We start from the raw sequence: 49,302 nt of genomic DNA, 5'->3' as shown, positions 1-49,302 counted from the left end.
CTTTTTTTTGTCTTTATTTTTTTTCTTGGTTTTATAATACTTGCGGTATTTTGGATATGTTATTGCTCCAATTAGAGAAATTGTACCTAAGCAATAGTAAACCCAACTTAGTGAATGTGCTTCTCCACTTGCGTAGGAATGCAGACCAACTAAATGGAAGTTTACTCCATAATATGTAAATAAAATAGAAACAAACGCAAACATACTCATCAAATTAAAGAACCATTTTCCACGTAAAGCTGGAACAAATCGAGCATGAATTACAAACGCATAAAGCATGATAGAAATTAAAGCCCAAGTTTCTTTTGGATCCCATCCCCAGTAACGTCCCCAACTTTCGTTTGCCCATTGTCCACCTAGAAAGTTTCCAATCGTTAGCATGATAAGACCAATAGTTAAAGACATTTCGTTGATATAAGTTATCTCTTTAATGTTTAATTCCATTTTAGCTTGTTTTTCTCAGTTGTAAAGAAAATCAATACTAATGCTACAAAACCTAGAATCATTCCTAATGCAGTTGGACCATAGCTACCTACAATAACTGCAACGTGAATCATTAACCAATACGAGTTAAGAACTGGTTGTAAGTTTGCAATTTCTGGATCAATCCAGTTCATATATGCCGCCATCAAAATCATAGCTGTAACAAATGCAGATGAAGCAACAGTAAGTTTCGATTTTCTATCAAAAGCCAAACCAAAGAACATTGTTGACCAAGCTACATATACAATAGACTCGTAAGCATTACTCCAAGGTGCGTGACCAGAAATATACCAACGTGCTATTAATCCTAATGTATGAAGAGCAAATAGCAAGCCCACCATGATATGGAATGCGTTTATTGTAATACGAAGCCATTTTTTTTCAAAGAAAATATTGACAATAATAAATATAAACATCAAGCTCGCCACTGTGATATACCAATAAGGCAATCCTTTAAAAACATCATATTTATTGTATGCAATTTCGGCATCAATTTTTTGTTCGCTTGGACGAACTTTAGCGCCAAATTTCTTTTGAAAACCATTAAGACTTTCTACTAATTGATCGGCAGTATCCCAATTCTTAGAAATAGAAGCATTGTTTAATGCACTAAAATAAAGAGGTAAAATTTGCTTTACATAAGTAGAATCCATTCCTTTTAAACCTGCATTTTCACGTTCTAAATAAGAAACCCATTTATGATTTGGATCATTTGGGACAGGGAAAATTTTCAAAATGCTTCCGCTTAAAGCAGACTCCATTAAATTTACTTTTTTATCTGTTTCAATAAAATCTTTCTCAAACTGATTTGGATTTGCCGCTTTGTAAGCTGCATCTAAATATGGAGAAAGTTTATAGTTTCCGTTTGCATCAAAAAAGTTAACAAATGCAACCGCTTTGGCTTCTTTATCTACTCCAATAATTTTACGAATACTGTCATTTCCAGATTTGATATAGATTATAGGAACCTGAATCCAAACTTGTGCATATTGCGTCATAGACAATAATACCTGATCAGAGTTCATTCCGTTATACGTATCGTCGTGACTTACTTTTCTTAGTAATTCTGAAGAAAAGGTATTAACAGGTTTCATTCTACCTCCAGCATCTTGAATAATCAAACGCCCAAATTTTGCGGCATGTGCTGTCGGTGCTTTGTAAATAGACAATAAAGAGTCTAATTGTTTTTTACTTGGTGGAGCTGTTACGTGATTTGCATGATCATTTGGATCTGCTGTATGATTATGATCATGATTGTGATTGTCTCCTGGTGTATGAACATGAGGTGCTTGAGCAAAACCACTCAAACTAATCATTAAAACTAAGATCGTGATAAATTTTTCTTTTTTCTTTTTTACAACTTCCAATTTGCGTTTTAAATCGGCAAAACGAGAATGTTTGGTAAACATAATTGCCATTAATCCCAGATATAACATAAAGTAGCCAAAATAAGTAATTGAAGTTCCCCAAAAATCATGGTTTACAGATAGTACAGTTCCTTTTTCGTCCGGATCAAATGAAGATTGGAAAAAACGATATCCTTTATGATCTAAAACGTGATTCATATAAATATCAGCATCAAAAGTTTCTGTAGAATCTAAAACGGTTACTTTACTTTCAAAAGCAGAATAACTTTTTTCTGTTCCTGGATATTTCGTAGCGATAAAATCATTCAATCTTACTTTAAAAGGTAAAACATAAGCTTTACTGCCAAAGAATAAGCTGTATTCTATTTTTCCAATTTTTACGGTTTGAGGCTCCCCTATACTTCCTTTAGAGCCTAAAAGTCTAACCTCTTTTTCTTCACCGTCAGCTTTTACTTTTACAATTAAAGCGTCTGTATGAGATTTTGCTTTGAAGTCGTTGCTAGATTCATAATCAACAACACCTTTAACGGCTGGATCTGGAAACACAATTCGAATGTCGCCAATACTATATAAAGAACGCATCATTAAAGGCTGTACATTATCTTTAGTTACAGCACCTTTTAATTTATCGGCCATTCTCATAAATTCTCCTTCAAATGGAGTTTGAATGGTATATTGCTCACCAGTTGTATTAATGTTGATGGCGCCGTCAGTTGGTTTGTTTAAAGCAAATAATACATTGTGAATGTTTTGTACTTCACCATCTTTCAAGAAATGCTCTTCACGTCCGCCTGCTCCAGCTTCAACTAACTTTAAATAAAGTGTTCCTTTGGGATCTGGTTTGATCATTTCTTTAGCTCCCATAATGTAGTTTACGTAACTTACCTCAAAAGGAGTTTCGTCAAATTTACCAGAAAGTGTAAAATTGTTATTGGTTACAGGAGATAGCAAAAGACTTTTATCAAAAACCCTGCGTTTCATTTCACCTTTATATTCGCCATCAGCAAAAACGGTAATAAATGTTTTGTCTGAATAAATTTGATTCTCGGCTGCCCCTTCACGGATAGGCATCATTCCTTCATAACTGATATAACGAGTGATAAAAGCACCTAAAAGGATAAAAACGAAAGCAAGGTGAAGCAATAAAGTAGCCCATTTTTCTTTCTTTAATAATTGATAACGTTTTATATTTCCGAAGAAATTAAGCATGAAAACAACCATTATAGCTTCAAACCACCATGTATTGTAAATTAAAATTCTGGCAGTATCGGTATTATACTTACTTTCGATAAAAGTTCCAATACCCATTGCGATTGCAAATGCTAAAAAAAGAACGGCCATTAATCGTGTAGAAAACAAAAAAGAGAATATTTTTTTATCCATTTTTAAGGAATTACATTGTATAAAAGTGCCACAAAAGTACTTAAAAATGTTGATTAGCAGTAGGGCTATTTTGTTAATAAAAACCAAATAAAGAGCGTCAAATTTAATCATATTGACAAAAATGTACGCTTAGCTTTACAAAAGTACAGATGTAGAATATTTGCTATTTTATCTACTGCAGATTAGGCGATTTAAAAGTTTAATTGTAAAAAAATAATCGATCGAAAATCATTCTATTCAGCATAATCTGTGGCAAAACTTTATTATGTCAATTAAGTTTAAAAAAAATAATACTAATTTTGCGATATGATTCGAATAACGATAATTGGTTCTGGAAATGTCGCTCAACATTTAATAAAAGCGTTCTCTGCAAGTAATCTTGTTGAAATTGTACAGGTGTTTTCCAGAAAAAAAGAAGCTTTGAATTCTATTATTGATTCAGAAAAAATCGTAACCGAATTTTCGATTTTAAAAGAAACAGATTTATGCATTATTTCAGTTTCTGATACTGCAATTTCAGAAGTTTCAAAGCAATTACCTTTTAAGAATCAATTAGTTGTTCATACTTCCGGTACTACTTCAATCGACATTTTAGATTCAAAAAACAGAAAAGGCGTTTTTTATCCGCTGCAGACATTTTCTAAAAGTAAAGAAGTCGATTTTTCTATAATTCCAATTTGTTTAGAAGCTGAAAATCAAGAAGATTATGCGATCTTAGAAACTACTGCAAAATGCATTTCAAATGCTGTTTTTGCAATTAGTTCAGAACAGCGAAAAGCATTGCATGTAGCGGCTGTTTTCGTTAATAATTTCACGAATCATCTATATCAAATAGGAAAAGAAATCTGTGACGAACATCATGTTCCGTTTGAAGTTTTAAAACCTTTAATTCAGGAAACTGCCGATAAAATTAAAACCTTAGACCCGATTGGTGCACAAACTGGTCCTGCAATACGCCGTGATTCAGTAACAACAAATGCACATTTGGAGTTTATAACAGATGAAAATCAAAAGAATATTTATAAAATACTAACACAATCTATAGAGAATAATGGCAAAAAGTTATAAAGAAATGATGAACGACATTACAACATTTATTTTTGATGTTGATGGCGTGCTTACAGACAGTTCCGTTTTTGTAACCACAGAAGGAGAAATTCTTCGCACAATGAATATTCGTGATGGTTATGCGATGAAAGCAGCTGTAGAAAGCGGTTATAATGTTTGTATTATTTCTGGCGGAAGCAACGAAGGCGTTCGAGTGAGACTTCAAAATTTAGGAATTACCGATATTCATTTAGGAACTCCTGATAAAGTTAAAACATTTAAAGAGTATACAGAAGCAAATAATATCAAACCAGAACAGGTCTTATACATGGGAGATGATATTCCAGATTATCATGTAATGAAATTAGTTGGTTTACCTGCCTCTCCACAAGATGCAGTTCCTGAAATTAAAAAAATCTGCCGTTATATTTCGCATGTAAAAGGTGGAAAAGGTGCCGCACGAGACGTTATTGAGCAAGTTATGAAAGTGCAAGGTAAATGGATGGAGTATTTTAATGGAAAGCATGATTAGTGCTCAGTTTGCAGTCGAAGTATTCAGTCACAGTTTACGTTCAATAAAATCTCTGAACCTTTGCCTCTCTGCCTCTTTGAACCTTTAAAAAAAGCCTTAGAATCTTAGCATCTTAGCCACTCAGAATCTCCAAAAAAATGAAATACCTAAAACTCATTCGATATAAAAATCTACTAATGCTTGCTTTTATGCAGGTTTTATTTCGTTATGCTTTTTTAAAAGAACAGGATATTCCTTTGGCTTTATCTGACTGGCAATACGGACTTTTGGTTTTAAGTACCGTTTTATTGGCTGCTGCAGGTTATGTAATAAACAATATTTACGATGTTGCAACAGATACTATAAACAAACCAAATGATGTGGTTATTGGAAAAGGAATTTCAGAAACTGCAGCATACAATATTTATATTGGTCTTAATATTTCCGGTGTTGCAATAGGTTTTTTGTTGTCAAATATTATTTTGCGTCCTAGTTTTGCATCACTTTTTATTTTAATAGCTGCACTACTTTACTTTTATGCAACTACTTTAAAGCAGATTATGATTTTGGGTAATTTTGTTGTTGCTGCACTCCTTTCTGTAAGTGTTCTTATTATTGGAATCTTTGATCTTTTTCCTGTCGTAAATTCAGAAAATCAAGCACAAATGGCCAGTTTATTTTCGATTTTAATAGACTACGCCCTCTTTGCTTTTATGATTAATTTTATTCGCGAGATAGTTAAAGATATTGAAGATGTAAATGGCGATTATAATCAAGGAATGAATACTTTACCAATTGCAATTGGTATTAGCAGAGCAGCTAAAATTGCATTAGCCTGTGCCATAATTCCGTTTATATTATCGTTACTTTATATTAATACTTATTTTGTTCAAAACCATCTTTTTATTGTTACCATTTATGCATTTCTTTTTGTTTTAGCACCTTTACTTTATTTTATCGTAAAAGTATTCAGCGCAAAGTCAAAAAAGGATTTTCAGCATTTAAGTACTGTTTTAAAATTTATTTTGTTCTTCGGAATTTTATCCATTCTCATCATTAATTTAAATATCAAATACAATGCTTAAAGAAAAGCTTAAAAAATATAGTTTAATTCTTGCGTCGGGATCGCCACGCAGACAGCAGTTTTTTAAAGATTTAGATCTTGATTTTCAAATTCGTTTAAAAGAAATTGAAGAAATCTATCCGCCAGAGCTGAAAGCAGTCGAAATTACAGATTATCTGGCACAATTAAAGGCAGATGCTTTTGATGGAGAATTAAATGATAATGAAATCTTGGTAACAAGTGATACTATTGTTTGGCATAACAATAAAGCATTGGGAAAACCAAAGAATGCAGAAGATGCTTTTCAAATGATAAAATCCATGTCGAATGCAACACATGAAGTGTTTACATCGGTTTGCTTTAAAACAAATTCCTCTTCTACCCTTATTAATGATGTTACAAAAGTAACTTTCGCAGATTTATCAGACGAAGCTATTTTATATTACATAGAAAACTACAAACCTTATGATAAAGCGGGTGCTTATGGAATTCAGGAATGGTTTGGTTTTATGGCAGTTGCAAAAGTCGAAGGTTCTTATACAAATGTTATGGGACTGCCAACAGCCAAAGTTTATGAATATTTGAGTACTTTAGTGTAAAAAAATAGATATGTTTTCTTTCAAAGAGTATAGCCAGGAAATTATTGCTACCGTAATTGTTCTTTTATTATTAATAACAATGCGTGTTATTGTGGCAAAATTAATTCGTCGTTTTGCCAGCAGCAGTCAGCTATTGGAGCACAGAACAAACTTGGCAATTAAATATACTCATATACTAATGAATATACTTGTTGTAATAAGTTTGATAGTAATTTGGGGTGTTGAAACAAAAGATATACTTTTTACGGTTTCGTCTATTGCAACAGTAATTGGCGTTGCTTTTTTTGCGCAATGGTCTATTCTGAGTAACATTACTTCGGGAATGATTTTGTTTTTTTCATTTCCATTCCGAATTGGAGATACTATAAAAATACATGATAAAGATTTTCCTATCGAAGCCGAAATCGAGGATATCAGCGCTTTTCATGTCAATCTAAAAACCAAAGAAGGAGAAAAAATTATTTTTCCTAACAATCTGCTTCTTCAAAAAGGTATTTCGATTATGCCGACACAATATGAAGAAAAGGAATTTTTTGACTAAAATTTGAATGGGAATTTTATAAGGCTTGACTAAAAAGCTGGAACGCAAAACGTTAGATAAATTGCAATATTTGTTTAGCTTTTTAACGTTTCACTATAAAATCTCTCCAAATGATTCCAACAATAAAACTGCCATTCTATGCAAAACTCTCTTGTATATTAGTAAGTCTAATTGCACTTGCTTATATTTTTTGCATTGCAAAAGATATTCTTACACCAGTATTCATGGCATTTTTATTTGCTGTTTTGCTGCTTCCTATTTTTACGATATTAAATACTAAATTGAAGTTTCCGCGGCATTTTGCTGCTATAGTTTGTGTTTTAATTTTTCTATTGTTTATAGTCGGAATTTTGGTTTTCATTTCCTATCAAGTTACGAATATGGCAAATGATTTTGATACGATTAAAAAGAATGCAAACTCCTTTCTAATTGAAATTCATAAGTTTATAAAAGAGAATTTTCATGTAAGTATTGGCGAGCAGAAAAAGTATTTAGATAACGTAACCAAAGATTCGGTTAAAAACGGAAATGCTACTTTAGGATCAGCTTTAATTTCTATAAGTGATCTATTAGTAGACTGTACTATTATTCCAATTTATACATTTCTATTTCTCTTATACAAAGATCATTTTATACTTTTTTTAGCCAAATTAATAAGCAAAGAAAATCACGCTGCGTTAAAAGATATTCTTACTCAGATAAAAGTTTCGATCAATAATTATATTGTAAGTCTAATTCTTGAAATGATTGTAGTTTCGGTACTTACCAGTTTAGGACTTTGGATTATTGGTGTGAAATATTTCATTCTTTTAGGATTAATAACAGGGATTTTAAACCTGATTCCTTACATCGGAATTGCAATTGCGGGTTTAATTACGATTCTTGCTTCTTTAACAGGTTCTGCCGAAGTATCATTAGTTGTTGGAATTTTGATCGTGAACTTAATTGTTCAATTGATTGATAACAATTTGCTGGTGCCATTAATCATTAATTCAAAAGTCGAAATAAATGCTTTTGTTTCTATTATCGGAATTATTATTGGCGGTACAGCGGCCGGAATTTCTGGAATGTTTTTAGCAATTCCACTCCTTGCAATTTTAAAAATTATCTTCGATCGTATAGATTCACTAGAACCTTGGGGTTATGTTATGGGCAATCATATGCCTAAAAAATTCATCTGGCGAATTCGAAAAACAAAAACTGTCTATTAAAATAAGCTGTCAATTTTAAAAATGTTCGTATTATTTATCTTATATTCATATTAAAATAAGTAAAAAAGAAAGTTTAAAAATACCTGAATGTTGCTAAATAAAAAGATAATAGTTTTTATTTTGTTGTGCTTTAGTTTACAAAGCATTTATGCTCAGTCAGATACTTTAAAAGAAAAGACTAAAGCTAAAAAAGATACTACCGAAATATACAATCGAATTAGAAATTATTCTAAGAAGAACAAATTCACCAAAACCTTACATAAGCTTATATTCAGAGCAAAGAAACCTAGAAAAAAAGACGAAGTTCTTGTTCCCACTGATACCACAAATTTTGATGGAAAAATTATCCGAAAAATTAACATTATTACATTAGATCCGTTTGGACATTCTGTAGTTGATTCTACTGTGATGCCAAAGAACTGGGGAGAACGTACAGGAAATCGACTTCATTTAAAAACAAAGAAAATTGCTATAAAAAACCTGTTGTTAATTAGAAAAAACACAGTTTATGACAGCTATAAAGTTCAGGAAACAGAACGTTTAATACGATCTCAGAGATATGTTACGGCAGTCAGAATTTCAAACAAGGTAGTTGGAATGGCGGCAGATTCTGTTGATATTACTATCAGGGTTTTGGATTCGTGGAGTACCATACCAAGATTTTCAGTATCAAGTAATCAAATGTCGATAGGTTTTAAAGAAAAAGATTTTTTTGGTTCCGGTCAGCAATTAGAATATCGATACACTAACCGATTTGATGACGGTCGAAATGGTAATGATGCTACGTATACGATTCCGAATATTAAGAACACTTATATTGGAGCCGCCTTGCATTACAACATGGATCTCGATAACAATTACAGCAAATCAATAGATATTGAACGTGATTTCTATTCTCCTTTGACTAAATGGGCAGGCGGCGTTTATATTGGGCAGAATTTCAGAAAAGATACGCTGCAAGCTCCTGATTTGACTTATGCATATCAGCCGTTTAAATATAATTTTCAAGATTTATGGGGAGGTCACGCCACGAAAGTTTTTGAAGATGAAAATAAAGCAATTACAAATCTAATTGTAGCAGCACGTTTTTTAAATGTGGATTTTACCGAGACACCTTCAGAAGTTTATGATCCTACAAATTTCTATTCTGATCAAAAACTGCTTTTAGCGGGTATTGGATTGAATAGACGTAAATTTATAAAAGACAGTTATATTTTTAGAAACGGACAAACGGAGGATGTTCCAATTGGTCGTATTTACGGTATTACATTGGGATATCAATACAAAAATACCTTTTGGAGACCTTATGCCGGAGCACAATTTTCATTTGGAAACTACTACCGATTGGGTTTTTTAAGCATGAATTTTGAAGCGGGAACTTTTTTTCATCAATCAAAAACTTACGAAACCGCCTTTTTATTAGAGTCTAATTACTTTACTAAACTGTTCACTATAGGAAACTGGAAATTAAGACAGTTTGTGAATCCTAAGCTTGTTATAGGTGTAAACCGCGAGAATATCATTGGCGATGAACTGAATATAAACGAGCAGAATGGTTTAGCAGGATTTAATAGCGCTATTTATGGAACAAGCAAAGCTGTTTTATCGCTTCAAACTCAAACTTATTCGCCGCATTCTGTTTTAGGTTTCCGTTTAAATCCATTTTTTAACTATTCGATAGCAGTTTTAGGAAGTCCAGATAATGCAATGTTAAGAAGTAAACCTTATTCAAAAATTACTTTGGGATTATTAATAAGCAATGACTATTTGGTTTTCAGTTCTTTTCAACTCTCATTATCCTATTATCCAAGTATTCCAAATCAAGGAGATAATGTTTTTAAAACAAATACATTTGAAACTAGTGATTATGGACTTCAAAGTTTTGAACTTGCAAAACCAAGAATTGTCGATTATAAATAGATAGAGCTTTATTTTTTTTACTTTTTTTTGTGTTTTATTTTTAGTTTAAAAATCAATACATTACAGATTTTACAACACTAATTCACTCGTTAAAAAGTATATTTTATCCGACGAACGGTATCACGTTTTTATTTTTGGCACGGTATATGAAAATCCTTAAACAAGATTAACATTTAAACTTTAGAAAAGATGAAAACAATGAAAATAGCAATCGCCGGATTATTCCTTTTGATTGCAAATGCCACACAAGCTCAGGTATCGATAAACGTTAACATAGGTAATCCGCCAGCTTGGGGACCAGCCGGATATGCAGATATGGAGTATTACTATTTGCCAGATATTGAGGCTTATTATGATGTTAGAGCTTCGCAGTTCATCTATTTTGGAGGCGGAAGATGGGTTAGAACAACTTATTTACCTAGACAGTACAGAAACTATGATTTATACGGAGGTTACAAAGTAGTTTTAACAGATTATCATGGAAGGACTCCTTACACTTACTTTGATCGACACAAAGTAAAATACTATAAAGGATATTGCGGTGCGCCACAAAGACCTTATAGACCAAGACCAGTTTATGGTTATAATGATCGTCGTAACGATAACAGAAATTACAAGCACTACGACAAACATTATGATAAACATAACAACAAACATCATGGAAAACATGATAGAGATGATGATGACGATCGTCACGAAGGTCGCGGAAGAAGATAAATAACTATAAAAGAGCGCATTAATTTTTATTAATACGCTCTTTTTGCATGTTTAAACAGTATCTAATTAGTTTTCAATAACTAAACATTAACATTTCATTTAAATACTGTTCCATAATTTAATTACTATTTTTGAGTCTATTAAAAAACCAACTAACCAAGTATGATAAAAACTCCAGTTCAATTAATTCTATTTTTTTTAATAGGTTTTAACATCGCATTCGCACAGCAGCCGCAAAAACCAAATTCAGTAGAGATTTACAATCAAATCAAAAAATTAAACTTTTTAGGATCAGTTTTGTATGTTGCAGCACATCCGGATGATGAAAATACACGTTTGATTTCTTATTTTGCAAACGAAGTAAATGCTAGAACTGGATATTTGTCGCTGACAAGAGGAGATGGAGGTCAGAATTTAATTGGTCCTCAATTGCGCGAGTTACTTGGTGTAATAAGAACTCAAGAACTTATTGAAGCCCGAAAAATAGACGGTGGCGAGCAGTTTTTTTCTAGAGCAAATGACTTTGGATTTTCAAAAACTCCCGATGAAACTTTACAAATTTGGGATAAAGATAAAGTCTTGGCCGATGTTATATGGACTATTAGAAAATTTCAGCCGGATGTAATAATTAATCGATTTGATCATCGTTCGCCAGGAACAACGCACGGACATCATACGTCATCTGCAATGCTTAGTGTCGAGAGTTATAATCTAACAAACGATTCAAAAGTATATCCTGAACAATTAAAATTTGTTTCGCCTTGGCAGGTAAAAAGACTTTATTTTAATCCTTCATGGTGGTTTTATGGAAGTCAGGAAAAATTTGATGCTGCTAACAAATCTAATTTTGCAAAATTAGAAACGGGAGTATATTATACTGGATTAGGAAAATCAAATCAAGAAATAGCCGCATTGAGCAGAAGCCGTCATCAATCGCAAGGTTTTGGAAGTACTGGTGTTCGTGGTGAAGAAACAGAGTATTTAGAAGTAATTAAAGGCGAAAACGGATTAGATAAAAACAATGTTTTTGATGGAATCGATACGACTTGGAATCGTGTTAAAAACGGAAAACCAATTGGTGATTTAATATCGATAATTATTGCCAAGTATGATTTTAGCAATCCATCGGCGAGTATACCAGATTTAGTAAAAGCCTACACCATGATTGAAGCTTTAAACGACGATCATTGGAAAAATTTAAAATCAGAAGCTGTAAAAAATATTATCGCATCTTGTGCAGGTTTATATTTAGAAGCTGTTGCGAGCGAGCAGGAAGCCACTCCAGGAAGCATCGTAAAACTTAGTTTAGAGGCAATAAACAGGTCTCCAGTAAACATGCAGCTTACAAGTGTTACTTCATTGCCAGACAATAAAATAACTATTCAAAATAGTATTTTAAAAAACAACAGCACTCAAAAGTTTATTCTTCAAACAAAACTGCCAGAAAACATTGAATACACACAGCCTTATTGGTTAAAAGAAAAAGCAACTGTTGGAATGTATACTGTTTCTAATCAAGAAAACATTGGGATTCCAGATATTATTAGAAATGTAAAAGTTGTTTTTACCATAAAAATTGAAGGTGTCGAAATTCCGTTTGAGCGTACCGTTATTTACAAATACAACGACAGCGTAAAAGGCGAAATGTATAACTTTCTTGATGTTGTGCCAGACGTTACCACTTCAATTTTAGAAAAAGTACTTGTTTTTAGAGATACTAACAGTAAAATGATTCCCGTAAAAGTTCGCGCAGGAAAAGATAATGTAAAAGGAAATTTACAGTTAGAATTACCAAAAAGCTGGACTGTAGTTCCTAAACAAATTCCGTTTACTTTAGATCAAAAAGGAAACGAACATATCTTTTATTTCGAAGTTACACCTCCCGTAAATCCAGAAGAAACTACAGCGCAAAGTATTGTTACTATTGATAATAAACGTTTTGATAAAGCAGAGACAATTATTGATTTCAGTCATATTACAAAACAGATGGTTTTAAAATCAGCCGATTCAAAAGCAATACGAATTGATTTAAAAACTTCGGGAGATGCTATTGCTTATATAATGGGTGCTGGTGATGAAGTTCCTGAAAGTCTTTCGCAAATGGGATATAAAGTAACGATCTTAAAACCTGAAGAAATCACACCAGAAAAATTAGATTCATTTAATGTTGTTATTACAGGAGTTCGTGCTTATAATACCGTAAATGCTTTGGCTAACAAGCAAAGTATCTTATTCAATTTTGTAAAAAGCGGTAAAAACATGATTGTTCAATACAATACAAATGGACAATTGGTAACAGATAAAATTGCGCCATATCCGTTAAAATTATCATACGACCGAGTAACAGAAGAAAATGCAAAAGTTACATTTTTAGCACCAAATCATCCTGTTTTAAATACTCCAAATAAAATTTCATCAAAAGATTTTGAAGGCTGGACACAAGAACAAGGCTTGTATTATCCAAATCAATATGATCCTGCCTTTACTCCTATTATCTCTTCACATGATAAAGGCGAATCAGCCAAAGACGGCGCGTTATTAGTAGCGCCATACGGAAAAGGATATTATATTTACACCGGTTTAAGTTTCTTTAGAGAATTACCTGAAGGCGTTGCAGGAGCTTATAGATTATTATCTAACATGATTTCGCTGAAACAGCCAATAGAAGCTCCTAAACAAGATATTAAGCAATAAAAAACGAAAATATGGAAGCTAAAAAAGTAAAAAAATGGAAAAAAAGCTACACCTATGTTTTGGTTGCTAATGCCATTTATATTTTAATATTTTTCTTAATCATGCAATTATATTCATAACCTATGCAGCTATTTGATTGGATCGTACTTATTGTAACACTTTTATTCATAGTTGGATATGGTTCTTGGAAAACCAAAGGAAGTAAAAATGTTGAAGACTTTATTCTAGGGAATAATGAAACTCCTTGGTATACTGTAGGACTTTCAGTAATGGCGACCCAAGCCAGCGCTATTACTTTTTTATCTACTCCCGGGCAGGCTTATCATGACGGAATGGGTTTTGTGCAGTTTTATTTTGGACTGCCAATTGCAATGATAGTAATATGCGTTACTTTTATTCCGCTGTATCACAAAAATAAAGTTTTTACTGCTTACGAGTTTCTTGAAAAGCGTTTTGATGTAAAAACACGTTCTCTTGCAGCCATTTTATTTCTTGTTCAAAGAGGATTAGGAACTGGACTTACCATTTATGCCCCTGCAATTATCCTCTCGGCACTTTTGGGTTGGAATCTTACCGTAATGAACATTATTATTGGTGTTCTTGTTATTATTTATACTTTTTCGGGTGGAACAAAGGCCGTAAACGTTACTCAGAAGCAGCAAATGTTTGTGATTATGTCGGGTATGTTTATAACATTTTTCCTGATTTTGCATTATCTGCCAAATGATATGACATTTAACAACGCTTTGCATATCGCTGGTGCAAACGATAAAATGAATATTGTTGATTTCTCGTTTGATCCTGAGGAAAAGTATACTATTTGGAGCGGTATTACAGGAGGTTTTTTCCTAGCCCTCGCCTATTTTGGTACAGATCAATCGCAGGTTGGAAGATATTTATCTGGGAAATCGGTTCGTGAAAGCCAAATGGGATTAATCATGAATGGTCTTTTAAAAGTACCGATGCAGTTTTTTATCTTATTGACAGGAGTTATGGTTTTTGTATTTTTTCAATTCAACCCAGTTCCATTAAATTTTAATCCAAATAACAAGACAGTAATTGAAAAATCAGCTTTTAAAGAGGAATATCATGTTTTGGAGAAAAAGCTGAGTAAACTTTCTGAAGACAAAAAAGTAATTAATTTATTGTACATCGATCAGCTAAATCAAGATTTTGATAATCCAATTCTGCGTAAAGAATTAGTAACATTATCCAATAAAGAAAAAGATTTACGTGACCGCGCCAAAGAAATTATTTTGAGAGCAGACAGTCGCAGTGAAACAAATGATAAAGATTATGTGTTTTTTCATTTCATTTTAAACTATTTGCCAAAAGGATTAATTGGTTTATTGCTTGCCGTTATTTTGTCTGCCGCAATGTCGTCAACAGCATCTGGTTTAACAGCATTGGCATCAACGACAGCAATAGATATTTACAAAAGAAATGTCAAAACCGAGAAATCCGAGAAACACTATCTTAATGCTACTAAGTTTTTTACATTATTCTGGGGGATTGTAGCGATACTTTTTGCCTGCGTTGGAACTTTGTTTGAAAACTTAATACAGCTTGTAAATATGATTGGATCGATATTCTACGGAACCGTTCTAGGTATATTTTTAGTTGGATTCTATTTACGCCGCGTTCAGGCAAAACCTATGTTTTATAGTGCTATTATCAGCCAGATATGTATTTTTATCATTTATTATTTTATGATTTATACTCAGGAAAAACTGGGGTATTTATGGCTTAATTTTATTGGAGCAATTCTAACGATACTATTATCATTGATTATTCAGTTTATATTCTTTAGAGGAAAAAGGGATTCTGATGATCAGATTGTTTTAGAATAATATCTTTTTTTTTTTTGACTTAAATATTTTATTATACTAAACGAAAATCTTTGTCAAAGTTTAAAACTTTGACAAAGATTTTTTTTTTGTACACATTCTAAAAGGTTTTCAAGCATTTCAATAAAATCTTTTATCTTTGATAAAACCTTCAAATCACTAAAAATGAAACCATTAATTGTCCTAATTGTTGTTTTTTTAGTTTCAATTTTTACTTTAAAATTCCTAACAAATCAATATGATATACTTATGGCGGCAAGAATCGCAATGTGTGTAATGTTGTGTTTTACGGCAATTGCACATTTTGTTTTTACCAAAGGAATGGTAATGATGCTTCCTGAAAAAATCCCATTTAGAACAGAGTTGGTTTACGCAACTGGGATAATCGAAATTGTACTAGGAATATGTCTTTTGATTTCTTCAACGAAAGTTTATGCTGGATGGATATTAGTAGTGTTCTTTATCTTTTTACTTCCCGCCAATATTTATGCCGCTATAAAACATATAGATTATCAAAATGGAACTTATAACGGAAACGCAACGTCATATTTGTGGTTTAGAATCCCGCTGCAGATTGTTTTTATTCTTTGGACATTTTGGTGTGCGGTTTTATACTAAATGCATTTTCAATTTTTAGCTGCAATCAAGAATCAAGAAATAAACTAATTGCAATATTGCTAAAATACCGTATTAAATTTTGTAAATTAGTCGATTAAAAGCTTTTTCATGAAAGACCTTAAGAAGTACAGCAATAAAACCAAAGCAGCCTTTGTTTTGCTGATCGTAATGCTGTTAATTTTACTTGGAAATTTTAATACTCTGCAAAATTCTAAAAATGTAAACAAACATATCAATGCCATTTACAATGACCGATTGGTTGTAGCGCATTATATTTTTCAGTATTCAAAGGAACTTCATTTTATAAAAGCAGAAGCTGAAAAACTAGACTTAAGCGACAATATTAAGAAAGATGAAATTATACATACGCTGAATATTATTCATAATATCGATGATTTGTATGCTAAAACGGTTCTCACAAATAAAGAAAAACAGCATTTTGATACATTTTTAAAATCTTGTAAAGAGATCAATAAACAAGTCGAGAATAAAGATTGGAATAAAATTGCCGTTTCAAGCGCTGAAGCTTTAAAAACACTAGAATCATTGTCGCAAATTCAAATTCAGGAAGGAAAATCACAATTAGCAAACGCTAATGCAATGTATAGTAAAAACAACAGTCTTGGTCAGCTTCAAATTGCATTGCTTATAATTTTAGGCGGAGTAACTTGTTATCTACTTATAGTCAAAAAAATCAAAAGAACGATTAAAATTCCTGAACCGCCAAGTTTGAACTAAAGCGTAAAACTATTTGTAATTTTAAAAATTAAACAAAACCACTCTGCACTTTTATTCAGAGTGGTTTTGTTGTTTAAGTTAAGCTGTTAAACGCTTTTTCGTCCGCTGATCAGCGAAATAACAAATAACACCAAAAATATAAAAAATAAAATTTTTGCTATACTAGCGGCTCCAGCGGCAATACCTCCAAAACCAAATATTCCTGCAATAATTGCCAGAATAATAAATATGACTGTCCATCGTAACATAATAAATAATTTTAGTTAATATCGATTTTGTTTGCTTCTCACCTATTCTACTCAAGTTATACATGAGTTAATCAAACTGATATACCAAAATTCATCAAAAAGAAAGATTTTTCTGTTATATAATTTCGAGAATTACTTTCATAATTAAAATTAACGTCTTGAAAATGAATATAAAAAGTTACTATCAAAAAAAAACTCCCAATTCTTTAAAATTGGGAGTTCTAGATTTTTGTTTAGATACAATGTTCATCGAAACTTAGCCTTTCAAAAACTCAGTTCCGCCATAAATCATTTTACCTTTATAAAACACACCTTCTCTTTTTGGTAAACGAGCTACAGCTTCGGCAGAGCAGCTTGCTTTTACCAGAATAAAGTTAGCGTCATTATTTTCTGCAGGCCAAACGCGGGTTCCAGAATCGTTTAAAGGCAATACTTCATCAGTTGTTGCAATGTGAAGCGCACGACTTAAGCCAAACTCGTCTGTCCAGCCATATAATTGAGCGCATAATTTTGCCTTTTCAAGCATATCACACGTACCAAAAGGCTGCCAATGGTCAACAATACTATCCGTTCCAGTCATTAATTTTACACCGTATTTTTTCAAAGTCGGAATTGGCATAATCGTTCTCCCAATCGGAATTGTTGACACTACTCCTATTCCAAGATTACCCATTTGTTCTGCAATCTTTTCAAGATCTTTTGGATCCATTCTTGCAAGCGCAAAACCATGACTAATGTATGTTTTTCCTTGTAACTGCTTGTTTTCCTCAGTTTTCTTTATAATATATTCAATCGCTGCTTGACCAGATGGCGGAGATTCATGCAAATGGATGTCTATTCCTTTATTCGTATCTATTGCAATTTGAAACATAGCATCAAGCGATTTTTCCATATTACCATCAACATTTGTCGGATCAAGACCGCCAATAAAATCAACTCCCATTGCAGCAGCTTCTCTTAATAAAGGCTCTGATTTCGAGTACAAAATTCCGTGCTGTGGAAAAGCAACAATTTCCCAGCCAAAACTATCTTTGTTATTATCCAAAGCCGCCAGTAAATGCTCCAAACTTTTTAATCCGCTTACAGGATCAATATTACATTGACAACGAGCAAAGAAACTTCCTTGACTTTGCATTAGTTTAATCGCTTCTTCGGCTTTACGCTGAGAGTCTGGCAGTAATTGTGGAATTATCTTCTGTTCTAGCGCAATCATATCTTTTACCGTATATCCTTTTCTTGGTGCAGCATTCCACGTTCCGCCGTAGTACGTTTTATCAATATGAATGTGCATATCACGTAATCCAGGAAGCATAAGCATGCCTTTAGCATCAACATTTTTAAGCTTTAAAGCAGGCTTATCTAAAGTGATACTTTTAATCTTTCCATTAGCAATATGCAAATTATACAAACCCGTTTTGGTCGAAATAACTTCGTTTTTTTCGTTGTAATTAAAACCTTCTTCTAGGCGCACATTAGTCAATAGGTAATCTCCAGAAACCTTTTCTTTACTTTCTTCAGGCAGCGATGCGGCATTTCCAGCAATTCCAGAGAATAAAGCAGCTCCAGTTGCAGCAGCTCCCAATCCTAAGAATTTTTTCCTGCTGATTATATTATCTTCCATAAGTTATGATTTGTTTTTTAGTACGATTTTAGAATATACTCTAAAATTGCTAGAATATATGAATATGCAAAAATCGTTTAGAAATTAAAACAGCAACTGTAATATTACGGATAAGGATGGTAAAAATTATAACTTTCTTTAAAATCGCCTGGTGTTTTCCCTGTATACTTTTTAAAAACTTTAGAGAAATAGCCATTGTCATTAAAACCAAGCTGATACGCGATTTCTTTAATAGATAAATCTGTACTCGTAAGCAAACGTTTTGCTTCTAGAATTGTTCGCTCTTTTATAATATCGCCAGCTGGAGATTTTAAGTATCTCTGAGAAAGTATATTGAGATAATTGGGAGTAATATTTAACTTATCGGCATAAAAGTTAACCGAGAATTCTTCATTGAAATGATTGTCTATCAAAGAATTGAATTTTTTAATCATTTTTTCTGGCTTAGTCGAAGAATCGTGCTGTGGAAATTGAATTAAATAATCCTTTTGTAATACTTTAAGTAATAAATGCAGTCGAAGCAATACAATTTCTTTCGTGCTTAAATCATTATCAGGTAAAATTAGTTCAATTTCATTCAAATGATTTCTTAAACCTTCAAACTGTTCTTGGGTTACAGAAAGACAGGAAGGAACATTTTGTTCAAAAAAAGGAAACGCTGACAAATTAGAAAATGCGTTAACAATTTCTGGCGAAATCATAAGCTGAAAGCCAATTGTATCAACGTTTAACAGCCAATTGTGAACTTGCCCCTGCCTCACAAAATACACTTGATAATCATTGACTGTATACTGCGTAAAATCGACATTGTGCATTCCTGATCCTTTTTCAACAAAAAATACAAGATGAAAATCGTGTTTATGCGGCTGTTCAAATGCATTTCGGCCTTTTACACTATGACGAAACAAAGTAATACCTAAAGTTTCTTCTCCAAGTATATTGCCAACAGATAAAACGGGAATTGGATGTTTTGCCAAAGGATAATGCAGTTAGTAATAGATTTTCAAAAATATAGAATTTAAGGATATAAAAAGCAAAGAAAAATTTTCTCTTTATGGCCCTTTTAATTTTCTATTTGTGTAGAAGATTCTAAAAACAATAATTGACTTCTAAACTGCAATAAAGCGTTATGTTGTGTATAAATCATGTCTTGAAAAGTAGCAATATTACTTTTAGTGTAATTTTTATTAGTTTTTAATTCTTGATACACTTTATCTGATAATCCTTTTTCATATTCTTCCTTAGCAACAATCAGATACTGTTGAAAAGTTATATTAGGATATAATTGATGATTTGCACCATCATTATCATCTATATACTTTTGAATTATAGATTGTACTTCCAAATGAAGCTTTTGTGTAGCAATAAAAATTCCTAATAAGTTATTTCTTTCCTCATCTGGTTTGGAATTAAACGTTTTATTATATGTTAGCCAAGCTATAATTAAACCTGCTAAACCTATAAATATTTCCATAGATTTATATTTAAATTTATCAAATATACCTAAAAACAAAAGAGTTCTACCTTAGGTAAGACAGAACTCTTTCATTATTTACAATACTATAAAATTATAGTATTAATGCTATGTATTTTAAATATTATAATTTGAAGTTCCATAATATTCTTCATCATTTACACTTTCCAGCCAAACTCCTGTGCCTTTATCAATTTCTGTAATAATGGCGATATAAGAAAATTTACTAAAGGGCGTCGCGCCATACCAATGTTCTACTCCTGGTAAAATTGTAACTACTTCATCTTTATGAAGCGTTCTTATTTCACCTCCCTTTTCTTGGTAAAAACCTACTCCATTTGTTGCAATAAGCAAATGTAAACTTGCGTTGCTGTGCCATTTACTTCTTGCACAAGGTTCAAAAGTTACTTCTTTAATAATGGTGTTTTTGGGATGAATTTCGCTTGTTTGTTTTTTATAAGATACTTCGCCCGTCATATACATATTCGGTACTTTTCCTTCTTCAATTACAGTGGTATAATTTGTTGACATAAGTTATTTTTTGAGATTTATTTTATTTAAAACTGTTGTATTCTTCATCCGTTACAGGTTCAAGCCAGTTTAAAATTCCTGTTTCAGTATTTGTACTTATAGCGATATGAGTAAATTCGCTGTTTGGCGATGCGCCGTGCCAATGTTTTACTTCTGGCTGAATATTTATTACATCACCTACTTTAAGCAACTGAATAGGCTTTCCTACTTCTTGATAATATCCAGTTCCCTGCGTTACAATTAAAATTTGCCCGCCCGGATGGGTGTGCCAGTTATTTCGTGCACCAGCCTCAAACACTACATTTCCAACAGCTGTATTTAAAACTGGATCGTTTGGAACTAACATTTTTACCCATGCTTTTCCTGTAAAATAATCAGCAGATGCTAAGTCTCCTTTTGGAAAAATACCTGTACTAAATTCATTTTCTGATGCTTTCATAATTTTCTTATTTGGAATTATCAGAATCAGAAAACTAAATCGAGAAAGCTAGAGTGCGCTTTATGAAGTATTATTTAGTCTATTAAAAACTGATAAAAGATTAATACTATAATTTCAAGGCAAAAGTAGTTCAAGCCGGCTTTTGCAAAATAACAATATTCAAACAAAAAATTAAGAAATTGAAACAATTTATGCTCTCAATGATTTTGGAACCGTTCCTGTAAGTCTTTTAAAATAATTATTAAAATAACTCGGATACTCGAATCCAAGCGAATAACCAATGTCTGAAATGCTCCAGTCTGTATGCTGTAATAACGCTTTTGCTTCGCCAATAATGCGCTCTGTAATATGTGCTGTAGTTGGTTTTCCTGTAACTTCTTTTACAGAACGATTTAAATGATTTACGTGCACAGCAAGACTTTGTGCGTAATCCTGAGGTGTTTTTAAAATCAATGGTTCGTTTTTAGTCTCTATAGGAAATTGTCTTTCCAGCAGCTCTAAAAATAAAGAGGTAATTCTTGAAGATGCATTTTTATGTTTAAAGAAGTTTTCTGAAGGCTGCATTTTCATCGATTCGTGAATTATCAAATTGACGTAGCTGCGCATTAAATCATCTTTAAAAACATAATCCGTTTCATATTCTTTGATCATTTTTTGAAACAAAGAATCAATAAACATCTTCTGCTCAGCATTTAAAGAAAATATTGGCGTTCCTCCTATTTTAAACAAAGGAGATTCGTGAAGTGTTTCTGAACGGTCTTTTGATTTTAGAAATTCTTCTGTAAAAACGCAGGCATAACCTTCGTAACCTTCGGAGATTGTTTCCCACGAATACGGAATAATTGGATTGCCAAAAAACAAGATAGTACCATCAGTTTCTATTCCGCGATCAGCATATTGTATGATGCTTTTACTGGTATTAATGCAGATTTTATAAAAATCCCTGCGGCTGTAAACCGGAATTTTACTTTGATCCCCATTTATTTGATACACTTTAAAACCTTTTAGCTTTAAGTCTGAAGTAAAATCGCAATTCTGAGTTTCTGTTTGATTGTTCATTTTGCAAAGTTATGAAAATCAAATATATTTTTCAGTTGTTTTTCTTTAGGTAAATCTTACTTTAAAATTTCCAAAACCTTTTCATTCAAAGTAAAATGCACTAATAAATAGAGTAAGGTTCGTTTCATTAGAGCTGATGTAATAACTTCATTACTATGGCATGAAAATGGTTATTAAAAATTTAGAATCATTCTATTGGCTATACTTTTAAAAATGATTTTGATTTGATGTAATTTTATATAAAATTAAAAAAACAAAGATTATATGAGTGTTATTAAAGATGAAAAAAAGCTTCTTAATGCCATTAAGCGTATCGATGAAAAAATCGATAAGAATAATGACCAAAAGATACTTGCCTTTTTTTGAATCTCTTGGATTAACTGAAAGAGAGGACGTTCCCAAAAATTTTCTAGATTGGGATACGATTCTTATTGTGGTACCCGACCGTCACATTTCGCATGAATTAAAATACTATAAATTCTCTATTTCAAGACTTTTCTTTGTTACAAATCCATATGCAGATCAAATTCATATTTATGATTTTGACGAATGGAAAAGTGTTACCCGAAACAAAACACAATTCCAGATTAGAGAAATGATGAAAACAAGTTTTGGCGGAGTTAAAAAATCCGGAGCAGATAACGACTAGTTTTAATTCTCTGAACAGTAATGAAATGGATCACTCGTGAAAGACCAAAAATTGACAGGATCGCCAGTCCGTGGCTGATCAAAAAATTTGTAGACAGTGATGCCGAATTTATTTACGTGCCTTTTAGTGAAGTTTTAGAAAAAGCGAAAGAACTAGAAGCAATTCCGTTTGACATTCCCGAAGTAGAATTTACCCATTATAATGAAGAATGCACTTTTGATTACATTATAAAAAAGTATCAAATTGTTGATCCTGCGGTTTTAATTATGGCTAAAATTATTCGCGGCGCCGATACTGACCGCCACGATCTAGCGAAAGAAGCTGCTGGACTTTGGGCAATTTCTGCTGGACTTTCTCATAATATTAGTAACGATGCCGAATTATTAGAAACAGGACTAAAGCTTTATGATGCGCTCTACAGCTGGGCAAAACATTTGTATAAACAAAATCATCTTCAAAACAGTCCGTTTGAAAATCTGCTTCATGAAGTATATAAAAAGTTTTTGATCGAGAAAAAAACAAATCAAAAAACACCTTTATGGGTCAAAGATTTAAAAAACATAATTCAAGATCAAATTGATGCACAATTCACTTTTGATCTAAAGAAAATTTCAAATGATTTAGAGCTTAATCCTTCTTATTTGTCTAGAGAATTTTCTAAGTATTTTGAAGATTTAAACTTTGGAGAATATGTCCGAAAACTTAGAATCGAGAAAGCCATAAACCTTATTGAAAGTTCAACTTATACTTTAACTGAAATAGCATACATGACCGGATTTTCAGATCAAAGTCACTTTACTAGAATATTTAAACTGCAAACAGGCAAGAATCCTTCATCGTATCGTAAAAACGCACTTAAAAGTAATTCAAATACAAAAGGTAAATAGTGTACTATTTATAAAATTGCATTGTCTATAGTTTTGTTTTTTTAATTAACAAAACTATTATGATTTCATTTAAACACCTTTTTTCTGCTATTTTATTTTCTTTAACTTTCAATGCGTTCTCACAAACAGTTTATCCAAAAATTACGGGTTATTTTGGAATTCTTCATCCTATTGTGACTTTCAGCGATGAACAAACTAGTGTAAACTTTAGAGATTATTATGCTGTTGGTTTTCCAACAGGAATCAATATTTGGAAAAATCAAAAAATAGGATTTTCATTTGAAGTTGTTCCGAATATAAAAGTACAAGGAAACAGCGATAAAGTAACCAATTTATTGTTTCATCCCGGCGTTTTGGTTGCCTTAGGACATGGTTATACTTTTGCAGGAAGAGCCGCTTTTGAAAGCAGCGGCAGATACGGTATAACTCCTGTAATAAATAAAACGATTATAAAAAGTGACAATTGCAGTTATTTTGCGGCTGTTCCACTGCCCGTTCGTTTGGCAATAATCATCCCGCCTCTTTTACGATTGGTTTTCAATTTGGAATTGCTTTTTAAAAACTCTTAAAAAATGAAATATTATCTGTTTTTTAAAATCATTTAATTTCAAAAATTCTAATAAACTTTTGCTCTAATTTTTTTCTCTTTCTTTCTTCCTTCCATCTTGAATAGAATATAACAATAAGAAGAAACAAACTTACAATTGTAGTTGCCCGCCTAAGGCCTCTGCCAATGAAGAGAAAAAATATATTAATGAATATTAGAAAAACTACTGGAGAGTATTGTGTCCAAAGTAATTGAAATTTGCTATTTTCTTCAATAATATAATTTACATTGACCTTATTACCAATGTTTTTGTAGTTTCCTCTCACAATAAAAATTGTCGGAGATGCAGCGGAATTTATTGTTAAGCGAAAACTGGTGTCGTCAAAAAATCCATAAAAAGGTTTTGCTCCACCAAATATGGGAAACAGTCTAAAACGGCTTAAATTCACTTTTAAAGAGCCAATTTCGATACTATTCTTCAATCTTGTACGAAAGTCTGCTAAAGAAAGGTTTGATTCCATTTTATGAAGTATCATGGCGCTAACACACTTTTAATTTTATTTTCCAGAGCCTGTCCGTGAATGTTTTTTGCTAATATAATTCCGTTTTTATCAATTAAAAAATTCAAGGGAACAGATTGCAGCATATAATCGCTAACAACTGGAGATTGCCAGTATTTTAAATCACTGACATTTGTCCAAGGCAATTTTCCTTTTGCAATTGCAGCTGCCCACAATGTCTTTTTAGTATGCATAGAAACGCCGTAAATGGATAGTTTTTCAGGATAAGTATTGTGTAATTTAAGTAATGATGGTTGTTCTTTGATACAAGGTCCGCACCAAGAAGCCCAAAAATCTATTAATACCAAAGAACCTCTTAAAGAAGAAAGCGCCACAAGATTGCCTTTTAAATCTGGAAGATCAATTTCTGGAGCAATATCGCCAACATCAGTACCTACGACCTGTGCTTTTGAACCCGTTATTATGCAAAATAGAAAAATTGAAGCGAGTAAAGTTTTTTTCATCATTGATTAAGTTTAGTAGTTTGGGACTTTTAAAACTAAAAGCAAATATAAATTTTCTAATTATTTTTTAGTTCTTTTTATTACACTTTCCTCTCCTCTGTCATAAAATTTTGCTAAAAATATTTTACTTAATTGGTATATCGGGAAAAGTCGATATATTTGCGCCATGGAAAATATAGAAATATTTAAGGCGCTCTCTAACAAGTCTAGACTACAAATGCTGGAATGGCTGAAGGAACCCGAAATAAACTTTCCGGGACAGCTTGAGCATGGTGGATTTGAACACGGAGTTTGTGTAGGACAAATTCAAGCCAAAGCCGGCTTAACACAATCTACAGTATCTGAATACTTGTCTATTTTACAACGCGCCGGATTCATCGAAGCCAAACGTGTTGGGCAATGGACTTATTATAAACGCAACGAAGGTGCCTTTGAAGCACTTAGTAAATTAATTCAATCTAATTTGTAAATTACTATGAGTACAAACAACCTGTTTTCGCCATTTAACTTAAAAACGTTAAATCTGAAAAACCGAATCGTAATGGCGCCAATGACGCGCTCTTTTTCTCCAAATGGAGTTCCAACTGACGAAGTAGCTTCTTACTACCAAAAAAGAGCTGAAGGTGAAGTTGGTTTAATATTATCTGAGGGAACTGTAATCGACAGACCTTCATCATCTAATGATGCAAATGTACCTCACTTTTACGGTGAGCAAGCTTTAAATGGATGGAAAAAAGTGATTGATGAAGTTCATGCTGCCGGCGGACAAATGGGACCGCAGATTTGGCATATGGGCGTTATGGATAATCACCATTCTGGATGGGTTCCTCCGGTTCCTTTTGAAGGACCATCTGGATTAAATCGTCCAGATTTTAAAAACGGAATTGCTATGTCTGAAAAAGATATTGAAGATACAATTCTAGCTTTTGGTAAAGCGGCTGCTGATGCCAAAAAATTAGGTTTTGATACTATCGAAATTCACGGTGCACATGGTTATTTAATAGATCAATTCTTTAGAGCCGAAACAAATTTGCGTACTGATATTTATGGTGGTAAAACATTACCAGAACGTAATCGTTTTGCGATTGAAGTTGTAAAAGAAATCAGAAAACAAGTTGGAAATGATTTCGCTGTGATTATGCGTTTTTCTCAATTTAAACCTTCTGATTATAACTATAAATTGGCTAAAAATCCACAGGAATTAGAAGCTTGGCTTACTCCTCTTGTTGATGCTGGTGTGGATATTTTGCACTGCTCTCAACGCAGATTCTGGGAGCCTGAGTTTGACGGTTCTGATTTGAATTTTGCAGGATGGGCTAAAAAAGTAACTGGAACTCCAACTATTACAGTAGGTTCTGTTGGACTTTCTAGTGATTTCTTTGGTGCATTTGCCGGCGAAAGTTCTGAGCCAACTTCTTTAGAGGAATTGAACAGACGTTTCGACAGAGGTGATTTTGATTTAGTTGCCGTTGGAAGACCACTTTTATCTGATCCAAACTGGGTTGCTAAAATTAAAGAAGGAAAATTAGACCAATTAAAAGGTTTCAGCAAAGAAGCTTTAGGAGCATTGGTTTTAGAATAAGTTTTTTTATTTAGGTTCAAAGTTACAAAGGTTCAAAGGGGGCAGAGTTTTTTACTTTGTCCTTTGAACTTTTTTTTAGGTTCAAAGTTGCAAAGGTTCAAAGAGACAGGTTTTTTTTTACTTTGCCCCTTTGAACCTTTGTTACTCTGAACCTTTGTTACTCTGAACCTTTTTTATAATTTCTTTACTTTGAACCTTTGCCACTCTGAGCCTTTGTTCCTAACAAAAACTAATTATTAGCTACAGCAACTTTTAGCTTTTGATATTTATTTGTAAGCCAATTACGAACTGGCTCATCATAGAATTTTAAACATAATATTGCAATTACAATACTTGCGAATAATACCCCAATTCCTAATGGGTATCCTTCTCTTAAGGTAACTTTGTTATCAGCAACCCAAGCCATATACCAGTAAATTAATGGATAATGTATGATGTAAATTGGATATGAAATATCTCCTAAGGCTTTACAAACTTTAAGCGATACAGGATTTGTTATCTGCCCTCCTGCTCCAATTGCAACTATTATTGGGAATAAAACAATGATACAAAACGATTCGTATAAACCGTTCATCCACAAGCTGTTTTCATCTCCAAGTCTTGGTATACTGAAAATAATGATGATTAAAAGACTGCAAACCCAAAAAGCTCCTTTGATATGAATTAGTTTTCCTAATCGTGATAATAAAACTCCTGCAAAGAATGGATATAACAAACGAGTAAAACCAATATTCATTTGCTCAAGATTTAATGACCAGCCACCAATAACATCACCTTTTGGCCCAAAAACGGTTAAATTGATAAGCATTCCTGCAAATATCAAAACGAAGATTGATAAAACGGTATTTGAAAATTTACGAAAGAATAAGGCGTATAAAATATTACCGATATATTCGAAGAATAACGACCATGCCGGCCCATCGAGCGGATGCATTTCTCCCCATCCTCTAATTTCTAATGACGGCGGAATTGGCAATAAAGTAAAACCAATAACCATGGTTAAAATTACTTTCCAAACTTCCATTCCCGCAATTTGTGGAAACATTACATCTGAAGCTTGAAAATAATAGAAAATAGCTCCTAATATCATTCCCATAATGACCATGGGCTGTAAGCGAATTAATCTACGTTTGTAAAACTCCCATTGTGTCAGCTTGCCCCAACGATCATCATAAGCATATGCTACAACAAAACCTGATAAAAGAAAAAAGAAATCTACAGCCAAATAACCGTGATTCATAAGTTGTTTAAATCGGCTTCCCTCATTAAAAGCCTCAAAGATGTGAAAAATAACGACCAGAACTGCGGCTACTCCTCGTAAACCGTCTAAAATTTCATAATGTTTTTTTGGTTTAATGTCAATAGGAATTGAACTCATAAAATACTTTTTTTGTGGTTAAAAGATTAATTTATGTTATTTGGCATTGGCTAAAATAGCATTTTTTTTTGCAATGAAAGTCAGGTTTTAACTTAGTTGCAAAAAAAATGCGTTTTTTTTGCAATAATTATTCAGATGCAATAAAAACAGAAAAAATTATCTAATTATCAAATCATCTCAATTACCTAATTCAATTACTGATGATTTTTAAGCCATTCTGCCCTGCGTTGATCTGGTAAATGTTTTACAGAGAAGTTTTCAAATTTTGCCTCAAAACCTTTTCCATCTGGAGAAGCTGCCATTAAGCCTACCATTATGGGCTTATTATCCTGCAAAGGCGCATTTCTGGTCATTATATAATTTTTATCGTCATATGAGAAAAATACTTCGACAGCATCTAATCGTCTAACAGCTTTTATCCAGATAAAAGGCGGTGCTTTTTCTAGCGTTGTAACGCTCCAATCGCTTTTGTCGTGTGTAATACCGTGCTGATATTAAATTTACCGTCTACAAACTCAACTCCGGTTTTAATATAATTTTTTTCATCAATACGAATCATAAGCCCCATTTGGTCGAAACGAGCAATATAATTTCCTGTCAATTTTACTTTTACTTCAAACTCTCCTCCGTAATTAGCATAATAAAAAGGGGCATCATCGACCGTAAATCCGTAATGAGAAATACGCCAGTAATCACTGTTTGCAGTAACATTCATAATTAAAGCATTGTTTTTAATTTCCCATTTTTCAGGTTCGTTAAACCATTGCATTTTATTTAGGCTTTGTGCCGATAGATTTTGGGCTAAAAATAAAGTCATTGCCCCAAGTAAAACTTTTTTCATAATAACAATTTAGATAATAAAGTATTTTTTTACGCTGTAAGATAATAAGTTCAATCCTTAGTTAAGTAGATACCTTAAAGGTAAGTTTAGTTAAAAAGTAAAGCTGCAACTTTTTACACTTGCAGCTTTACTAACCAACCAATTTAGAAATAATGAAATTATTTAAGTGAGAATCCCACTTTAGATTTTATATCTGTTGAAGATGCTCCAATAATAGCTTCGAAATCTCCAGGTTCAGCAACCCAGTCATGTTTTTTATCATCAAAGAAACTTAAAGCTGTTTTATCAACCGTAAAGGTTACTGTTTTTTCTTCTCCAGCTTTTAGTGAAATTTTCTCAAAACCTTTTAATTCTTTTATCGGACGTGGCAATGAAGATTTCAAATCGCTTATGTAAAGCTGTACAACTTCTGCTCCTTCTCTATTTCCTGTGTTTTTTACTTTTACCGAAAATGTAATTTGATCTCCTGCTGTCATTTGTTTTTTGTCAGCAGTTACTTTTCCGTATGCAAAAGTGGTGTAACTCAGACCATGACCAAACGAGAATAATGGTTTTGCTTTTTGCTTATCAGCCCATCTGTAACCAACAAAAATACTTTCATTGTATTTTACAGTATCTCCACCCGGAAATTCTCCTAAAGCGTGGGCACCATTATCTGATAATTTTACTGGGAAAGTAAAAGAAAGTTTTCCTGATGGATTTGCATCACCAATTAGAATCGAAGCCAAAGCAGTTCCTGCTTCTGTTCCTAAAAACCATCCTTGTACAATTCCCGGAACTTCTTTAATCCAAGGCATTGCAACCGCATTTCCAGATATATTTACAAAAACGATGTTTTTATTTACTTTCGCTAAATCAGTAATTAGTTTATCTTGGTTGTACGGAAGTCCAAGTTCTGTACGGTCAAATCCTTCAGCATCTTGTTTGTCGCTTTTGTTTAAACCACCAATGAAAAGAACGATGTCAGCATCTTTAGCTGCTTTTAATGCTTCTGCAGTCAATTCTGCAGGAGAACGTTTGTCTTCTAAGCTTACTTTAGCAATAACTCCATTATAATCGCTTGTAGGATCTCCTACATAACCACGAGCGTATACGATTTCAGCTTGACTGCCAATTCTTTTCTTTAAACCTTCAAGAGGTGTAATTTCATATTTTGCTTTAAGCGAAGAACTTCCACCTCCAACAGTCATCATTTTGATTGCATTCTCTCCAATTACAGCAATTTTCTTAGTTTTAGAAAGATTAATTGGCAGAATGTTGTTTGTATTTTGAAGTAAAACAATTGCTTCTTCAGCAATTTTACGGCCAGCTTCAGCGTGTTCTGGTGTTCCAAAAGATCCAAAAGGACGATTTCTATCCATTGTAGTCAAGAAAGATAAACGTAAAACACGACGTACTTTTTCGTCTAATTCTTTAGTTCCAACTTCACCTTTTTTTATCATTTCTGAGTAAGGTTTTGCTAAGAAATAATTATCATAAGCATTACTTGTTCCCCAAGAAAGTCCGTTTGTCCAAGAACCAAATTCCATATCCAAACCATTATGAATCGATTGTTTTGTATCGCTTACGCCACCCCAATCTGAAACTACAGCTCCTTTAAAGCCCCATTCACCGCGAAGAATATCATTCAATAAAAACTCATTATGACAGCATTGTTGTCCTTTATATTTGTTGTAAGCGCCCATAATTGACCATACATCACCTTCTTGAACTGCTGCTTTAAAAGCAGGTAGATATATTTCGTAAAGAGCACGATCATCTACAATTACGTCAACCGAATTACGTTTTGTTTCTTGATTGTTTAAAGCAAAATGTTTTACACAAGCCGCTACTCCGTTCAATTGTACACCTTTGATGTAAGGAACGACCATTTTTGAAGCTAAAAACGGGTCTTCACCCATGTATTCAAAGTTACGACCGTTTAAAGGGCTTCTGTAAATATTTACTCCTGGCCCTAATAGTACATTTTTATTGCGATAACGCGCCTCTTCTCCAAGTGATTTTCCGTATAAATGAGCTAATTCTTTATTCCATGTTGCCGAAAGTGCTGTTAAAGCAGGAAATGCAATACAAGAATCGTTTGTCCAGCCCGCTTGGTCCCATTCATCCCATTTTACTTCAGGACGAATTCCGTGAGGACCGTCTGTCATCCAGTTTTCTGGAATTCCTAATCTCGGTACTCCTGGAGAGCTGAATTTTGACTGGGCATGAATCATGGCAATTTTCTCGTCGATTGTCATTCGAGAAAGCGCATCTTCTACACGCTCATTAATTGGCTTTTTATCATCTAGATAAACAGGAACTTTATTTTGCGCATTCAATCCGAATGAACTCAATAAAACTAAAACAACGATTGTTTTAACGTTTTTAAACATAACTATTAATTATTTAAGCATTCAATTTATTTAAAGATACAAGTAATCATTTTGTACCATTTAATAATATTGTAAAACTAAAACGTTATAGTTCGTGTTAGATTTTTAAACGAAAAAAAGTAGTGAATTAAAAATTTAAAATATTGATTTTTAAATGATTAAACAAAAACAAGAAGTAAAAAAAGTAGTGCTTTTAAAACCAAAAACTACATTTTTTGCGTGATTAAACCAATTTTTATGACCATTTCTTCAAAATCATTTCTCGAAACTGCTGCTTTATTCCGAGCTCTTGTTCGATAATTATAAATTGTACTTAAAGAATAACGAAGAAATGCTGCAATCTTAACACTGTCTGTAATTCCAAGGCGGATTAATGCGAAAATACGAAGCTCTGTATTTAACAATTCTCCTTGCTTTAAAATGATCTGCTCTTCCTTAATTAAAAGTGCATTAAAGTCTTTTACAAACGTTGGATATAAATTCAGAAAAATAATGTCAAAGTTTTTATACAGTTCTTCAAGTTCATTATCTACTAGTGTTGTTGATTTTAGGATCTTATAAATTTCATCAAACTGTTTTGCTGTTGCTTTCTTATTCAGAATGATTCGGTAATTTTCTAATTTATTTATGTAAGTAGAACAAAGACTGAAAAAATGTGCAATATACTCCTCTTTTACATGGTTTGATTCTGATAATTGTGCGTTACGTTCCTGTAATTGCTTGTTTGTCTCGGAAATATCTTGATTTAATTCTGCTAATTTCTGACTTGTTTCATAAAGTTCTCCACGAATTTTAGAAACTCTTTTCATTTGTTTGTACACATAAATGACAGCCACAATCAAAAAAGCCGATAATAAACTGATGCATAATAAATACAACTGCAATTCGGTTTTACGTTTTGCTTCTTTTTCTAAATAAACGGTATTGATAATCGAATAAACTTCAGACATTAGCAAGGTGCGAAACTGTACATTACAATAAAGTGCGTCTTCAATGGCTGATTGTGTAAGTTTGTAAGCCATATCGACATCTTCTATTTCATAAAAAACTAAAGCCAGTTCCTGAATAGATGCATTGTCTTTATTTACATTTTTAATATCTGCGGTGGCTGAAAGTGCGTAGTATTTTTTCTGTAATTCAACTTGATGAGTCTGTTCGTAAATTTTTCCCAGTAAATAGGTAATCATTGCGTATTGAGGTTCTTCTTCTTTTGAAGTTTTCAATAGTAATAACAATTCATTTTGAGCACTTACCAGTTTTTTATGATAAATATCTTGCTGGATTTTGTTGATTTTGTAGGTTATAGATTTTGGGTCTAAAACTGTCAATAACGAATCTCTGTATTTTTGTATCTGCTCAATATAGTGTATACTGTAACTATTGGCAGCATAATGCTCAAAAAACTCTCGATAAGCAATAAAATAATTGGGAAGTAAATTTTTTGATAATTTACTCTTGTCGATACTTTTTAAAATGGCTTCAGATTCGCGATATTTTCCTGATGAGGAATAAAGCGTTACTAATTGTAATTGTGCCAAATGCAGTAAATCTTTGTTTTGAAGCTGATCGGCAATTTTTAAGTTCTTTTTTACATAAAAAATAGCCGAATCAGAATTGAATTTTTGATATTCTGTGTATAATGTCTTGTTATAATTGTACTCCTGCTCCTTAGTTAAACTATCCGATTTAATTTTTTTGAAGTTTAAAATTCGCTCTTCTTTTAGTTTAACGTAATGTTCTTTGTTTTCTAAAGCACGATTTAGTTTCGCTAAAATATCATCAATGCTGTCTGCAGCAAATACAGGAACGTTTACGAGAACGAAGAATAAAAACAGTACGTATTTTTTCAAGTTGATTTAAGGTAAAAAGAATTACAAATATAATAAAGTAATCACATTGGTCTAGTTCCTAAATTTTTATTTGTTGTGAAAGCTCCGCTGGAGCAGTTTTTTAATGCTATAACTTAGAAATTGGCGCAGACAAACAACTTTCTGGAATATCAAAAGCATTAACAAGAGCCAATGCATCTGGGCGAATATCCCAACATAATTGATTTACCATTTTTCTGATGGCTTTTGTTTTTACTGCTTCCATGTACCCATCTTCAAGAAACCAAGCTTTGTTTTTTTCTAATTGAGAAAGTGCATACAACTGACTTAATTTTGTCAATATTTCTTTTGTTTTTAAGTCTTCTACAGCTTTAACAGCAATTTGAAACTGTTCTAGAACTACTCTTTCTAGATAAGCTTGAGATACATCTATCATTTGATGTTGTACTACATTAAAAGCATCATAAGTATCTAATCCATCATCAATTAACCTTTTGATACGTTTTGCTGCCGATGCTAAAATTGTTTTTTCTCTGTGAATGAAAGCCTGCAAATGAAACTCTCCATCTAGTAAATGCTCGTCTTCTGTTCTGCGAGTAGCAATAGGATTCTTTTCGGTAATTGCAGTTTTCGCATTTTCATACACATAATTTATAATTCCGAGTGATCCCATTTCACCAAAAGATTTTCTAAATTCAGATAAACGATTTTTAGCCGTTAATTGCATTAAAACGGTATTATCACCTTCAAAAGTGGTGTAAATTTCGGTGTCATTTTTTAAAGCATCGATTCTATTTTCAGACAAATATCCTTTTCCGCCGCAAGCTTCACGGCATTCCTGCAGTATATCTCTTGTGCTCCAAGTCGAATATGATTTCAATCCCGCTGCCAATGCTTCTATTTCCTGCATTTCAGCTTCTGTTCTATTCAAGAATCTATGAGTGAGATATTGCAGAGCAAAATGTACAGCATACGTTTTTGCCAAATGCGGCAGTAAACGACGCTGATGAATTCTATAATTTAAAATTGGAACTTCTGATCCTCCTTCAGGTCCAAATTGTCGGCGTTGATCACTGTATCGAATCGCAATTGTTAATCCAGATTTGGCTGCTGATAAGGCTGAACGTGGAATCCCAATTCTTCCGCCGACTAGAGTTCCTAACATCGTAAAAAAGCGTCTGTTATCACTCGGAATCGGACTTTCAAATTCTCCTTTATCGTTTACCGATGCAAAACGATCGAGCATATTTTCTTTCGGAATTACAACATTATCAAAGCTTATTGTTCCGTTATCAACTCCATTTAAGCCCATTTTATGACCGCAATCGTCTATCGTTACACCGTTTAGAATATTTCCATTTGAATCTCTTAGTCCAACTATAAAAGCATTTACACCATAATCATGGCCGTCAATAATTAATTTTGCAAAAACAGTTGCCATTTGACCATGAACTGCAGCGTTGCCAATATATTCTTTTTGGGCATTTTTGCTTGGCGTGTGAATTGTAAAAGTTTGATTGTTATGATTGTAAGTTGCCGTAGTTTCCAGTCCTTTTACATTAGATCCATGATGTGTTTCGGTCATGGCAAAACAACCGGGGAGTTTTAAAGAACCAATATCTTTTAGATATTTTACGTAATGTTTCTCTGTTCCTAGAGATTGTACACTCATTCCCCAAAGTCCAAATTGAACTCCAAATTTTATTACCAAACTCAAATCATGGTAACTTAATGTCTCCATTACAGCAAAATAATCTGCAATATTTTCTCCTCCTCCATATTGCTTTGGATAAGCCATATTTCCTAAGTTTTCCTCCGCTAGAATTTTACACCATTTATATACTGTTTGACGGTAAATAGTAATATCTGTCGAAGTTTCGTAGGCAAACTCGGGTTTCGAAATTATTGATTTTACTCTGTTAATTATTGGTGCTTCTTTACCGTTTAGAATTGACGTTAATTGTTGAATATCAAAACTATTTGTTGTTTGAGAACTAGCAGTTAATGAATCTGATTTTGTTTTAAAATTCTGAATTACTTCTTCTCCCAGAATTCCAAGATCATTTTCCAGTTTTGTAAAATCTGATTCTAAAGCCGAAATGTCTAAGTCTTTTTCTGAAAGTGCTACAGCAATGTCAAAAATAGATTTTATAGACGATTTATCTTTTAGATTAGCTTCAATTTCTAATTTCCATTGTGTAAGTTCATTTCGCGAAGGCGGATTTGAAACATCAACTTTTGAAAGAAGATATTCTTGTTCTTCTAACGAAAGAGCTTTTAGAGATTTTATAAATTCTTTTAGTGTAGTGAATTCTTTTTGGGTCAAAAGATCATCAGACCATACTAGATAAAACAATGGAATAAAGGCTTGAAGTTTGGCGTTTTTCATATAAATTAGGATTCGGTTTTGTAATAGCTTTTTTTGCCACAGATTTCACAGATTATAAGGATTACTTCTTTGTGTTGAATAATAGCCACGAATTACACATATTTTCACAAATTCAAATTGATTTTAAAAAATTAGTATGAATAAAAAATCAATTTAATCTGTAAAATCTGTGGTCTATACTTCAAATATTACTGCATAAAAAAACAGGAATGAAAAATACTCATTCCTGTTTAAACATCCTGTTAAGATTCTGGTAATTTATATTTTAAACCAATAAAAAATATAAAAAACGGCTTTATTTTGAACCTTTGGATACTGGGATTAATTTTTGCTTTATGGCAAAAATATGATGTGAATTAAAAACCAATACTGCAAGAAATACAATTCCGTATGCGATAATTTGGGTAGATCCAATTGGCTCTTTATAAAAAAATGCAGCCAAAAGAAATGCAATCATAGGATTAATATTCAAAAGCATCCCAACTGTTGAAGAATTAATACCTGAAAGTGCATATAAATTAAGGAATAATGGAAAGATCGTAAACAAAATAGCAATAGTTTCGATACAGAAATAAAACTTAAACTCTGTTGGAACCTGTCCGCTGTAAGCAGGATAAAAAGGCAGTAAAAATAAAGCCGCCAATGTAATATGGAAGGTTAAAACTATAAATTTATCAAAACCTTTATTTATACGCTGACTTACTAAATAAGAAGCGTAAGTAAAACCAATTATAATACTGAAAACCATATCCATGATATTAGTATATGATAGAAGCAAACAGCCCGAAATACTTAAGCCAACAGCCATCCATTGTGTTTTACTTAGTTTTTCATGCAAAATAAAATAAGCCAACAAAGTGGTTAGAATTGGACATACTAAATAAGCTAATGAAGTTGCTTTTACACTAACATGATTCATTACATAAATAAATGTAAACCAGTTTGCCATTAAAAAAACGCTTCCGCCAATATTTAATAAAATACTTCTTCGTTTTTCATAAACCGGCATAGCTTTGAAAACAGCTATGGTTTCTTTTATTTTTTTTCTTCTAAAAGTAAAAGAAATCAAAAGCATTAGAATACTGCAGCTAAAAACGCGATAAAATAATATATCCAAAGATGGATACTCATGTATTGGCTTTAAAACCAAACTAAAAAATCCCCAGATTACAAAACATGTAATGGCTGCGATGTAGTATTTTGTTGTTTTCATCTGGATATTATTTATACTTTTTTTGATAAAACAAATTTCTAAAAAATTATACAGCAATACAGATACAGTTTTTGTAAATTGCAGCATAACAGTTTTTTTTTATGAAAGATTCGAATTACTTGTATTTACAGTTTGCTGACCGAATTGAAAAACAGATAAAATCTGGTGTTTTAAACGTGGGTGATAAACTGCCTTCTATACGCGAAGTATGCGCAGAAACAGGCTATAGCATGAGTACTGTGAGCAAAGCTTATTATGAAATTGAGAGCAGATCACTTATAGAATCAAGACCTCAATCTGGTTATTATGTAAGTAATATTTCGGCTAGAACAATTCCTGAGCCATCACCAAGCAGTCCTATTTTAAAATGTGAAAACATTGATCGAGAAGATTTGATCGATCAGGTCTATGGCAATATGACCGACAAAAATATTACGATGCTGTCTTTAGGTTTTCCATCGAATGAGCTGCTTCCTATTGCTAAATTGAATAAAGGAATGGTTCAAGCCATGCGACAGCTTCCAAACAGCGGAACGAGCTATGAACAAGTTCAAGGAAATTTAAATTTAAGAAAAGAAATTGCACGCTGGTCTTACACTTGGGGCGGATCTTTGACTGAACATGATATAATTACAATGCCAGGCTGTACTAGTGCAATCTCACATTGTTTAATGACTTTGACAAAACCGGGAGATACTATTATTACTGAAAGTCCAGCGTATTTTGGAATTTTGCAGTTGGCAAAATCATTGGGCTTGTATATTATGGAGCTGCCAACCAACATGACAACAGGTATAGAATTAGAAGCTTTAAAAAAGGCTCTTTCTTCAAAGAAAGTAAAACTTTGTTTGCTGATGAGCAATTTTAGCAATCCATCTGGAAGTATGATGCCGGCTGAGCATAAAATAGAAGTGGTTCGATTGATGGAATTTTACAATATTCCGCTGATTGAAGATGATATTCATGGCGATTTGTACTTTGGTTCCAGCCGTCCTACAAATTGTAAAACATATGACGAAAGCGGTATTGTATTGTGCTGCAGTTCTGTTTCAAAAACGCTTGCGCCGGGTTATCGTGTAGGCTGGGTTTCGCCTGGAAAGTTTAAAAAACAAATTTTGAGAAATAAAATTTATCACAGCCTCTCCTCGCCTACAATTACACACGAAGTTGTGGGAGATTTTCTAAAAAATGGGCGTTACGAAAATCATCTTCGTAAAATCCGTCAAATTTTGAATCGTAATTGTAATAATTATATCAACACAGTTTTAGAATCTTTTCCAGCAGGAACAAAAGTAAGTCAGCCGCAAGGCGGTTTCTTTCTGTGGATTGAGCTTGATAAAAGCATCGATACGGCTGCATTTTATCATTTAGCGATGAAACACAATATTAGTATTGCTCCTGGACGTATTTTCTCATTTCAAGATCAATTTTCAAATTGTATGCGCTTGAGTTTTGGTCTTCCTTGGTCAAATGAACTTAGAGAATCAATACAAACTCTGGGAAAACTTGCTGCGAAATAATATAAAAAAAGCTGGACAGTTAAAAAAATATACTGTCCAGCCAACAATTAAGAGACCAAAATTAAAATTGTTATAAAACGAAGTAGGCGTCTTTCTCGACTTTTACTGGTTCGTCTTTTAAATCAAATTCTTTTATAATATCAAATTCACTTTGATACTCATTAAGCATTTGTTTGATATTTCTTTCTATCGTATTAGCAATAGTTGTTACTGGTGTGTCTGAAGGTCTGTTTTCAAATGGATCCTGCAAGTGAATAGCCATTCTTTCTATTAAAAAGAAAGCTCCAGAAATTGCAGTGATTAGCGGAATTGCAAACCAGCTTAATACGCTTGTTAAACCAAATGGCAGTAAAAAAATAAACAAACACAGCGTCAATCTAATGTACAGACTGTAAGTAGTTGGGAAAATAGTATTTTTAATTCTCTCACATTTACCCATCTCATCACATAATCTTGATAATGTATTATCAATTTCTACCTGCTGATACATATTGATTCGCTTTTCGTTCTTAGCGTTCCTAAGATCTCGCGCATGCAGCATTAAGATGGCATTTGGTATATTTTGATGGTTTTTAATGTAACGAAGTTCTTCTTCGCTCACCAAACCTTCAAGCGGTTTTATGGCATCTTTGTTTCGCAGCGCTTGACCTAAACTATAACACCATGCAATCTGTCTTTTGGCAAAATTCTCTTTGAATTCGCTCGCTTTAACAGAAAAATCAGGATCTTTATAAAACGTCAATACTTGACGAATTAAGGTTCTTGAATCGTTTACAATTGCTCCCCAAACAATTCTTGCTTCCCACCATCTATCATAAGCCTGATTAGATTTAAAGGCTAATAATAAGGAAATAATTGTTCCAATCATTGTTGGAATCGCAATTGGAATATCTACAGGAAGATTTATAAAATAGTGATGAAAAATTTCAAATAGTATGGTATAAGTCAATACCAAGGCCATTTCTACTTTAATTTTCCCGAGAACGTACTTCATTGGTATTCTTTTCTTTAATAACATATCGTCGGTTTTAATTAAATTAATATTTGAGCTGTTTTTTTTAGTGATTAGTACTAAGTACCTAGTAATTAGTCTTAAGATTTATAAATTATATCTATAAGTTTTACATTTGTAAAATCGAGTCCTTTGTGTCGACTAAAAGTAGAACCAGTTACTAATTACTAATTACTAAGGACTAAGCGCTAAAAACTTTAAACCAACTCCTCGTATAACGAAAGAACAGGAAGTCCTAGTCGCTCATTAATACTTTCTTTTTTAGTTTTCTTAAATTTGATTTTCTCTCCTTTACGAGTTTCTACAAGCAAATCAATATCATATTTTGAAATTGCTTCGTTTAGATATGGAGCCATATCTTCATAGTTATCATCGATTTTCGAAGTTTGACTTACAATTTCATAGGAGAAATTATCATTCAAAAATTGCTGTACATCTTTGATGTGCATATTTGCCTTACCGTTTTCGATATATAGTGCTTTGTTGAAATCGTTTTTAGGCTGTTCAATTCCTAAGTGCAGAATTGGGCATTTTTGGTTTCCTGCCAATTGCGTTAAATACTGATGAATACGTTTGGTCTCTTTTTTATAAGAATGAGTTAAGATGACCAATTTAACAGAAAAGTTGTCTATAATACCTCTAAAAATTGGTGATGAAAGACCGTACTGATTGTGGATTTTTATTTTGCAGTTTTGTGTATGACCAATCATATATCTGCAAGTTTCTAAAACTTCTTCTTGACTTCTTGTAAGTCCAGTTCTCATTTCACGTAAAAAATGAGAAGAAGAAAAAGTATCTGGAGTGTCAGAAACCATCATTAGAATGATTTCGCACTCCGATTCTTTTGCTTGATTAATAGCGGCACTTACTGCGCTGATTGTATCGTCTTTTAATGTAGTAGGTATAAGGAAATTTTTCATAAGTATATTCTTTTAGTTTATACATACAAAATAACTCCTTGGAAATTAGATCGTTCTTAAGCTCTAATTAGATTTTTCTAAGATTCAACATTAGAATTTTTAATGTTATTCTTTTTGATTTTTGATTTATTAAAGACTATAGTAACGATAGTTCCCTTGTTTTGCTCAGATTGCACTTGAATTTCTCCATCATGCATACGGATTATTTTTGAAGCTAAAGGAAGACCTAAACCGTATCCAATATACTTAGCTGCAATTTTTCCTCTAAAGAAAGGCTCGTATAAATGAGGGATATCCTCAGGAGGAATTCCGATTCCGATATCATTAATAGAAATTTTAATAAAATCATGGTTGACTGTAAGTACCACAAAAACCTCATTATTATCGGAGTATTTTACTCCGTTGGTAATAATATTATTAATAGCGAGCTCTAAAAGAGGTTTATTACAAGGCAGCAGCAGTAAACTTGAATCTTTTGGCGCAAAGTTTAACTTGATGCTTACACGGTTATCAGGGAAAATTTTATCTAAATCTGATTTAACGTCTAATAGTAATTCGTCTATTCTGGCAATATCTAAGACTTGTTTTTTACCGTCATAACCGGTTTGCGTAAGTTTAAGCAAACTTTCGGTTAAGTTTCCTAATCTTGATGCTTGGCTGTAAATATTTTCTAGAGATTGAACATATTCTTTTACCTCACGTTCTTTAAGAAGCATAATTTCAGCTTCGGCGATTATTGTCGTAATAGGTGTTTTTAATTCGTGAGAAGCATTATTTATAAAATTGGCTTGTATTTCGAAAGAAGTTTCTAAACGATCCAGCATATCATTAAAGGTTTCTGTAAGATCTGAGATCTCATCAGAATTTTTGACTTCAGGAAGACGGTTGTGCAAGTTTGATGCACTTATTCGGTTTACCTCTCTAATAATTCTTGCTACAGGATTTATAACTCGTTTAGCTAAAAAACGACCTAAAAAGAAAGCCAAAAACATAAAAGCAATACCTCCTACAATTAATATTTTTACAATATAAATAGAAGTAGTTTTTCCTTGGCGATCTCGCGCACCAACAATTACTATATATTTTTGATTTCCTTCTTTAAAAATCTGTCCTAAATAATATTTGCTGTTTATTTCATAATAGTTTCTTCCAGTCTCTAATATGGTCGAATAAAATTCATTAGGAAGATTCAAGTCTGTATTGTAATCAAAGCTGTTAGCGCTGTTTACTTTAAGTACATACTCTTCTTCCTCGATAAGTTCTTCGAGTCCATTTTTTTTCAGATTACTATAATATTTTATCTTTTCAGGATCATTTTGAAAATGAATAGAAGACACAATTTTTGCTCTGTCATCTAATCGTTTCAAAAAATGATAACGATTGTTTTCTCTAAATAAAACAAAAACAAGTACACTTAAAAGTAAGGTACTAAAAGTTGAAAGCGCTACATAGGTTAAAGTAATTTTTTTTCTTATATCCATTTTATGGTTTTATAACGTAACCTAGTCCTTTCATCGTATGAATGAGTTTGGTTTTGAAAGGTTTGTCTATTTTTTTTCGTAAATACGTAATATACACATCTACAACATTAGTGTTCATATCAAAATTAATATCCCAAACGTTATCTAAAATTTGATCACGAGAAACAATCATACCAGCATTTTTGCCTAAATAGTACAATAATTTAAACTCTTTTGCGGTCAAAATTATATTTTCTCCGTCTCTTTTAACTGTTTTTGCACGTCCGTTTATTTCTAAATCTCCTACCGAAATAACATCAATTTTATCTGTTTCTTGATGTGCTCTACGATGTAAAGCGTTGACTCTTGCGTCAAGTTCTCCAAATTTAAAAGGCTTAACCAAATAATCGTCCGCTCCCGCATTAAGACCTGTTACAATATTTTCTGATGTTCCTAAAGCTGTTAAAAGCAAAACAGGCACAAAGTTTTTACTTGCGCGAAGTCTTCTGCATATTTCAATTCCATTAATATCAGGCAGCATTACATCTAGAATTACAACATCAAAATTATAGTTGTGAATCATTTCTAGTGCAGTTTTACCATCAAGCGCCACACTTACTTCGTTGTTATTTTCTGCAAATCCTTTGCGTAAAATCGATAAAAGATTTGGTTCGTCTTCGACTATAAGTAGTTTCATATTAATTTGTATCAACAACAAAAATAGGGATTGCCATTAAAAATACTATTCATAACTGTTATAAATTATGATTTTATTATGAACAATTACTTAGATTTTAATGCAAAAAAAAAGCAACTCCTAATAAGTTGCTTTTTTATAAACTAAAAATGGGTTGTTCGGTACTATCTTTTGAAGTTAAAGCTTAATACAGCTCCCAAACCAAATTGAAACGTGCTTACGTAATCTTCAACCGCTACAGGTCCATAATAAGTCCAATAATAGCTATTTCCAACGGCTGCTGACATTGATTGAAGGTATGCGTTAAGATTTACAGATACTGACGAAGCTGTTTTAATTTTTACCCCTCCCTTAATATTCCAAGCAAAATAAGTACCATTACCGCTTCTTGGCGTTTCTAATATACCAACACCTAAGCCACCTCCTAAATAAGGCAAAAGATTTGAACCCGTGTCAAAATAGTGAGTTCCATCAAGAAGAATAAAATTAAGAGCCCCTTTATCATCACCACTATTCCTTTGATCTCCTGCTGGACCATAAATAGGAAGTTTTGTATCCGCTCTTAAATATTTTAGTTCAACCGAATTATTTGTTGAAAAGAAATACTCGAAACCGGCTCCATATTGAAAACCATCTTCAATTGTTGCTGAAAAACCATCGTAGTCAACGCTGTCAGAAAAATTGTAACCACCATACAAATTAAGAGAAAATGACCTCGCATCTTGCGCATTCATTCCTATTGCAAATAGGAAAAAAACTAAAAATAAACTGTACTTTTTCATAAATTTTGTTTTTGAAAGTTAATAGGGAAATCAAATTTAAGTTTTTTCTTCTAAATTTTAATCTTTTTTTAACAAAAAAAATCACACTCGATAATACTTAACCAATTAGAAAACATTTATTTACATTATTTAAAACGTTTCACCTGCATTCAAATAGAATCCTTTAGAACTATTTCCCCATGCATAATCCACAATTAAATTTGTTCGTGTTTTTTTATCAATTAGAATTCTTAATCCAATACCAGCTGCAGGCTGAATTGCGTGAAAGAGAGATGTATTTGCATCATTATTACTAGCCGTTACAAAATTGGTAAAAACGGTACCACTTATCATTTGATTGCAAGTAATGGGAAATCGAAGTTCTGTAGAGAGATAAATCAATCCATCTCCTCTAAATAAACCTTGAGTATAACCTTCTCCACTCCTGCTGCGCTGATCCCAGCCTATTGCAGGCAAATTTAAATATGGTACCTTTCCTCGTGTAACAAATTGTCCGTAAGCCCAAATTCCTAGAATATAACGGTCGTTTTTACGTGATAAAGGAATAAACTGTCTGAATTCTGTATACAAAACATTACTGTATTGCTGATTATCAAATAAAACAGGATTAAAACGATAATTAACATTGGCAAACCAGCCACGGTTCGAATTCACTTGATTATCTCGTGAATCGTAAACCATATTAAAACTTACTCCTGTTAGAAAATATTCTAAATTATTAAATCCGTGCTGTTGGCTGTAATTGTAATGGTAAGTCAAATTTCCGTTAGCCACATCCAACTCTTTGTCGTTTATATTAGTATACCAATCTATATTTACACCTCCGCCTACATAAAAATTCTTCCTTACTTCAAAAGAAGCCGTTTGATGAAATTTAAAATAATTATAATCCATCGATTGTGCAATTGAATCAATGCTAAAACTTGGGTCTCGATCACGTCTAGGCGGAATAATATCTGTGCCTAGACCGTAATTGGGCTGTGAGAAAATGTAAAGACGATAATCACCGCTTAAAAAAATTCTGTTATTCTTTAGCAGAATATTATTCTTAACATTGATCATCCACTGCTTTTTCAAAGTGTAAATAATGCCAAGATTTGCTACAGAATATTTATCTGCTTCTTGTTTGCCTTTGAACGTGTATTGCGCAACACCGCCAAAAAAAATCCGGTCGCTGGTTGTGAGCCAATTGCCGGAATTACAAGAAAAAAATTGCTTTTGGTAGGTTTAACAATATATATGGAATCTTTCTTTTTAAAGACTTCAAAAATAGTTTTAGGTGCACATATTTCTGAATTGTTTGTCTCAGATTCCGATTGAGCATTTAAATATAAAGGAGTAAAAAGAAGCAGGACTGCTAGTTTCAAGATGTGTTTAAAATAAGTATTTTCTAAGAATTTCACTCTTTAAAAGTTTTAATTTCTACTAAAATCATATTCAAACCTTCTGTAAATATAGCTTATTTTCAATACTTTACTAAAATTTTATACGTTTAATTGTATAAAAAAACCGTCAATTTGTATTGACGGTTCTTACTAACGAATTATATAGAATCAATTATTTTGTAATAAACTTTGGGTGAATTAAATTTTCTAATGAATAAATTTCATCCCATTTTTCTTGTGTGATCAGCTTTCTTTCTAAAACCGCAATTTGATGTACGCTTTTGTTCGTTTTCAAAGCTTCACCAGCGATACTTGCACTTTCTTCGTAACCAATAATTGGATTTAATTGGGTTACAATTCCAATGCTGTTCATTACCATATTATAACAATGATCAACATTTGCAGTAATTCCGTTAATACATTTATCAATTAAAGTCTGAATAGCATTTGACAGATAATCAAGCGATGTAAACATTGCAAAAGCAATTACAGGCTCCATAACATTCAATTGCAATTGTCCAGCTTCTGCTGCCATTGTAACCGTTAAATCCTGACCAATTACATAAAAACAGGTTTGGTTTACTACTTCTGGAATTACCGGGTTAACTTTTCCTGGCATTATAGACGAACCAGGCTGACGTGCCGGTAGATTAATTTCGTTTAAACCTGTTCTCGGCCCTGAGCTTAACAATCTTAAATCGTTGCAAATTTTAGAAATCTTAACAGCAGAACGTTTTAATGTTCCCATAATCTGTACGTATGCTCCTGTATCAACTGTTGCCTCGATTAAATCTGGAGACAGCGTTAAGGCAATTCCAACTTCTTCAGCTAGATATTTCACGCAAATTTCAGGATAACCTTCAGGTGCATTTACTTTCGTTCCAATTGCAGTTGCTCCCATATTGATTTCTAATAATAATTCCTGAGCATTTCTTAAACGCTGAATATCTTCACCAATTGTAGTCGCATATGCTTTAAATTCCTGTCCTAAAGTCATTGGTACAGCATCTTGCAGCTGCGTTCTTCCCATTTTTAGAACTTCTTTAAACTCCTCACCTTTCTTTGCAAAAGCGATTTCTAATCCAGAAAGCGTTTTAATGAAACTTTCCATTTTTAGATACAATGCAATTCTAAATGCCGATGGATAAGCATCGTTTGTAGACTGTGAACAATTTACATGGTTATTTGGATGTAAAAAGTTGTATTCGCCCTTTTTATGTCCCAAATATTCAAGTCCAATGTTTGCAATTACTTCATTTGCATTCATATTTACAGATGTCCCTGCACCGCCTTGAATTAAATCACTCACAAATTCGTCATTAAATTTACCAGCAATTACCTGATCACTTCCATAACAAATCGCTTCGGCAATTTTAGGATCTAATGCACCGCAATCCTTGTTTGCCAAAGCAGCGGCCTTTTTTACATATCCTAAAGCTTTGATGAACAAAGGCTCTTTAGAAATAGGAATTCCAGTAATATTAAAATTCTCTACCGCTCTAAAAGTCTGGATTCCGTAGTATAAATGATTAGGTATTTCCAGCTCTCCCAGAAAATCATGTTCCTTTCTTGTTGATTCCATATAATAAAATTGCTATGTTTTTAACTTAAAAATAAATGTAAAGCTACATCAAATTATGCATTAAAAATGTGAATGAAATCAAAATGATTTGCGATTTGCATAGAATATTTTATTCTAAATTATTACCTTTTCACTCTCAAACAATTATCAAAACAGAGTTGAAAAAAGAAAGCGAATATTTTCTTGATAAAGAGTTTAATACCATTATTTACGCCAAAGACGATCTGAATTTTAAAGATTTTGAATGCTGCGTTTTTAATAATTGTACCTTTTCTGCCTGTACTTTTCTTGCTGTTACTTTTATTGACTGCGTTTTTAACGATTGTATTTTTAATGAAGCCAAAATTAATTACGTTGCTTTTAGAACTGCATCTTTTAATCGATGTGAAATTAAGGAAGTAAACTTTGCCATGTGTGACAAACTAATTTTTGAAGTCAGCTTTACGGATTGTATTTTGGATTTTTCAAAATTCTATACTTTAAAAATAAAGGGGACTCCATTTATTAATTGCAGTTTAATTGCAGTCGATTTTATGGCTGCTGATTTAACCAATGTTATTTTTGATAATTGCGATTTATACCGTTCTGAGTTTGATAGAGCCATTGCCAACAAAGCCGATTTTAAAACGAGTTACAATTATACAATTGATCCATCTAAAACCAACTTAAAAAAGCCGTTTTTGCTTTAAAAGAATTAAAAGGCTTATTGTTTAAACATGATGTAATTGTGAGTTAACCACTAATATCATTTTGTTTTTTTGGAAGTATTGATTTTGGAAGAAAGAATAAAATCAACAGCACACTTGTCAAGCAGAATAAATGAATAAGCGTACCATAGAAAAAAGCATTATAAAAATGTTGAAAATCTATGGTTCCTTTTGTTAAATGGTAGAATACACTTCCCGTAATAGCAATTCCTAAAGCCCCAAACAACTGCTGCAATGTAGAATAAACACCAGAAGCGTTTCCGATAAAATTTTGTGGTAAATTTTTCAGAGCAATATTGGCAAATGAGGGCAATACCAGAGCAACACCAGCGCCATGTAAAAACATTACTATATATCCTCTAAAATCAATTGCTTGGTAATAAAAAAGAACTAGTTGCAGAATAAGCACAAACATAAGTAACAGTACACCAAATATCAATATTTGTTTTCCATAACGCAGCACTAATTTGGCAGAAAAAAAAGAGGCAAGAATAAAACCGCTCCCTTGAAATACAATAAAATATCCCGCATGTATTGGAGATAGTCGAATTCCTTCCTGAAGAAAAATCGCAAGTACAAAAAAATAGGCATCCAGCATTAACATAAAAAGTGCTGACGCTGAAATTGCCATATTAAAGTTTCTGTGGCTGAAAAGTTGCATATCTAATAATGGTTCTTTTCCTTTAGATTTTCTTCTTATCTGTCTGAATATAAAAGTAAAAAAAATAAAATAGACAAAAGTAAACCGATCTTAACAGAACCGTTTTGTTCTACTCCAGTACTTAAAGAAAAAACTAATATAGCAAGTCCTCCACATAATATAACAGCACTCAAATAGTCTATTTGCATAGAAGAACTATCTCTAGATTGCGTAAGAAAGCGAGTCGCCAATAATAGACCTGCTGCACAAATAGGAATGTTTATGAGAAATATATAGCGCCAAGAATGGTCGATTAAAAAAGGTTTAAGTTCTACCAGAGAACCACCTAAAAATTGCCCCAGCATAGTGCCGATACCAATTGCAATTCCGTACCAGCCCATCGCATGAGTACGTTCCTTATGATCAGTAAAAAGTACTTGTATGTAAGATAAAACTTGTGGTGACATTAAAGCAGCGCTTATTCCTTGAAAAAATCTTAATAAAATTAGATCGTCAATTGTTCCCGCAAAACCACATCCCGCAGAACAAATCATAAATAGAAACATTCCTAAAATAAAAATTTTCTTTCTCCCGTAATAGTCCCCTATTTTACCGCCAATTATTAAAAAAGAAGCAAACCCAACCATATACATTGAAACCACCAGCTGCATTTTTCCATTATTGGAGCCAAGTCCTCGTTGAATTGAAGGAATAGCGATGTTTACAATAAATATGTCTAATATAGTTAGTAAATGCCCGAGCAACAGTATGAGCAATGAAATTTGTTTTGTATTTTTCATTATATATAGATCGATCTATCTATTTTAGATTAAAAAAATTAGAAAAGTTGTTTAATGGTATTTTTTAAAGTTTTGAGATCATTAGTATTTCCGTTTATACTTGCTGATACTACTGCTCCTTCTATTGTTAAAAATATGATATTCTGCAAGTTGTTTTTTCTAATGAAAGTTTTTTTACTGTACTTATTTCATCTATCAAGGTATTGATATAATCTTTTTGACGCTTTTTATGTGCAGCAATAAATGGCTCAACTCTTTTGTCTTCTCTACCAATTTCGGCATTTATTTTAATAAAATGACATCCAGAACAATTAGAATCCTCTTGAAGTTTAATACGGTAATCTACTAATTTAAGCAATTTTTGTATAGGATCTTTCTCCTCTTTCAAACAAGTGTCAAGGTCAGTAAAATATTCAATTTCTTGCTGTTCAAGGTAATGATACAACAAATCGCTTTTAGATTGATAATGCTTGTAAAGGGAGCCAATAGCAATACCTGCTTCAGCGATAATCTGATTAATTCCTGTGCTGTTATAGCCTTGATGATAAAACAGACGAGAAGCTGTTTCAAGTATTCTTTCTTTTACGCTGGCTTTCTGTTCCATTCTTTTTTGGTCAAAGATACAACAAAATAGATAGATCTATCTATATGTTTTATTCGGAAATAAAATTTATTCAAGTTTGAATTTAGTTAACTAAGAAACTATAATGGTTTTTTCATCACAAAATCTTCCATTAAATAACCATTTCCAATTTCGATATCCACTTCTTCTTTTACATCGAAACCAACTTTTTTATAGAAATTTAATGCTGTGTTGAAACGGTTTACATTTAATAAAAGCGCAGTCGAATTATTCTCTAAAGCTAATTTTTCAATTAAATCGAAAACTATTTTTCCATATCCTTTTCCTTGAGTTTCAGGTAAAAGATATACTTTATGAATTTTAGTTACAGCTTCATTTTTGTAATTATG

The 49,302-nt window shown here is 32.5% G+C and carries 44 protein-coding genes and 3 pseudogenes; 19 read left to right on the top strand and 28 right to left on the bottom strand.

Annotation, left to right across the window (positions count from 1 at the left end; all coding sequences use genetic code 11):
- Nucleotides 1–3,233, bottom strand: a pseudogene (gene ccsA / locus BOW55_RS12340) (cytochrome c biogenesis protein CcsA); the annotation flags it as partial.
- 306 nt (nucleotides 3,234–3,539) lie between these two features.
- Between ccsA and BOW55_RS12335 the strand changes: the two are divergent.
- The 12 genes from BOW55_RS12335 to BOW55_RS12280 all read left to right on the top strand — a co-directional run bounded on the left by BOW55_RS12335 (nucleotide 3,540) and on the right by BOW55_RS12280 (nucleotide 16,739).
- Complete coding sequence (locus tag BOW55_RS12335) at nucleotides 3,540–4,301, top strand: Rossmann-like and DUF2520 domain-containing protein (RefSeq protein ID WP_129024366.1); 762 nt, start codon at nucleotides 3,540–3,542, stop codon at nucleotides 4,299–4,301.
- Nucleotides 4,285–4,812, top strand: coding sequence for an HAD family hydrolase (locus tag BOW55_RS12330; RefSeq protein ID WP_129024365.1), 528 nt, complete (start codon nucleotides 4,285–4,287; stop codon nucleotides 4,810–4,812). Before BOW55_RS12335 ends, BOW55_RS12330 begins: the two co-directional genes overlap by 17 nt.
- Before the next feature lie 137 nt (nucleotides 4,813–4,949).
- Nucleotides 4,950–5,876 (top strand): geranylgeranylglycerol-phosphate geranylgeranyltransferase, encoded by a 927-nt coding sequence (locus BOW55_RS12325; RefSeq protein ID WP_129024364.1) that lies wholly within the window; start codon nucleotides 4,950–4,952, stop codon nucleotides 5,874–5,876.
- On the top strand, nucleotides 5,869–6,453 hold the full coding sequence (locus BOW55_RS12320) for a Maf-like protein (RefSeq protein ID WP_129024363.1): 585 nt from the start codon (nucleotides 5,869–5,871) through the stop codon (nucleotides 6,451–6,453). Before BOW55_RS12325 ends, BOW55_RS12320 begins: the two co-directional genes overlap by 8 nt.
- A 10-nt stretch (nucleotides 6,454–6,463) precedes the next feature.
- Nucleotides 6,464–6,994 carry a mechanosensitive ion channel domain-containing protein gene (locus tag BOW55_RS12315; RefSeq protein WP_129024362.1) on the top strand — a complete coding sequence of 177 codons (531 nt, stop codon included), beginning with the start codon at nucleotides 6,464–6,466 and terminating at the stop codon, nucleotides 6,992–6,994.
- A gap of 110 nt (nucleotides 6,995–7,104) precedes the next feature.
- On the top strand, nucleotides 7,105–8,205 hold the full coding sequence (locus BOW55_RS12310) for an AI-2E family transporter (RefSeq protein ID WP_129024361.1): 1,101 nt from the start codon (nucleotides 7,105–7,107) through the stop codon (nucleotides 8,203–8,205).
- A gap of 87 nt (nucleotides 8,206–8,292) precedes the next feature.
- Complete coding sequence (locus BOW55_RS12305; protein ID WP_129024360.1) at nucleotides 8,293–10,125, top strand: hypothetical protein; 1,833 nt, start codon at nucleotides 8,293–8,295, stop codon at nucleotides 10,123–10,125.
- A 189-nt stretch (nucleotides 10,126–10,314) separates the two neighbouring features.
- Nucleotides 10,315–10,842, top strand: coding sequence for a hypothetical protein (locus tag BOW55_RS12300; RefSeq protein WP_089055737.1), 528 nt, complete (start codon nucleotides 10,315–10,317; stop codon nucleotides 10,840–10,842).
- Nucleotides 10,843–11,004: 162 nt separating this feature from the next.
- The gene (locus BOW55_RS12295; RefSeq protein ID WP_129024359.1) at nucleotides 11,005–13,536 is read left to right on the top strand and encodes a PIG-L family deacetylase; all 2,532 of its coding nucleotides are present in this window, start codon (nucleotides 11,005–11,007) and stop codon (nucleotides 13,534–13,536) included.
- 122 nt (nucleotides 13,537–13,658) lie between these two features.
- Nucleotides 13,659–15,386, top strand: coding sequence for a sodium:solute symporter (locus tag BOW55_RS12290; RefSeq protein ID WP_129024358.1), 1,728 nt, complete (start codon nucleotides 13,659–13,661; stop codon nucleotides 15,384–15,386).
- A gap of 162 nt (nucleotides 15,387–15,548) precedes the next feature.
- The gene (locus BOW55_RS12285) at nucleotides 15,549–16,001 is read left to right on the top strand and encodes a hypothetical protein (protein ID WP_129024357.1); all 453 of its coding nucleotides are present in this window, start codon (nucleotides 15,549–15,551) and stop codon (nucleotides 15,999–16,001) included.
- A gap of 108 nt (nucleotides 16,002–16,109) precedes the next feature.
- Entirely contained in the window at nucleotides 16,110–16,739 is a 630-nt protein-coding gene (locus tag BOW55_RS12280; RefSeq protein ID WP_089055741.1) for an MCP four helix bundle domain-containing protein, read from the top strand.
- An 86-nt stretch (nucleotides 16,740–16,825) separates the two neighbouring features.
- On the opposite strand, the gene BOW55_RS12275 is transcribed toward BOW55_RS12280, so the two are convergent.
- From BOW55_RS12275 to BOW55_RS12245, 7 genes are all read right to left on the bottom strand, one after another.
- Nucleotides 16,826–16,987 (bottom strand): DUF1328 family protein, encoded by a 162-nt coding sequence (locus BOW55_RS12275; RefSeq protein ID WP_129024356.1) that lies wholly within the window; start codon nucleotides 16,985–16,987, stop codon nucleotides 16,826–16,828.
- A 256-nt stretch (nucleotides 16,988–17,243) separates the two neighbouring features.
- Nucleotides 17,244–18,608, bottom strand: a complete 1,365-nt coding sequence (locus BOW55_RS12270) for an amidohydrolase (protein WP_129024355.1) — start codon at nucleotides 18,606–18,608, stop codon at nucleotides 17,244–17,246.
- A gap of 104 nt (nucleotides 18,609–18,712) precedes the next feature.
- A complete protein-coding gene (locus BOW55_RS12265) occupies nucleotides 18,713–19,585 on the bottom strand; it encodes an AraC family transcriptional regulator (protein WP_129024354.1) in 873 nt (290 codons plus the stop codon).
- Between the two features lie 86 nt (nucleotides 19,586–19,671).
- Nucleotides 19,672–20,082 (bottom strand): hypothetical protein, encoded by a 411-nt coding sequence (locus tag BOW55_RS12260; RefSeq protein ID WP_129024353.1) that lies wholly within the window; start codon nucleotides 20,080–20,082, stop codon nucleotides 19,672–19,674.
- Between the two features lie 117 nt (nucleotides 20,083–20,199).
- The gene (locus tag BOW55_RS12255; protein ID WP_129024352.1) at nucleotides 20,200–20,613 is read right to left on the bottom strand and encodes a cupin domain-containing protein; all 414 of its coding nucleotides are present in this window, start codon (nucleotides 20,611–20,613) and stop codon (nucleotides 20,200–20,202) included.
- Nucleotides 20,614–20,635: 22 nt separating this feature from the next.
- Nucleotides 20,636–21,052 (bottom strand): cupin domain-containing protein, encoded by a 417-nt coding sequence (locus BOW55_RS12250; RefSeq protein ID WP_129024351.1) that lies wholly within the window; start codon nucleotides 21,050–21,052, stop codon nucleotides 20,636–20,638.
- 189 nt (nucleotides 21,053–21,241) lie between these two features.
- Nucleotides 21,242–22,111, bottom strand: a complete 870-nt coding sequence (locus BOW55_RS12245; protein ID WP_129024350.1) for an AraC family transcriptional regulator — start codon at nucleotides 22,109–22,111, stop codon at nucleotides 21,242–21,244.
- 280 nt (nucleotides 22,112–22,391) lie between these two features.
- On the opposite strand from BOW55_RS12245, the gene BOW55_RS12240 reads away from it, so the two are divergent.
- Genes BOW55_RS12240 through BOW55_RS12230 form a run of 3 tightly spaced genes read left to right on the top strand, consistent with a single transcriptional unit; the run spans nucleotide 22,392 to nucleotide 24,216 of the window.
- Nucleotides 22,392–22,760: a hypothetical protein gene (locus tag BOW55_RS12240; protein WP_241686547.1), complete on the top strand. Its 369-nt coding sequence runs from the start codon at nucleotides 22,392–22,394 to the stop codon at nucleotides 22,758–22,760.
- Nucleotides 22,761–22,780: 20 nt separating this feature from the next.
- Nucleotides 22,781–23,647 carry a chromate resistance protein ChrB domain-containing protein gene (locus tag BOW55_RS12235; protein ID WP_129024349.1) on the top strand — a complete coding sequence of 289 codons (867 nt, stop codon included), beginning with the start codon at nucleotides 22,781–22,783 and terminating at the stop codon, nucleotides 23,645–23,647.
- Nucleotides 23,648–23,706: 59 nt separating this feature from the next.
- Nucleotides 23,707–24,216: a hypothetical protein gene (locus tag BOW55_RS12230; protein ID WP_241686546.1), complete on the top strand. Its 510-nt coding sequence runs from the start codon at nucleotides 23,707–23,709 to the stop codon at nucleotides 24,214–24,216.
- 28 nt (nucleotides 24,217–24,244) lie between these two features.
- Here BOW55_RS12230 and BOW55_RS12225 read toward each other — a convergent pair whose 3' ends face one another.
- Together BOW55_RS12225 and BOW55_RS12220 are read right to left on the bottom strand one after the other, a co-directional pair.
- Complete coding sequence (locus tag BOW55_RS12225) at nucleotides 24,245–24,715, bottom strand: hypothetical protein (protein ID WP_129024348.1); 471 nt, start codon at nucleotides 24,713–24,715, stop codon at nucleotides 24,245–24,247.
- A gap of 11 nt (nucleotides 24,716–24,726) precedes the next feature.
- Nucleotides 24,727–25,218, bottom strand: coding sequence for a TlpA disulfide reductase family protein (locus BOW55_RS12220; protein WP_129024347.1), 492 nt, complete (start codon nucleotides 25,216–25,218; stop codon nucleotides 24,727–24,729).
- A 166-nt stretch (nucleotides 25,219–25,384) separates the two neighbouring features.
- Here BOW55_RS12220 and BOW55_RS12215 point away from each other — a divergent pair, with 166 nt between their 5' ends.
- Both BOW55_RS12215 and BOW55_RS12210 read left to right on the top strand, forming a co-directional pair.
- Nucleotides 25,385–25,687, top strand: a complete 303-nt coding sequence (locus tag BOW55_RS12215) for a helix-turn-helix transcriptional regulator (protein WP_012025367.1) — start codon at nucleotides 25,385–25,387, stop codon at nucleotides 25,685–25,687.
- A 6-nt stretch (nucleotides 25,688–25,693) separates the two neighbouring features.
- Nucleotides 25,694–26,800 (top strand): NADH:flavin oxidoreductase, encoded by a 1,107-nt coding sequence (locus BOW55_RS12210; protein WP_129024346.1) that lies wholly within the window; start codon nucleotides 25,694–25,696, stop codon nucleotides 26,798–26,800.
- Nucleotides 26,801–27,029: 229 nt separating this feature from the next.
- On the opposite strand, the gene BOW55_RS12205 is transcribed toward BOW55_RS12210, so the two are convergent.
- The 6 genes and pseudogenes from BOW55_RS12205 to BOW55_RS12180 all read right to left on the bottom strand — a co-directional run bounded on the left by BOW55_RS12205 (nucleotide 27,030) and on the right by BOW55_RS12180 (nucleotide 36,825).
- Nucleotides 27,030–28,178, bottom strand: coding sequence for an acyltransferase (locus BOW55_RS12205; protein ID WP_129024345.1), 1,149 nt, complete (start codon nucleotides 28,176–28,178; stop codon nucleotides 27,030–27,032).
- A gap of 194 nt (nucleotides 28,179–28,372) precedes the next feature.
- A pseudogene (locus BOW55_RS12200) lies at nucleotides 28,373–29,019 on the bottom strand (DUF1349 domain-containing protein).
- 158 nt (nucleotides 29,020–29,177) lie between these two features.
- Nucleotides 29,178–31,394 carry a glycoside hydrolase family 3 C-terminal domain-containing protein gene (locus BOW55_RS12195; protein WP_129024344.1) on the bottom strand — a complete coding sequence of 739 codons (2,217 nt, stop codon included), beginning with the start codon at nucleotides 31,392–31,394 and terminating at the stop codon, nucleotides 29,178–29,180.
- A 206-nt stretch (nucleotides 31,395–31,600) separates the two neighbouring features.
- Nucleotides 31,601–33,244, bottom strand: a complete 1,644-nt coding sequence (locus tag BOW55_RS12190; RefSeq protein WP_129024343.1) for a DUF6377 domain-containing protein — start codon at nucleotides 33,242–33,244, stop codon at nucleotides 31,601–31,603.
- Between the two features lie 106 nt (nucleotides 33,245–33,350).
- Nucleotides 33,351–35,612 (bottom strand): acyl-CoA dehydrogenase, encoded by a 2,262-nt coding sequence (locus tag BOW55_RS12185; protein ID WP_129024342.1) that lies wholly within the window; start codon nucleotides 35,610–35,612, stop codon nucleotides 33,351–33,353.
- Between the two features lie 295 nt (nucleotides 35,613–35,907).
- Nucleotides 35,908–36,825, bottom strand: a complete 918-nt coding sequence (locus BOW55_RS12180; protein WP_129024341.1) for an EamA family transporter — start codon at nucleotides 36,823–36,825, stop codon at nucleotides 35,908–35,910.
- Nucleotides 36,826–36,926: 101 nt separating this feature from the next.
- On the opposite strand from BOW55_RS12180, the gene BOW55_RS12175 reads away from it, so the two are divergent.
- Nucleotides 36,927–38,345 carry a PLP-dependent aminotransferase family protein gene (locus tag BOW55_RS12175; RefSeq protein WP_129024340.1) on the top strand — a complete coding sequence of 473 codons (1,419 nt, stop codon included), beginning with the start codon at nucleotides 36,927–36,929 and terminating at the stop codon, nucleotides 38,343–38,345.
- Between the two features lie 70 nt (nucleotides 38,346–38,415).
- Here the strand turns inward: BOW55_RS12175 and BOW55_RS12170 are convergent, their stop codons facing one another.
- The 8 genes from BOW55_RS12170 to aspA form a co-directional block, all read right to left on the bottom strand.
- Nucleotides 38,416–39,363: a bestrophin family protein gene (locus BOW55_RS12170; RefSeq protein WP_129024339.1), complete on the bottom strand. Its 948-nt coding sequence runs from the start codon at nucleotides 39,361–39,363 to the stop codon at nucleotides 38,416–38,418.
- A gap of 191 nt (nucleotides 39,364–39,554) precedes the next feature.
- Nucleotides 39,555–40,277 (bottom strand): hypothetical protein, encoded by a 723-nt coding sequence (locus BOW55_RS12165; protein ID WP_129024338.1) that lies wholly within the window; start codon nucleotides 40,275–40,277, stop codon nucleotides 39,555–39,557.
- A gap of 77 nt (nucleotides 40,278–40,354) precedes the next feature.
- Nucleotides 40,355–41,758 carry a HAMP domain-containing sensor histidine kinase gene (locus BOW55_RS12160; protein ID WP_129024337.1) on the bottom strand — a complete coding sequence of 468 codons (1,404 nt, stop codon included), beginning with the start codon at nucleotides 41,756–41,758 and terminating at the stop codon, nucleotides 40,355–40,357.
- Nucleotide 41,759: 1 nt separating this feature from the next.
- A complete protein-coding gene (locus tag BOW55_RS12155; protein ID WP_129024336.1) occupies nucleotides 41,760–42,434 on the bottom strand; it encodes a response regulator transcription factor in 675 nt (224 codons plus the stop codon).
- A 164-nt stretch (nucleotides 42,435–42,598) separates the two neighbouring features.
- The gene (locus BOW55_RS12150) at nucleotides 42,599–43,216 is read right to left on the bottom strand and encodes an outer membrane beta-barrel protein (protein ID WP_129024335.1); all 618 of its coding nucleotides are present in this window, start codon (nucleotides 43,214–43,216) and stop codon (nucleotides 42,599–42,601) included.
- Between the two features lie 129 nt (nucleotides 43,217–43,345).
- Nucleotides 43,346–44,278: a BamA/TamA family outer membrane protein gene (locus tag BOW55_RS12145; protein WP_241686545.1), complete on the bottom strand. Its 933-nt coding sequence runs from the start codon at nucleotides 44,276–44,278 to the stop codon at nucleotides 43,346–43,348.
- Between the two features lie 38 nt (nucleotides 44,279–44,316).
- Nucleotides 44,317–44,619, bottom strand: coding sequence for a hypothetical protein (locus BOW55_RS21340; RefSeq protein WP_241686544.1), 303 nt, complete (start codon nucleotides 44,617–44,619; stop codon nucleotides 44,317–44,319).
- Nucleotides 44,620–44,773: 154 nt separating this feature from the next.
- Entirely contained in the window at nucleotides 44,774–46,183 is a 1,410-nt protein-coding gene (gene aspA, locus BOW55_RS12140) for an aspartate ammonia-lyase (RefSeq protein ID WP_089055792.1), read from the bottom strand.
- Between the two features lie 158 nt (nucleotides 46,184–46,341).
- On the opposite strand from aspA, the pseudogene BOW55_RS12135 reads away from it, so the two are divergent.
- A pseudogene (locus tag BOW55_RS12135) lies at nucleotides 46,342–46,919 on the top strand (pentapeptide repeat-containing protein).
- On the opposite strand, the gene BOW55_RS12130 reads toward BOW55_RS12135, so the two are convergent.
- From BOW55_RS12130 to BOW55_RS12115, 4 genes are all read right to left on the bottom strand, one after another.
- Nucleotides 46,916–47,590, bottom strand: coding sequence for an MFS transporter (locus tag BOW55_RS12130; protein ID WP_241686548.1), 675 nt, complete (start codon nucleotides 47,588–47,590; stop codon nucleotides 46,916–46,918). The pseudogene BOW55_RS12135 and the gene BOW55_RS12130 overlap by 4 nt on opposite strands.
- Nucleotides 47,587–48,330, bottom strand: coding sequence for an MFS transporter (locus BOW55_RS12125; protein ID WP_129024333.1), 744 nt, complete (start codon nucleotides 48,328–48,330; stop codon nucleotides 47,587–47,589). The genes BOW55_RS12130 and BOW55_RS12125 overlap by 4 nt, the downstream gene beginning before the upstream one ends.
- Before the next feature lie 127 nt (nucleotides 48,331–48,457).
- On the bottom strand, nucleotides 48,458–48,934 hold the full coding sequence (locus BOW55_RS21605) for a TetR/AcrR family transcriptional regulator (protein ID WP_129024332.1): 477 nt from the start codon (nucleotides 48,932–48,934) through the stop codon (nucleotides 48,458–48,460).
- Nucleotides 48,935–49,032: 98 nt separating this feature from the next.
- On the bottom strand, nucleotides 49,033–49,302 hold a 270-nt coding region (locus BOW55_RS12115), incomplete at its 5' end, for an N-acetyltransferase (protein ID WP_164975029.1).

The organism is Flavobacterium sp. YO12 (assembly GCF_004119495.1).
GTDB lineage: Bacteria > Bacteroidota > Bacteroidia > Flavobacteriales > Flavobacteriaceae > Flavobacterium.
Note: the sequence above shows the minus strand (reverse complement) of the source record. Positions and strands in the feature narration are given on the sequence as shown.

Excerpts from the sequence above, each read along its gene's own strand:
- BOW55_RS12335 (WP_129024366.1), top strand. The coding sequence starts at position 3,540 with ATGATTCGAATAACGATAATTGGTTCTGGAAATGTCGCTCAACATTTA.
- BOW55_RS12330 (WP_129024365.1), top strand. The coding sequence starts at position 4,285 with ATGGCAAAAAGTTATAAAGAAATGATGAACGACATTACAACATTTATT.
- BOW55_RS12325 (WP_129024364.1), top strand. The coding sequence starts at position 4,950 with ATGAAATACCTAAAACTCATTCGATATAAAAATCTACTAATGCTTGCT.
- BOW55_RS12320 (WP_129024363.1), top strand. The coding sequence starts at position 5,869 with ATGCTTAAAGAAAAGCTTAAAAAATATAGTTTAATTCTTGCGTCGGGA.
- BOW55_RS12315 (WP_129024362.1), top strand. The coding sequence starts at position 6,464 with ATGTTTTCTTTCAAAGAGTATAGCCAGGAAATTATTGCTACCGTAATT.
- BOW55_RS12310 (WP_129024361.1), top strand. The coding sequence starts at position 7,105 with ATGATTCCAACAATAAAACTGCCATTCTATGCAAAACTCTCTTGTATA.
- BOW55_RS12305 (WP_129024360.1), top strand. The coding sequence starts at position 8,293 with ATGTTGCTAAATAAAAAGATAATAGTTTTTATTTTGTTGTGCTTTAGT.
- BOW55_RS12300 (WP_089055737.1), top strand. The coding sequence starts at position 10,315 with ATGAAAACAATGAAAATAGCAATCGCCGGATTATTCCTTTTGATTGCA.
- BOW55_RS12295 (WP_129024359.1), top strand. The coding sequence starts at position 11,005 with ATGATAAAAACTCCAGTTCAATTAATTCTATTTTTTTTAATAGGTTTT.
- BOW55_RS12290 (WP_129024358.1), top strand. The coding sequence starts at position 13,659 with ATGCAGCTATTTGATTGGATCGTACTTATTGTAACACTTTTATTCATA.
- BOW55_RS12285 (WP_129024357.1), top strand. The coding sequence starts at position 15,549 with ATGAAACCATTAATTGTCCTAATTGTTGTTTTTTTAGTTTCAATTTTT.
- BOW55_RS12280 (WP_089055741.1), top strand. The coding sequence starts at position 16,110 with ATGAAAGACCTTAAGAAGTACAGCAATAAAACCAAAGCAGCCTTTGTT.
- BOW55_RS12275 (WP_129024356.1), bottom strand. The coding sequence starts at position 16,987 with ATGTTACGATGGACAGTCATATTTATTATTCTGGCAATTATTGCAGGA.
- BOW55_RS12270 (WP_129024355.1), bottom strand. The coding sequence starts at position 18,608 with ATGGAAGATAATATAATCAGCAGGAAAAAATTCTTAGGATTGGGAGCT.
- BOW55_RS12260 (WP_129024353.1), bottom strand. The coding sequence starts at position 20,082 with ATGGAAATATTTATAGGTTTAGCAGGTTTAATTATAGCTTGGCTAACA.
- BOW55_RS12255 (WP_129024352.1), bottom strand. The coding sequence starts at position 20,613 with ATGTCAACAAATTATACCACTGTAATTGAAGAAGGAAAAGTACCGAAT.
- BOW55_RS12250 (WP_129024351.1), bottom strand. The coding sequence starts at position 21,052 with ATGAAAGCATCAGAAAATGAATTTAGTACAGGTATTTTTCCAAAAGGA.
- BOW55_RS12245 (WP_129024350.1), bottom strand. The coding sequence starts at position 22,111 with ATGAACAATCAAACAGAAACTCAGAATTGCGATTTTACTTCAGACTTA.
- BOW55_RS12240 (WP_241686547.1), top strand. The coding sequence starts at position 22,392 with ATGAAAAAAAGCTTCTTAATGCCATTAAGCGTATCGATGAAAAAATCG.
- BOW55_RS12235 (WP_129024349.1), top strand. The coding sequence starts at position 22,781 with ATGAAATGGATCACTCGTGAAAGACCAAAAATTGACAGGATCGCCAGT.
- BOW55_RS12230 (WP_241686546.1), top strand. The coding sequence starts at position 23,707 with ATGATTTCATTTAAACACCTTTTTTCTGCTATTTTATTTTCTTTAACT.
- BOW55_RS12225 (WP_129024348.1), bottom strand. The coding sequence starts at position 24,715 with ATGGAATCAAACCTTTCTTTAGCAGACTTTCGTACAAGATTGAAGAAT.
- BOW55_RS12220 (WP_129024347.1), bottom strand. The coding sequence starts at position 25,218 with ATGAAAAAAACTTTACTCGCTTCAATTTTTCTATTTTGCATAATAACG.
- BOW55_RS12215 (WP_012025367.1), top strand. The coding sequence starts at position 25,385 with ATGGAAAATATAGAAATATTTAAGGCGCTCTCTAACAAGTCTAGACTA.
- BOW55_RS12210 (WP_129024346.1), top strand. The coding sequence starts at position 25,694 with ATGAGTACAAACAACCTGTTTTCGCCATTTAACTTAAAAACGTTAAAT.
- BOW55_RS12205 (WP_129024345.1), bottom strand. The coding sequence starts at position 28,178 with ATGAGTTCAATTCCTATTGACATTAAACCAAAAAAACATTATGAAATT.
- BOW55_RS12195 (WP_129024344.1), bottom strand. The coding sequence starts at position 31,394 with ATGTTTAAAAACGTTAAAACAATCGTTGTTTTAGTTTTATTGAGTTCA.
- BOW55_RS12185 (WP_129024342.1), bottom strand. The coding sequence starts at position 35,612 with ATGAAAAACGCCAAACTTCAAGCCTTTATTCCATTGTTTTATCTAGTA.
- BOW55_RS12180 (WP_129024341.1), bottom strand. The coding sequence starts at position 36,825 with ATGAAAACAACAAAATACTACATCGCAGCCATTACATGTTTTGTAATC.
- BOW55_RS12175 (WP_129024340.1), top strand. The coding sequence starts at position 36,927 with ATGAAAGATTCGAATTACTTGTATTTACAGTTTGCTGACCGAATTGAA.
- BOW55_RS12170 (WP_129024339.1), bottom strand. The coding sequence starts at position 39,363 with ATGTTATTAAAGAAAAGAATACCAATGAAGTACGTTCTCGGGAAAATT.
- BOW55_RS12165 (WP_129024338.1), bottom strand. The coding sequence starts at position 40,277 with ATGAAAAATTTCCTTATACCTACTACATTAAAAGACGATACAATCAGC.
- BOW55_RS12160 (WP_129024337.1), bottom strand. The coding sequence starts at position 41,758 with ATGGATATAAGAAAAAAAATTACTTTAACCTATGTAGCGCTTTCAACT.
- BOW55_RS12155 (WP_129024336.1), bottom strand. The coding sequence starts at position 42,434 with ATGAAACTACTTATAGTCGAAGACGAACCAAATCTTTTATCGATTTTA.
- BOW55_RS12150 (WP_129024335.1), bottom strand. The coding sequence starts at position 43,216 with ATGAAAAAGTACAGTTTATTTTTAGTTTTTTTCCTATTTGCAATAGGA.
- BOW55_RS12145 (WP_241686545.1), bottom strand. The coding sequence starts at position 44,278 with ATGATCAATGTTAAGAATAATATTCTGCTAAAGAATAACAGAATTTTT.
- aspA (WP_089055792.1), bottom strand. The coding sequence starts at position 46,183 with ATGGAATCAACAAGAAAGGAACATGATTTTCTGGGAGAGCTGGAAATA.
- BOW55_RS12125 (WP_129024333.1), bottom strand. The coding sequence starts at position 48,330 with ATGAAAAATACAAAACAAATTTCATTGCTCATACTGTTGCTCGGGCAT.
- BOW55_RS21605 (WP_129024332.1), bottom strand. The coding sequence starts at position 48,934 with ATGGAACAGAAAGCCAGCGTAAAAGAAAGAATACTTGAAACAGCTTCT.